This window comes from Spirochaetales bacterium (genome assembly GCA_016930085.1).
In the GTDB taxonomy this organism is placed as follows: Bacteria; Spirochaetota; Spirochaetia; order SZUA-6; family JAFGRV01; genus JAFGHO01.
On the sequence record JAFGHO010000099.1, the window covers coordinates 1 to 57,671 of the forward strand.

A 57,671-nucleotide genomic window follows, 5' to 3' on the forward strand; every position below is an offset into this window, starting at 1 on the left:
CCGTACTGGTAATAATTATTCATCGCATGTTCCTTTTTACGATAATACCGGCTCCATTATATATTGTTTACTTGAAAAAGTAAAGACCATAATAATGATGAGTATTTACGGATTTTTTCAATGAATATTGACGGGGAATATCACTTCATGGGGCCGTTATCGCGTGATGCGGGTAACGTCGATACCGGCTGCGGCGAATATGTCGGAACGATATCGTTGTCGGGGTAATTACGTATGTATCGTATGTTTTTATTTATTTCATTTTACCGGGATAATTTCGCCGCCCTGCAGTAACAGCGTAATCCGCGATCATAATCCCCTTCGAAAAAGGCCAGTTCTCCGAGTGCGGTCATCGTCTTGCGATCATCCGGTTTCAGGTCGCGAATCGTCGAAAAGAAAAGCCCGGCATCCGTATAAAAACCACGGTTTTTTAAAAAAAGGCCGATATCGTAAAGAGCGGCCGGTGCCGGTAATGATTCAAAAACCGGATTCGCTTTTAAAAAGGCAAGCATTTTAAGCATAATTTCCCTGAAAGGGGATAGATCCTTCTCTTTTTCGAGAAAACGTATGCATTCGGACACTCCGCACGCCAATAAAGCGGCGACGATGACACCGTAGAAGAATCCTTTTTCTTTGGGATATGTATGATATGCATCAAGAAAGCGATTCATGGCCTCCCGGTAATGGCCCGCGCCCAGATGTTTCATATATGTCGAAAACATTGCATTGATCGTTCCGCCGTCAGGTACAGCCATACGTATAGTTATATCGTTTTCCGGTTGCCGGTGTCAATCGTTCCGTCTCCGGTTATTTGGGTGTTGACAGGTCACGGCAATTATGGTAGGCTTGGGCTGATTGCCGATGGTGCGGTCGTTCGTTTGATTATTGAGGGATAAACAGGACTCGTTATCGGTAAGATATTTCGTGCATACAGATAAGCAAACAGTAAAAAAAGTGATAGTAATTATACGATGAGAAAAGGCAGTTTTTTAGGTGCAGGTTGGGCGTTTCCGTTCGAGATCGATCAATGGGGAAATGTCGAGATGTCCTGTTTTGAGAAAAGTATCGCCGAGTCGGTACGGCTTATCCTCTCGACAAACAAGGGCGAAAGAATCATGAGGCCCGATTTCGGATGTTCGATCAATGACCTTGTATTTGCCCCGAATAATGCAAAAACCCAGAATCTTATCTGCCATTATATCGAGGAAGCGCTTGTGAAATGGGAACCGCGGATTATTCTGGAAAAAGTCGAGGCGTTTACGGATGAGCATGACGAATCGAGAATAAATATCAATATCGAATACAGGATCAGATCGGTGAATACGTATTTTAATATGGTTTATCCGTTTTATCTGGAAAGAGGCGAAAGTGATACCCAGTCCCAATTTGGATGACAGAACCTATCAGGAAATCGTCGATGAGGCGATCCGTCTTATACCGCATTACTGTCCCGAATGGACGAATCATAATCCGACAGACCCCGGCATCACCTTGATCGAATTGTTTGCGTGGATGATGGAAATGACGATATACAGGCTGAACAGGGTTCCGGAAAAAACATATCTCACCCTGCTCGACCTCATCGGACTTTCCTTTATGAAACCGCAACCCGCTAAAGCCCTCATCTCTTTTTCACTCGTTGACGGTTACGATGGTTTCGTGAAGATCAAAAAGGGAACGCAGCTTTCGACCACGAAAACCGAATCCGCCGGATCGATCGTATTCGAGACCCAAAACGACGTCTGCGTAAAAAATACCCGCCTCGCATCGTGCATCGGAACATATGACGGGCGGGTAACGGACAATCTGGCGATACCCGAAGAAAAACGCAAGAAACACGGATTTTTCCTTTTTTCCGGTACTAATGAAATCAACCGTTATATCTACATATCCGATCCGGTCCTTGGTTTCCTTGCCGACAATAATGTCTGCAATCTGGTATTTCATAGCCCTTACAGTATTACCGGTTTTGACGACGAGATTATCAACTTCCTGAGCTGGGAGTACTGGAACGGTAAAAAGTGGGTGCTGATCGATTATACACGAGCTTTAGTGATTCAGAACGCGGAACCGGAACTGGAACAAAAGTTCAAGAAAAGGGACAATGAATTGTTTTTTTCCGGTCCGATCGAAATCGATGAAACGGAAATAGACGGGAAGACCGGTTACTTCCTGAGGGCGTCTTTAGTCGATCAGCCCGAGAAACAAAAATGCTTCGATATTATCAGTATCAGCATTAACCTGCTTTTCGGCGGTGAAGGATTGAATCCGGACGCATGTATCTGCAACACGGAAAACATGATTTTCCACCCGATCGATATTACAAAAACATTTACCCCTTTTGTCGACATACCGGGTTACAACGACGCTTTCTACATTGCCTCAAACGAAGTCTTTTCAAAGGAAGACTCGGAAATCATCATTCATATCGCATTGAGTGATGAGGCCGGTGTCGACAAGGCGGAACCTCACAAGGACCTCCTTCTCAAATATGAATACTGGAACGGGAAAAACTGGCTGGCTTTGGGAGGAACGACGACAAGCGGCGTGGTCAAGACCGACGGCAAGGAAGACTGGTACAGGTTCAGGGATGAAACGAACGCCCTGACAAAAAGCGGGTTTGTGCGATTTCATCGTCCTTCAGACATGAAAACGACGGGGGTCAATGGGGAAGAGAATTACTGGATCCGCGTGCGAATCAGCGCGGGTGATTTTGGTACGGCCGGTAAATATGTTCAGACGAAAGAGGGAAAATGGGAGTGGATATACGAGCGGCCGGTTAAACCGCCGATGATCAAGTACATCCGCCTCTCATACCGGGCGGACAAAAAGCCGCCCGAATGTTTGAAGGTGTATAATGAGTACAGCTATCAGGATTTTACGGAAAAAAACGCAGCGCATTATTCGGAAAGCCGGGACGACGAAAAATTCGCGGATTTTTATAAAATTATCAATATAACGAAGGAAAAATGCCCGATTACCTATCTTGGGTTCGACAGGGAGTTTCCTCCCGGAGATACCGGTATTTATTTCAAATTGAATGAAGAAAAAAAGGTGAGACCATCGCGGGAAATGGTCGTCGATCTTTCACGGACCGGCGTGAAGGATATGAAAAGCAAGCGGGTGCTCACACTGCGATGGGAATATTGGGATGGAAAATCATGGACGAACCTGAGTGTGAACGACTATACGGACAGTTTTCACGAATCGGGTTTTGTCGAATTCAGAACGCCTGAAAACCATAAAATCAAAAACGAGTTCGGACATAAGCTTTACTGGATGAGGATACTCTTCGAATCCGGCAGCTTTGAGTTTTCTCCCATTGTCCATGATCTACTCCTCAATTCCGTTTATGCGTTCAATCAACAGACTTTCAGGAATGAACTCCTCGGGTCGAGCAACGGAGCGCCCGCGCAACGGTTTGAAATTTTCCATAAACCGATTTTGCCCGGTATCGAGCTGTATGTTAAGGAAAACTGTATTCCTCCTGAAACGGAAAAAGAGCTTATTCTCGAGGAAGAAGGCGGGGATGCTATCGTTGTATTGAATCAGGGAAACGGAGACAGGGAGGAAATATGGATCAGGTACCATGAAGTCGAAAATTTTTATACCTCAAAACCGTATTCCCGGCATTATTGCATCGATTATCTTTCCTCCGTCATTATTTTCGGCGACGGAACGCGCGGGATGATTCCCCCGAGAATGAAGAACAATATCAAATTGATGAAATATAAAACGGGCGGCGGAGTTTCCGGCAATATCGGCGGCCATGCGATTACCGTACTCAGGGAAAATATACCCTATGTTTCCGGCGCCGTAAATCATTATCCTGCCGAAGGCGGGGCCGATCTGGAGAGTATCGAAAGCCTCAAGACAAGGGCGTCGAATGTCTTTCGTAATTTGAACAGGGCGGTGACGGCCGAGGATTACGAATGGCTCGCCATGGAGGCATCGTCTTCCGTCGCAAGGGCGAAATGCCTTTCGAAATGCGGCAGTCACGGTGAAGTTATTCTCGTTATCGTCCCCCGTCTCGATCCGAGGGATATCGATCTTAAGGAAAAATTAAATCCCTCATCGGAACTTATACGGAGGGTAAAGGAGTTTCTGGAGCCGAGGAAACTGGTGGGAACACGGCTGCGTGTGGAACCGCCGGCTTACCGGAATATATCGGTTGAGGTCAAGCTGATCTTTAAAAAAGATGTATCCGAAGTTCAGGGGATAAAGGCGGAAGTGGAACATTGTATCAGAAGGGCCCTCCATCCGATCACCGGAGGATTGGACGGAAGGGGCTGGCCGTTCGGAATGGCCCTGACCAGGAATGAAATCTATAATGTGCTTGAAAAAGTGGATGGTATATACTATATTGTTGAAATCGAGATAAGGGATAATGACCTGGGCGCACAGATCGACAAGGTGATTCTCGATGAGGACAGTCTTATCCATATCGATTCGATAACGATAATCGACAGGAAATATCATTTTTAGACTATGGAACAATCGGCGATAATCGAGAGGGTAACGGACGCTCTATTGCAAAAGATAACCGGGATAAAAAGTACTATCAAGGGTATCAATATCTGCATGGAGACGGAAAGAAACAAACTCAGGGAGAAATTTCCCCTTATCAATGTGCTTTTGATCGGAATCGAAGAGACGGGTATACAAAACCGGTATGACAAGATCAAAATGAAAGGGATAGATAAAAACAACCATGAAATTGAATATTTCATGGTGCCGGCAACGATGGTGAATCTCACCTATATGGTAACTCCGTATTCCGACAAACACGCAGAAACATGCAGAATGATGGGGGCGCTCGTCAAATTGTTCAAGGATGATTATCTCATCGAGGTCGACGGATTCGATTGGGTTGAAAACGAGGGGAATCCGGTTCTTATTGAAGCCTCGTCGCCTTTACCGCTGCCCGAACAAATACGGGTTTTTTCGGCGATGAACCTCGATTACCGGCCTTCACTTTTCTACCGTTTGAGACTCGGCATCGATTCGGGCAAACAGGAAGTGTTTAGACGGGTAAAGGAAAGAAAATTCGAGACGGTAAAAAAGCCGGAAAATTAATTATTTACGGTTTCAATAATATAATGTGATATTATGGTTAAAGGAGGAAAAAATGCCACAATATTTAACACCCGGTGTATATGTCGAAGAAGTCGAAAGCGGTTCCAAACCAATCGAAGCGGGGGCCACAAATATCGTCGGTTTCCTTGGTGTCGCGGAAAAAGGTCCGGTCAATGAACCGACCATGATCACCAACTGGTCTCATTATGTGAGGACATTCGGCGGATTGAACAGTAACGGATGGCTCGCGCACGGAGTATACCTTTTCTTTCAAAACGGCGGAACAAAATGTTATATCAATAACCTGAAGAAGGTAAAGGATACGAAACCGTCGACGCCGGCCGCTGCGGAAGCGAAAGATGTCAAGGAAGAAAAAAAAGTCGCGTCCGACAAGCCCGATGTGATTGAGAACCCGCCCGATCTGACGAAGCTCATCATCGGTAAGGATGAAGGGCCCGGAAAGAAAACCGGTCTTTTCGCGTTTGACGGAATTACCGATATTTCCCTGGTCTGTGCACCCGGGGTTGTCGATCCTGCGGCCCAGGATGCGCTGTTGAGTCATTGTGAAAAACACAGATTCCGTATGGCTATTCTTGACGCGCCGGAGACAATCGAAAAAGGACTCGATACGATTCCGATGCCGAGGGATTCAATGATGGGGGCCTATTATTTTCCGTGGGTGGGCATGTACGATACTGAACTTGAAAAAGAGGTATACGCACCTCCCAGCGGCGGTGTCGCGGGGATATACGGACGCGTCGACAGTAAACGCGGCGTTCACAAGGCACCGGCGAATGAAATTTACAACGGTGCGATCAGTGTCAAATATCCGCTGACCGATATCGAGCAGGAACTTCTCAATCCGAAAGGGATCAATTGTATCAGGGAGTTCGAAGGACGCGGAATCCGGGTATGGGGTGCACGAACCTTCAGCTCGAATTCCGAATGGCGATATATAAATGTGCGGCGGCTTTTTTGTATGGTGGAAAAAGCGATCCAGGACGGGACGAACTGGGTCGTGTTCGAACCGAATACACGTGACCTCTGGAAAAAGATCGTCAGAAATATAACGGCGTTTCTCCTGCGGATATGGAAGGACGGGGCGCTTTTCGGCGATTCTCCGGAAGAGGCCTTTTATATTCGATGTGATGACGAATTGAATCCCCCCGAATCGATTGATGCGGGTTATGTCATTTGTGAAGTGGGTATTGCACCGGCGAAGCCGGCTGAGTTTGTCATCTTCAGAATTACGCAAAAACCGCTTGGCGAATAATGGTTCATGAATCGGCAGCCCGGTTGTGGGCTGCCGAAAGCGGGTCGGACAGTGTAAAACCGCACAACATGGTCAGATATGGATCATAGCAGGGACGCGCTGCCTTGTATCGGGGATATCACGGTTTTCCCGTGGATTTCATGATGCGGGAAAATGTCGGTTTTTTCTTTAATACTGATCGCTTGCGGGCGAATGGCTGTTATGCAAAACGCACTTGTATGAGGAGGATATGATATGGACAAGATGAGAAGAATAATATATGCCGGCATGATCGCCGTATTGACGATCATGGGTGTCCTTGCATGTAAGACAAGCGGGGGAGCCGAACCGTTTGTTCTCGAGGAATTGTTCCCGGAGAACGACAAGCCGGCAGAGAAATCCGCCGGTGATAAACCCGTTGAAAAAGAGTCTTCGGAACCGGTTCCGACGCGAGCGCCGAAAGTCTTGTCGGGAAAAATTCTGGAAGTCCATTACAAACGGGGCAAGGCGGTGAGTATCTATATCGGTCTCGGTTCGAGTACTAAAGGTATCAGGAGAAATCTTGAAGGAACCATCTATAACGATATGGCGAAAACGGAAGAGATCGGCAGAGTCAAACTCACCGAGGTTTTCCCGAATATGTCATTGGGGGAGATTATAGCACTGACCCATGAAATTTCGAAAAAAGACGGTGTTGTGGCTTTTGAAATAGATTAAAACGCAATAGGGGGAGGGAAGCGTATGTCGCATTTTACAAGAGTGAAGACTCAAATCAGGGATTTGTGTACGTTTAAAGAGGCCCTTAAAGAACTTGATATCGAATTTACTGAAGCAGGGGAAACGCAGGATGTCACCATCACCGGATGGCAGGGGAAAAAAGAAAAGGTCCTTATGGAATTAAAGACGGGTTCGTCCTATTCAGTCGGACTTGTCGAAAATAAGGAAGGTTCATATGAGTTCGTCGCCGATTGGTGGGGGGTTGAAACATACACCGGGATCACCCGGGAAGATTATATCAATAAACTGACCCAGAAGTATGCTTATTGTACGGTTATGGACAGGATAAAGGATAAAGGCTACGATATCGTAAAAGAAGAGGTTGACGGGAAACAGAATATAAGGATATTGATCAGAAAATGGGCGTGAAAATGTACCGGGCTTAAACAATGACGTGCATCAACATCAGTTGAATTTCGGAAGGGATTGAAGAGCCTTGTGAAAAAGGACTATGGCAAGTGTATATTTATAAAGCCTGACAGACGCTAACATTCGGTAAAAAACAAGAGGTGGCTGAGTTGATTCATGGTACTGAATTGGACAAGACTCATTTGAAAAACAAGATGGAGGAAAATATCTGTGTCCCCGATATTACCGGGATGTATTTCCCCATGGCGCTGCAATTTATTGCGTCAAAAGGTTTGCAGATAGGGGATATCAAGTTCGATGACGGGAAAGACATTTTCACGGTGATCGGTCAGAGTATTTCCCCCGGTACGACGGTGCCCGTGGGAACGTCGATCAATGTGAAGATATCCAGTTCACATCCCCTCGCTTATTTACCGTCGGTTTTCCAGTCAAACACGCTGCTCAAGAAGTACCTCTGGATATTTCAGCATCTTCTCAACAGCATATATGTGAAACTCGATAATATCGAGCAATATTTCAATCCGCTTCAGGCCCCGGAGGCCTTTTATAAATGGCTCGGCTCGTGGTTTTCCGTTAATGTCAATTATGCGATATCCGAAGAAAAGATGAGGAGTCTGATAAAAAATATCGTGCGCATTTATCAATGGCGTGGAACATCGCGTGGGCTTGCCGAATATCTCGAAATCATGACGGACGTAAAACCGCACATCATTGAAAATTACAAACCCTTGAACGAATATATCCTCAAAGGCGAGAACCTGATCAACAGCAGGGTTCTGGAAAGAAGTACCTCACCGTATTATTTCACCGTTGTGTTTCCGGTTGAAGCGGATTATTTTTCACTTGATGCGATCAGAAAAATCAATCAGATAATACAGTCGGAAAAACCGGCGCACGCAGATTTTTATCTGGATTTCGTACCCAGAGAGAAGAAAGAAAAGGAAGAACCGGTAATGATTCTGGGAGAATCGTTCATTGAATAGCGATTGGTCCTCATAACAGGGACGGGACGGGTTTTGCCGACGTCACAGGACGGCGTCGTTGAGGTATCGTAACGGGCCGCAGAAGAATGCGGCCGAATAAAGGCAATAAAGGTTATTGGCAAAAAGAGGAATATAGGGTAAAAATAAAACAGTAAAGAGGTATTGGAATGGAGCAATTTCGAAAACCGAATTTTTTTACGGGTTTGCCCGCAACACCCAAATTGTTCAATGAGGTTCAGGATTACCACCTATCGAAAGAGAATTTTTACAATGTCATTTTTCGGGGAGCGGGTATCGTGCCGGGAGTCGCAGACGAATTAAAGGTCTCGCCCATCAAGAAAAAGGGGGGCAGTTTATCCGTTGAAATCGCGAAAGGCTTCGCGATCGATAAAAAGGGGAGGGGATTATTCCTGTATGACGCGGTAACAAAGACGATAGACCCCAAAAAGTACGATCTGCCTGCCACAATCTTTATTATTTTACGTTATCACGAAGTTCCTGAGGATTTTTTCCAGGATCCGAAAAATACGACATATCAGGGATACCAGCGGAAACTTGAAACGGCGACCGTCGAGATTACGGACAGGATTACGGATGACAGTTGTATCGAACTGGCTAGAATTCGACTCGAAGAAGACAGGAACGAAGAAATCAAGGCGATCGCGATGCCAAAGGACATCGCGAAACCGGAAAGCAATGAAATTGATGTGCGCTTTGTGACATGGGTGAGATCGGCACAGAGCGGATTGTCGCCGTATTTGAAGGATTATCTGGCAAGTATTCTCGATGAGACCATCAAGGTGGCAAATGCAGCCTATGATGCGGTGAATCTGCCGGGATTGAGAGAATTACAGACGTTCGCCTTCAATGCGCGAATGCTGGTCCAGGGAAGCGATATTGCTTTCCGTGACTGTATCTACCTGTTTTCTCCGATTTTTGATGTGAATAAGTTTATCCTGCAGGAAATGTATGATTACGAAAGGAAAGCGGAAGAGAAAAAGGGTGTTTTTACGACAAAAAAGGTATTTTCGGATTACAGAAATACAATCTATGAAATGGGTGATAAAATCAAGGATTTTGACGGAAGTTTCGAAAAGCTGGATGCCATATTGAAATCCCATAAAAGAACGATAGAAAGCCTGAGAACGCTGTTCAGTAAGTTCATCATCAATTGGGAGGATATCAAGGTATGGAATACCGATTTCCCGCCCGTACTGATCATTGGAAACGAACGCTACACACTGGCGGATTATATCGATTTCGGCGATCCTGAAATTGTGAAAGCGCATGAGGTGAATTTCAAGGAAGCGGAAAACCTCACCAACCAGAAGGAAGCGAGCAAGTATCCCGGAAGCACACAAGAGGTCATCGACAAAAAAATCACCTATCATGGAGGTTCGATCGGGTTTACGATTAATAATCTTATAAAAAGAAGAAAATTAATCCTTATCCGCCGGACGGATATTTTCCATGGGAATTATGATGTCGAGGTGACGATCGGTTCCTCGACCGGTCTGCAGATGCATATCGAGGGTATCGATCAGAAAAACAGGTGGAGAAATTTTTTTATACAGGTCGATGAGGAAATGATCGACGCAAATTCCCTGCCGTGTTCGTTCATTATGTCCCAGGGGAACAAGGATACATTCGGAAAAATATGGATATATCAGCTGTTATATTAAACAATCGACTTTATCAGGGGTGAAGAAACATGACAATGTTTGGAATCGGAAAAAAATGTAAAAAAGGAGACCATCTCATGGATCCTTCATGGAAAGTGTGTCCGAGATGTTTACCTCCTGTTTGCGGGTGGCTCGTTATCATGAGCGGTGAATATAAAAACGAAGTGTACACGATTCATGAAGGTTTGACGAAAATAGGAAGTGCGAAGGATTGCGATCTGATCGTCCCCATTAAGGAAAAGGAAAAACAAGGTATTCTCCTCAGATCCCAAAGGGGTTCATATACCATAAAAGATCTCGGAGAACTCGAAGAAGGTACCTATTTGAACGGGGCGAAAATCACGGATAACGCCATTACGGACAGCGATATGATAAAAATAAGTGACCTTGAATTGTTGTTTAAGTGTCTATAAAACGTCATATTACAGGGAAGGAAAAAAAGGGAATATGAAAAAGACCATAATGCGGCTCATTATCGTCGCGGCAGGCATGTTCATCGCTTCATTGCTTCACGCGGATGACGGAAACCTGGCGGTTCATATCGATCAGATAATCGACAGGAATTTTCCCGTCCTGGAAGTATTCGTTTCCGTTACGACAAAGGATCAGGAACCCATTTTGCAGCTCGTGGAAGGAAATTTTTCCGCATTTATCGACGGGAAGGAAATGAAATCGAAAATAAATATCGAGCAGTTTGTTTACGCAAAAAATATGGGCGTTTCGTTTTATCTGTTGATTGACAACGGTGGCGTTATGTACGGAGAACCGATGGATTTTCAGAAGCAGGCCGCAAAGATGCTTCTTGAAGACATCGAGGAACATCCACAGGATACCATCTCACTCTACACATACACCGATGAGGCCGTCCAGATTTTCGAGAATGAAACCTACAGCGACAAGTTGTTCGACAGCATCGATGAGATTGAAAATACCTTCAGTCCGCCCAAACTCTACGATTCGGTCGCGAATGTCGTGCGTAAAATAAATCCGGAGGTCGCAAAAAAGCGCAAAATCATTATTATCACGTCGAACGGAAGGGATGACGGAAGTCAGTACACACAGGAGCAGGTATTCGAGATGATCGACAAGCTGAATATTCCGGTCTATACAATCGGGTTCAGGGTCATGGGAAATGAAAATCTCAATCTTCTCGAAAGTCTTTCGAATCACACGGGAGGCGCATATATCTTCGCCAGACGGCAATCGCTTATCCCGAATAACATGAAAACGATCATCGAACAGGTGAGAAACGGCTATATTCTCAAGTTCAGCGTGAATGAAATCACGGGCGCTGATGATTACCACCAGTTGAAGATCGCCGTAACGCATAAAGAGGGAGACGCATCTTTCTACAAGAACTTCTTTGCAAAAAAAACGCCGTTCCCCTATACCCTCGTTATTATCGTCATTCTTCTTGTTGTGATCATTGCCGTCGCACTGGCCGTTATCGGTATATTGTTTTTCACGCAACGATACCGGATTGAAATCGGAACGATCGCCCGGTGCAAACAATGTAAAAGAAGGATCAAAAAGGAATGGGTCGAAGAGTGCCCCTTCTGTAAATACCTGGACTCCTCGAAAAAGAAAGAACCGGCATAAAGGCGTTTATAGCGTGCGGGGTGTCATGACGGCCGGGTATAAAAGCATATCGGCCTCGCCGATTAAAACCTGTTCGCAGATGGAGAGAATAGTGTATGCCAAGATGGTCTCCTGACGGAATCATTACGAAAAATCGACTTATATCCTATGCCGAAGAACTCTTTGACCTTTTTCGAAAACACGCACGCGCTTTGATATATTCTCGTAACGCCGTCTATCAACCCGGTATGATCAACGACCATGTTCTCAAACTCGAAGAAATGCTCGATAATTTCGACGATCCGTCCGCGCGTCTTGCTTTTCAGAAAGAGATAAAGAAGGAAAACAGGGAAGGGATTACCAGGCTCATTAATTATTATATCGACGGGCTCGACAGACTCGGCGTGGATTACACAACTGTTTTGAATCGTCCCGTCACAAAAACAGAAACATATATAAAGGAAATAAAAAACAAAACATTGCGGCATACGCTTGCTTACGCGTGGCGGTACGGCGACGAAGTGACAAAAAAGGCGGTCCGTAATGTCCTTGACGGAAAGGCGGATATCGCCTTCGATTGCGATCCGTATGAAGCCGAAGGCAAAACCACCCGCGAGGGAGACCGTATCACCTACCATATCTCAAGTAAATACGGAAAGGCATCCAGGAAAAACGATCTCCTCTACGCCTCTTTTATTATGGGACACGAATCATACCGTGACGGAAAGGGGAGCAAGAATATATTCACGACGCGCCGGGCCGTAAAGGCGGATGTTGCGATGGCCAGGAAAATAACCGAAGATCACGGTATGGAGGTCCTCGACGATCATCCGCAGATGAAGCGGCTTTTAGTTTTTCACGAAATGATGGGTGAGGAGGGATTCGAGAAATATATCGATGAATACTACGATTCGAGCAAGGATTATTTGAATATAGGAGAGCTCGATGATCATATGGACGCGATAAATTCGCTGAAAGAAAAAGCCGCCAAATCCCGGGACGCCGCTATGGGTTATTACAAGTCAATCGATGAAACCTTGAAAAAAGAATTGCGATTCACCGAAAAATCACACCGTGAACACAGGGCAATCGCATTCAGCGGGGACTCAGCCTGTATCAGCGGTTATTCGGAATACAGAGATATGGCAGAAAGAAACGCCCTTCAAAATAAAATGAAATTGAAAAGTTTTGATGAATTGTATCGAAAATCCGATGAATTGACGCAGAAGGTGATGCGGTTCTGCGGGATGATGAATATGAAGATGACGGAATCGAACGCTTCGCACGCGGAAAAGAAGGCGTTGGTGTCCCGGCTCGATCTCGATAATATCATCGTGCCGGCCGCCGACATTTCGATCGGTGTGACATGGAAAATGTGCGATGAGCCGGATTACGGCCATTATAATTGCAGGGAATTTATGAAGCGGGCATCGGCATATTTAAAGAATATAATTGTCGTTAGCGATAAAGATTCGACGTATTTATTTAAAGCCGGTGAAATGATAAGCATATAATCCACTACAGCTTGTTGCTTCCACGATAGAGTCGAGCCAAGAAAAAAGCTATTTTTCTTTTATGAACTGATTGAACTGATGCCCTTCAAGGTGATTGATAAATCCTCTCTCGTTTATTCCTATGAGTATAATGCCGTTTCCCTGACGCAATAATGCTTCCTTTTTGTTTTTATCTATTTTAACCATTATCGTCTGGCCTTTTATATCAACTTTATAATTATCAAATTTCTTTTTTCTAATATGGTCTTTAAGAAATTGTCCGTTACCTTTACCCATAAAATAGCGGCATATATGTAAGGCCATTTTTAAGCTGATTAACGTTGATGTGAAGCTTTTCGTAAATTGATTTGAACGTCTCTTTGCTATTTTTTTTGCATTTTCGGCATTGAGACTTCCTCCAGTCACGACATGATTTTCCAGAAAAGCTTTAGTTAATAGTCCTTTTACCGTATTTTCATTTTTTGTTTGTTGAATATAATAGTCCAATAACATTGTACCGTAGTCATCGATATTGCTTCGATATATCTTTTCCAATTCTGTTTCATTGATCATATTTTTAACCTTTCGATTATTGTTGGTCTATTCCCCCCTCATGGCCCCCCGAATATTTTCAACATGAATGCGGCATAATCCTCACTCGTCATCATATGCTTCTCTTCTTCAATCCTTGAGAGCAGCGTTTTTTTCACTTCTTCCTTCACCTTGTCGTACTGCCTTCGGGTCAGTCTTACTTTTTTTCCGTTCGGGAGGATCAGTTCGATGATCGGTTTATCGCGCCTCATCCGGAAATCGTCGAGGCTGCTTCCCGTTATATGATGCAGGCGCCGCGGCTGTGATCCGTCCGTAACCGCTTCCTCATCGGGACGGCCGGCGTGAAGATCGGGATCTTCCGAGAAGAGGGAGTTGTCGGTATCATGAAAGCGAAATGCGGAAAGTATTTCTTCCACTTTTGCCGCTTCATATTCATGGGTCGCTTCGTCCTCAAGATACACCATCCTGTCTCCCCGTTGAAATTGGCGGACATGCTGGAGTTCATGGATTAAAAGCAACAGCCCGGAATCGGTTTCCGGAGAGTATTTGCCGTCGGCAAAATAGATATCACTCCCGATTGTCACGGCATCGGCCCCGGCGGACTTCGCGAGGCGGTCGGCATAGGAGCCGGTATGAATTTTTACGGATGAAAAATCGGCATCGAGCACCCGTTCGGCCTTGTCCCTGAAAACGGCGTCAAGTCCGCTGATATGGTCCCCGTCGTTTTCCGTGCTGCGGATCAGTTCATCCACTCCGGATAGCGATGGAGAAGCGATACGCGTATGGCCGTATTCCGTATAGAGTTTTTGAAGCAGCAGGGTCAGCTTGATGATTTCTAGGGATAGTGTTATCTTTTCACCCATATGGCCTCCGGTCCTTCTCTCATCTCAAATCCTCATCGATTTCTCTCATGATTTCGGAAATAATATCATCCGACGCCTTCCTTATCACATTACCTTCATCGACCCCCTGTTTTCCGCCTTCAGGGGAGCCAGTGTACGGCGAGATCGATGGACTTCGCGTAAGCATCTGCTTGTCGTAAATGTAATGCTCTTCGATTCTTTTCATTTTTTCGTTATCGGCGCCCGATTGTGAAATATCTCCGGGATGCCTATCCGGCCGCCGTCGTTCCTTGGCATTGGTATCAGCGATATAGGGAGTTCCCGGGGGAGCCGGCGGTGGATTCGAAGCAGGGCCGGTCAAAGCCTGGTTCGTGATCTGTTGTTTCAGTTTCTTGTACGGCAACGAATAGGCGGAATCCGATTCGGTAATCCCCGTTTCAATACTGCCGGCAGGTGCATCGGGGAATACGATGGGTTCGGTGTTCGCTGAGATCGGAGATTCCCCCGGTATTGAAGCGAGGGATTTTTTTACGGAGGGATGGTCCGGTTCGTGCCCCCGCGGCTGCTTGATCTTGTTATAGGAAGAAAATATAAAATTCTTCAATGGCGGGGCAAGCCGATGTAATGATTCGGCGAATGTCGTCCTTGTAATGCCGGAACCGGTTGTGCTGTTTGACCATCCTATGGGTGCGAAACGGCCGGTTTCCCGTGTTTCGTCATGAAAAAAGGCCGGCAGCTGTAGTTTCCGAATGCCGAATGTTTCGAACTGTTCGACGGGAACGCTGCGATACCGGATCGGGATCGAAAGGAAAAAGCGGGATTGCGAGGACCCGTATGCCTTTTTATGTGCATTGAGCAGGGTATCAAGCTGACCGGTATCGAGGCCGGTCCGGGCAAACATGGGGGAGCGTACAAAACGATTGTATTGTTCCCTGTCGAATAGATTGGCGGGTAGCGCCTGTAAATCGGCCGCAGGCACTGATAGCGAAAGTGTCTTGAAAAGACGGAGGTACCGGTTTTTGACAAAGGGAGAAACGGTCGATAAAAAACGTGAAAAACGTGCCTGCATGACCGCTTCTGCGATAAAAGGTTTGAGTGCGGAGGAAATACCGGAATCGGAACCTTCGACCATTGCGGCCGTCGCACGGACGAAGGAGGAAGGGGTTGTTCCGGCAATAGCGGCACGATTCCGTCCGTATGTGTTGAGGGCGACGGGAAACGCCTTGGAAAAAAGCGACCGTTTTTCACCGGATAATTTCGTTTTCTTCAATATATTCCGTATTTGAAGGGCTTCCTTTTTTTCAATATCGTTTTGCACGAACACGGGAGACGAGACAAAGGTCGCAACATCCTTTTTCAAAAGGCCGTCGTAGTCGAACGGGGTTTCAAACGGCACCCCCGCGCGCGGGATGCCGGACCATAATCCGGCCGCCGAGGCGACGGTATAGTGCATCTCGGGTGAAATATGTACTTCCTTGTTCATGATAGTGGATTCGATGATTCGGAACGCACCGGTCAGACCGATACCGGCCTGTTTGAGCCGGTAAGGATATGCCCGTATCGTGTTTATGATCGCCTTCGATAATTGAAGCCGGTGTTCGCTGGAAACGGCGGTATTCCTGAGGAAATCCGAGATTTCATCTATATTTTCTTTGGTAAGGCCGCTTTCTTCGATAAGGGGGGAGGAAACGAAACAGGAAAAATCTTCTTCCTTAAAAAGATCGATATCCTTATCAAAGGGTTTCCAGTAAATACCGACATTGCCTCCGCCATACATATCATATTTTTCATACCGGACGCGGTGGGGATTGCCCTCGGATGCCTCGGCGATGACCGATGAAAGCGTTGCTTCCAGAAATACACGTTTGTTTTTGAGATTAGATGCTTCGGGACGGCCGGCTATGACGGCCGCAATGCCGCGAATCAGTTCTTCGGGTTTCATTCCGGTACTCGATGCGATAGCCCTGTAGTGCGCGAAGACGTTTTGAACGGCGCGCGAAAATGCGGGGCGGAGCCCGGGTGCGATGTCCTGGGCCATGACGGTACGTTTAATGTTCAAGCACGCCTCATCGCCCGTCATCGGCCTGCATTCTTTATCGATCCAGGCGTTCAACTCCTGCTCATCGAAGAGATTGTAATAATCGGTATTTTTTCTGAATACTCTTCGGAATGACGGGATCGGCGTCAGCGCATCGGTACTCATGCCGTCCGATACCAGATCATGAAAGCTGATCTCCGTCACGATCTTTTCGCCGCCGTTAAGTGCCGAGGCATTTCCTTTCACTATGACATCGTACGCGCATCGAAGCACATCGATCTGTGCGACATGAGAATGCTTGAAGAGCGTTTTGTAATTAAAAAGGATGTTCTGCACCGTATTGGAAAAATCCTTTCGTTTTGAAGGGGGGATATCGATTGTATTCAGGTATCCGGCGGATGAGTTTTCCAGCACCTCGTTTACCGGCGCCAGGCCCAGAAAAGTGAGGAGGTCTTCCTTTTCGTCGAAGATATTGAGGGCGGCGGTGTATGTACGGGCCGTCGTACTCGGCAGGAGATCGTCAAAAAGCTCTTCCCCGCCGGAGGTTTTCTTTTCCAGCGTAAAGATACCGGAGACAATGGAATCGGTTATGTTTTTTTCCGTTATTTCGTTCTGCATGGCATCGAGCCGTTTCATGAGTTCCGGATCCGTCTTCGTGTAGAAGGCGGTCTGCGGCGTGATAAACTCTTTGAGGACTGATCTGTAATACCCGACGGAATCGCCCCCGGTATCCAGAATCACGATTCCGGAGAGTGAATCGATATTGTTGCCGCGTAATGTTTCTTTAAGCCCGGTGAGGGAGTTCTCCCGGTCGATATATCTTGCGCCATAGACATCGCCGGTGACCGTATAATAGACCTGCCTTTCACCGTCTTTGAGTAAAGAGAGGCTGTCAAAGAGATACGCATTTTTCCCGGCCTTGAAAATACCGATATCGCCGTGCTCCTGCGTCTTGCCGAAAAGGGAGGCCGCATTTGTGGTATGTTTACTTTTGTCGACGAACGAAGCGGTTTGCGAGACGGGAATTTTTTCCCATATCCCTTTTTCGTTAAAGCCCGCGATCCAGTTTTTCTTTTCAACGGTATTATCAGGGGAATACCCCTCGGACCAGTTGAAACCGGATGTGTCCGAAAGGACATCGTGACGTATATGAAGTTTTTCGGCCATGATGTCGCCGGAGACTGTTGAGTCCTGGTAAAGATACGCGTAATAGGTATTCGGATCCCGTTGAGAGACGTTCAGGCTTTTCATGTTCCGCCGTTCTTCCCTGATTTCCGCCGGGAGAAGCCGGTCGATTGAAGAGCCCTCTTCTTCCATCTTTCTTTTTGTAATGTGAGTAAAGCGGCCGCTCGTCCCCGCGAATGTCCAGTAAATTTGCCTGAGGCCGTAGTATGCGATCATCTCCTTTTGGAAGCCTTCGAGTTTTTGTACATCAAGTAATCCTTCGGAAGTAAAAAATTCCCTGTCGACGGATATATACGCCGTATCGGGGTCCGCGTAACCGTTTTCTTTCATGATACGGGTGAGAAGTTCCTCCGCGTTGTCTCTCGAGGCTTCGATCTCAGTTTCGGATGAGCTTTGAGATTTCAGCACCGCGTAATCCCTCACCGCTTTTTCAATCGCTTCCGATTTATCCCTGAAAAAGTCTCCTTTACTCCATTCCAAAAAATGATGTAACATGGCCGTCACCTTTCCTGAGTTTCGTATTTTTTTCTCATAGTGTCATTGATACGCCTGTTCATATCCGCAATAAGCGAAACCCATTTTCTTCGTTCATTGTGGCACATCGACATTATCTCGTTTCTGGACCAACTGAAATGATACGCGATATAGGCCACCTCCCTGTAGATTTCTTCAGACAGGCGGCCTATTGTTCCCCCAGCGAGGAAAACTCTCCTATATACCTGTTCTTGCAGGCACTGCATTGCAGGGGGATCATTTTGATCACCCGGTGATTGATCTCGTTGAGAAAATCGACCAGAAAGGCGAAATCCTCGGGACAAAGCCGCTCGATCGTTTTCGAGGTGACCAGCTTTTCGGCGTCGAACTTCGTGATCACCCGTGAAAGAAGAACGATATAAAAATACGATTCATTTTCCTTGACGCGGCTGTCGTGGTAGACCTGAATGAGATCCTTGACTTTGATGAGTCTCATGACGCCCTGAATCTTTCTGTATTTTCCTTCCTTGTCCACATGGCCGCGTGGGAGAACAAATTTGAACTCTGTCCGTATTTTCATGGTATTCCCTTTCCGTCGATTGCCCGTTATTCAGTCTCCCCGTTTTGTTCCGTCCGGGGCAGTTCGATATTTCGTTCTTCGAACCAGTTCAGTACGAAGAGGTTCATCCGCTCGAGCGTCGCTTTATTCATCGCTTCAAAGGCAAATTCCTCCATAATGTCCCTTTTCACCGCATTACGATACTGCTCGAGGCTGACGGGTAATCGAAACTCCAGTTCACCTGTGCGTTTATCGACCGTTACAAACATTCAGTCATCCATATCGAGTTTTCTAAACGCTTCATAATCATTTCCTTTCCCGCCGGTCGCGTTTCTTTTTTCCTCACTCCCGGGAGGTTTTCTCTCCGGCGGCTTCGAGCTTTGTTCCGTTGTCTCATTTTCGGTAAGCTGATAGCGTTTATGCTCGAGTGTGATAAACACGTTGCCCCCTTCAACCGAAAACATGTTCAATTCCCGGATATGGTCGTAATTTCGTTTCATTTCGGTCATCAGCTCCCAAAAATCGGCGATCGGTCTTTGCCGGGGGGGGGTGGCGGTATCGTTGTCGACGATATTTCCTTCGTATTGAAGTTGTTTGTCAATGACGTATACTTTCAGAAGATAGGCGAGGGTCGCTCTGAGTGTTTCGGTATCCATGCCGGACATGGCCGACAAGATATCATTCACCGTATCCGTGTCTTTCATACCGCTCCTTTGTCACGTGTTCTTTCGATACACCGATTATAATGTATTAATGAAACTTGATAAACCGGGAAACATCGCGTTTTCCGGTCTATACCCGTCATTACCTGTTCCCGTGCCGGTCCGGCACCCGATGAACCGGCCGCGATCGGCGATCGCCCCTTCCGTCAGGGCACCCCTCAAATCACAGGCGATAAAAAGCGAACCGGAAAAATCCGATTCATACATGTTCATATTCGAAAAATCGCAATCCAGAAAAACGGAGTCGATAAATCTGGATTTATTCAGGCCCGCCAGATCTTTCTTCTTAACGGCTTTGAAAGTAACGTTCACCGCGATGCTGTTTTCAAACTTCGCCTTGAACATTTCGCAGTCGGTAAAAACCGCGTTGACGAGATGGGACTCTCGAAAATCTATACCGTGGACGATACAATCGGATACGGTGAGATCGAACAGCCTGGAACGCGAAAAATCGCTTTTCATGAGATATGTATGCAGGAACGTGGATGAATGCTGGAGGGAATGAGAAAGATTGATTTCCCTGAAATCGGATCCGTCCACGTACAGACGTTCCGAGGTCATACGTGGGATTTGTCCGTGATTCAACGATGAATGGAGAATCCGCACGTCCCTGAAACACGCGCCCGACAGGTCGACATTGTCGAGACTATTGTTGACGATCTCGTCTCCGGCGAAAAGCCCCGTTTCCTTGTATCGATAGAGTAGCGTTTCTCTGGAGTGTCTTTCGTAGATGGCCATGCCGGGTTATTTCTCCTTTATCGAGCCGCCTTTATCCTGGACAGTCTCTCCTTCTTCCGGATTTTCTCCCTTGTAGTAGTAATGCATTTCATCGAACAACTTCGCCATACGAATTTCATCCGCATTACCGCACGCCGGACAACGCGTGACAATCTTCCTTTCCGTGGGACTGTTCAATTCCCGGTACAGCATCTGCAGGTAGATGAAATCGACTTCATACAGATTTTCAAGAATATCCGTCGTGACGGTGACATAGTCTCCCAGCCGGGTGATTACCTGACTCAGTACGAGGAGGTCGCGGTAGCGTTTATTGAATAGATTTCGTTCATCCCGCTGGATCACGATTTCGTCATGAGCCGTCGCCGGCCGCATCTTTCCCTTCCTCTGCAATGTGCCCTCGTTGTCGATGAATCCGAGCGGAAGGGAGAATTCGATTTCATAGGTTTCCATGGTTCATCCTCATCTGTTTTCTTCTATCTTGTTTTTGACCTTCTTTTCCGGGTTGAAGTACTCGGAAGTTTTTTCCTTTGACAACACTTCGCCGAGGTCGTTTTCGATATCTTTTGTCAATTCGACGCACCGCGGTCCGTCGATGCCGCTGACGGTAAGGCTTACTTCCCCGGTACTGGTGATCGTAATGTCTATGTCATGTCGTTCTGCCATTATAATTCCTCCGTTTTTTTGCTTGAATTCGAGGCGGCGGGACAACCCCGATTATAGTGCCGCCGTCACATTTCGAGTTTTCTTATTTGCTCCTCCTCATCGACCGGACCAAGCAGGCTCGCTTTTCGCGCCCGTGTTTTTGCCCACTCGCGTATACGCTTTATCTCTTCTTCCATTGTCTGGGAGAGGGGGATCATTTCCCCGATACTCTGCTTCAGATAGGCGTCCGTGATATCTTCCTCATTGTCGAAGGCGTCGTATAAAGCGGAAATAATAATCTGTTCGATTTCGGAACCCGAGTAATTCCTCGTCATTCCCGAAAGCGCCTCGAGATCGAACTTCGATACATCCCTTTTCCTCTTTTCAAGATGAATGCCGAATATTTCATTCCTTTCATCCGTGTTCGGTAAATCGATATAAAATATCTCGTCGAATCTTCCCTTTCGCAACAATTCGGGGGGAAGCTGCGAGATGTTGTTCGATGTGGCGACCACGAATACCGGACTCTTTTTCTCCTGAAGCCATGTGAGAAAGGTACCGAACACACGCGCGGTTGTTCCCGCGTCGGTGACACCCGAAGACTGCATCCCGGAAAACCCCTTTTCAATTTCGTCGAGCCAGAGAATAGAGGGTGCGATCGATTCGGCGGTCATGATCGCACGCCGGACGTTTTCTTCGCTGCTTCCCACGAAACTCGAAAACACCTTTCCCACATCGAGCTTCAGCAGGGGGAGTTTCCATAATGAACTGATGGCCTTCGCGGTCAGCGATTTTCCGCATCCGGGAATACCGATGAGGAGGATCCCCCTGGGCTGGGGCAGTCCGAATTCCCGCGCTTCTTTTGAAAAAGCGAGACTTCGTTTTCTAAGCCAGGTTTTCAGGTTGTCGAGTCCGCCGATACTTTCAATACCGTCGGAGGAGCGGTAGTATTCGAGAACTCCCGATTTTCTGATGATCTGCTCTTTCTCCGAGAGTATGATATCGATGTCGAAATTCTTGGTCTGGATGAGGGATTTCGCGAACACGTTTTCCGCCTCCACGGCCGTCAATCCCAGTGCCGCTTCGAGGACCTTGTTTCTTAGCCCTTCGTTTTCATGGATATTCAGTTGTGACGGGTTATCCACGGAACGCATGAACTTCTCCACGATGTGATCGAGTTCTTCCTTGCCGGGAAGTTCGTAGTCGATGACGGCGACCTCTTTTTCGAGTTCCTGTGGTATTTTGAATACGGGTGAAAGAAGAATGATATTTTTCCAGCTTTTTTTCAATATTCTGTTTGAGTCACGCAGTTTTCTGATAACGACGGGATCTTCAAGGTAGGGGTGGAAGTCCCGAAGAATAAAAATACCCGCGATATCGGTATCCATGATGTAATCCAGAATCTTGATGGGATCCCGGAGATCCGGCTTGTCGTTGCCGCCGGCACTTTCGAGCCCCTTTGTTATGGACCAGAAAAAACATTGTATGGTTTTGTTTTTCGTCGCGGAGCGGTTTTTCGCGATTTCCGTTAACGCCTTTTCGACCCGGACCTCTTCGTATGACACGATATTGATAATGGAATAACTCGCCCTTATGAGATATTCTATTTTTTTATCTATGGTGACCTTATCGTCGGCAACAGGCATAGCGTGCTCCTTTTATTTAATTTTGCCATACTTCCCGGAAATTTTGCCGGAAGCTATGGTATCTGCTTAAAATCCCGTGGTCGTTACCAGTCCTTCGCGACTGATATGAATCTCTTCAAAACGATCGGGCATATATACCGATGCTTCATATGCTTTATACCGGTCAGTAAGAAAATGAATCCGCTGATTTCCCGAACCAGCCCAGCGCGCGGTCGGCGGACTAAGGCGGTCATATCTGCCGTCCACGAGAATATCGGTTGCGGCAAGCAGACGCCGGAAGTACGGATCCTCCGATTCGAGAATTTCGGCTTTGGTATAACCCGTGTATACCATGATACCAAGTCCGTTTTTTCGTGCCCGGTCCGCGAGTCGATACACACCCTCCGCCTGATAAAAGGGTTCTCCGCCAGAGACGGTAATGCCCTCCACTTCGGAGTAAGGTATCAGTTCCATAATCTCGGATACGGTCATGATTCTGTTTTGCCGGTGCGAACGGGCGGCCTGGTTGAAGCACCCTTCGCAATCGAACACGCATCCCTGAACCCAGACGACCGTTCTCCTGCCCGGTCCGTTCGCGACGGAGACAGCGGCGATATCATGGATATTGAGTTTCCGTTTCATTCCGTTCGCACCAGATACCCGTCGTCATGCCTCGACAATGCGCAAATCCCTTGCAAGAAGGCCGAACAACAGGATGCTGTATGCCTCCCCCCCGACGATCGCATATTCCTTCATTTCGCCTTCGGCCTCAAAGCCGAAACCTTTTAACACGGTCATTGTTTGCGTGTCGTCGGGATACAGTTTTATCCATAGTTTCCGCATACCCCATTCCTTTACGGCGGTATACGAAAGCAGCTTTACCGGTTCATATGACAATTTCCGTTTACGCGAGGACTTGTCCATGATGAGAATCAACTCCGCTCTCCGCTGGTGCCAGTCGATCGAATGAAGTCCCGCGATCCCGATCGGTTTTTTTTCTTCGAGCGAATCGATGATATATAATCTGTTTTCTTCCTGAAAACCCTCTTCGCAGCAGGACCGCTTCAGGTTCCGGTACGTGAAACCGAGATTGAGTGCCGGATCATGAATCATGGATGCGGCGATAAATTCCTTGTCGGCCAGCAGTCCGGCGATATCGGAAAACGACTGATTGTCGAGTGGGTTGAGATTGATTACTTCTCCCCGTATTGTATAAAACGACATGCCCGTAAAGCGTTCCTCTCTGCCCGTTATGTTGTATTTCGCGATATATGAAAGTAAGTGAGATATCCCGTCTCCGGGGTAAATACGTGTTTGGCGCGGTTGACATAATATTTACCGGAAAACCTGGTTCCCACTTCCTTGAGAATGACCATGGAGCCGGCCTTTATATTGTAATTTCCTTCCGATTTTCCCAGCCCTTTAACGTAATTCATGGCATTGCCCGACAGTATATCGAGTGCCATATTCCGGGCTTCATTCTGATCCGGTATATCGTCGGCGACGACAACCATTTTTACATCACCGAAATTGTCTTTTACCAGTTTTCCTCCAAGGATATCCCCGTCAAATGGTTTGTTGAGGTCATCGACGGTGGCCGTTCCGACTACCGATTCCCCCTTGTCGTTGTCCCATCCCCTGACTTCCACTTCCGTAACGATGGAGTTGGTGTCCGTCTGAACGCTGAATTCGAGGAGTGTTTTGCCCCATTCCAGGATAATGTCTTTTCCCGATGAGTCTTCCATCCGTTTGAAAATGAGTTTCTTGTCGCAGACGTTCACTCTGCAGTTGTAATTTCTGGCCATTGCCATGATATAGTCATAATCGGTCTGATTATACTGCATGGTAAAAAGATGGTTATGTGGAAGATCGTCGATTTCCGCGCCCAGACCGCACTCGTCCGCTATCTGGCGGATGATATCGGCATCGGTGACATTGTTGAACGCCCTTGTTTTTTTGCCCCTGAAAAGGCTGTGTAGTCCGTTTTTCCCCCGGACGACAAGGATATCATCGGCGTTCTTCCTGTATTGCGGATTGACTCCGACGATGATGCCGGAGATGATCTCCTCGACATCGTCTTTATAGCCGAGATGAATTTTCAATTCCGAACCGTCGGAAAAGTCCTCCGAATCGACCAACTGCCGTGAGGCGTCCGATAAGGTGACGGTGAATGTTGAAGGCATGTCGATTCTTTCATCGATAACGATATGTTTGACGCTGGCTTCTTTTACGCCGGAAAGCCGCGTCCCGTTGATGTAAATGATAAAACAGGGGGTAAGGTTTTTGGTTTCGTTGTCTCCCACCGATTCACTCCGGATTCATTTGTTTAATAAAGCGGCGGAAGCCGCAATATGGTCCCCGGTTTGATATGGAGCGGGTCCTCTATATTGTTTGCATCCGCTATTTCCCTCCATTTTCGGGGATCGGCGTATTCCCGGGCCGCGATGGAAGAGATAGTTTCGCCTTCCCGTAGTACGATTCGTTTTGTGTGATCCGCCGAATGACGGGGGTTTTTCTTGATTTGCGATGCCGCCGTGGAATACTCCTTGAACAACACCTTGAGAATCGCCCTGACCGGCGTCCCGTCGTTCATGAACATGGTAAACCGCTGTATGAGATCTTCGAGTACGCATTTGAATTTGAGTTTACCCCATGAAAACAACAATAACGGCGGTCTGTGTTCGTCGGCGTTCACGTACATCAACTCTTCGATTTGATCGGTGTATTGCCGGACATCGGTTTTTTCGTCCGAGGTATCGAGAAAAAGTTCCATGCTGAGTCGTTTTCTTTCTCCCATCGTAAACTGTACCGCGGGTGAATCCAGACCGTGTATTTCCTCTTCCCGCCATGGTGTTTTCTTTTCGATGATGTATTCTTTCGGATTGAAAAGTACTTCTATTTCCTTATCCGTATCAAGATTCTTTATTACCGCCTTTTCCAGGGCCATTGTTTCTCTCCCTTCTTTCAAACGTTTTTCATCATATAAAGGCCGTCAGTGCGATTATGTGTTGTCGACCTCGATTCCTTCATGGGCGATCTCGATTCGTTCGATTGCCGCTCCCTGTATATTCACACCGAGTTTCGGCCCGACCCATCTGCACGGGAATGCCCGGTAAAAATTCCATCGTTTTATCTCTTTTTTCCCGTCTGTTTTATAAAGAATGATGGAACCGTTTTTCCGTTCCACCGCTTTATCGCTTAAAACCGTGTTCGTATACCATTCGAATAATTCATTGTTGTCGGTAACACCGTGTTCCAGAACGATGTTCGGGTATCGTGTACGGCCGAAAAACTTATGGGTGTTCGTATTGAGTCCGCCCTCTTCGACCTCATGCACGTATGTTTCGGCTTCCAGGCCTTCACACCGATAGAATTTGGCCGATTGTATTCCCTCGATTTCGATGGCGAAATATGCCGCTTGATTGACATCGTTTCGCTCTTCTCCCATATTGATACCTCCTCTTAATGGTATACTGCCGTCATGTCATTTTGGACGGCATTTTTATTCCTACCCCGAATAAACTATTCCTGTTGAAGCGTCACGATACTGTCTTCGGTGTTGGCCGTTAACTTCAAAACAAGAAACTCGGCGGGCCGCGCGATCGAGAGCCCGACTTCGATATTGATTCTTCCCGCATCGACTTCTTCAGGAGGATTGAGTTCGTCGTCGCATCGAATATAAAACCCTTCTTCGGGAATCTTGCCTTTCATGTACCCCTGCCGCCATAGGTCGAGAAGGAATGCGTAGACATGGCGTACGAGCCTTTTTCTCAATAAGCTGTTATTCGGTTCAAAAACGGCCCAGCCCGTTCCCTTTCTTACCGCGTCTCGTATGGTACTGAACGTCCGCCGTACATTGATATACCGCCAGTCTTTCTCGCTCGAGAGGGTTCGCGCCCCCCATATCTTGACGCCGCTGCCGGCTATATACTTGAAGCAGTTTATCCCTTTCGGATAGAGGACGTCGTAAACTTCTTTTTCGATAATCTGTTCGAGCCCGACCGCCCCGCGTATATATTTGTTGGCGGGAGTGCTGAAAACGCCTTCGGTCCTGTCCCCGTATGCGTATACTCCGGCCGTGTGTCCTGAAGGAGGAACGACGAGCGTGGATAGTTTGGTTACGTCTTCGGGGTTGATGATTTCGATGCGCGGGCAGTACATGGCCGCGCATTTGCTGTCAAACCTGGCTCTCCAGTCGATGAGGCCGGCGGCATTGTCGAAAATCGGTGTATCCAAAACGGCGAATCTGTTCCCGATCGCTTCACAATGGTCGATGATCGCTTTCTGAACGATAAAGATATTTTCGATCGCCTTCTCCCGATCCTTCTCGATCAATTCCTGAAATAAAAGCACATCGGGCGATGCGATCAGCGAGATGTCGGCGCATGATTTGAAAACGCCGATGCCCGCGTTGTCATTTAATCCATTGAAATATCCGATAAAATCCGCGGGAGTCAGGTTCAACATCCCGTTTTTCCCGTGTTTCAGATTGACATAAAAAAGTTCACCGGGAAGACCCGTTTCTTTTTCTTCGATCGTGATAAGATGAGAGGCGGCATTGATTCGATCGACAAAGTAATGATTGTCGGTTTTTTTCGGTGATACATACAGGTATTCTTCCCCTTTTTTCCCGTCCATGACGACGATGTTGAGGAGGAGTTTTTCGCAAAACGCTTTTTCCTTTTCAGGATCGATTTTTTTCTTTAATCCCGATGTGAGATAAATACGATTTTTTTCAATCGATTTTACTTTTACGTATTCGAAGTGTTTCTGCCCCCTGAGGCAAAGATAATCGTCTCGTTCGATGTCCTGTGTCGAAGCGACGATGATGCAATTCTTTTCTTTATTGACAGATTCACATCGTGTCGTTGCGTACGCGGTGTGCCATAATTTAATCGACAGGCCGTTCCCCCAAATTCCTTCCGAGTTCGCGCGGATGATGTAGCCGGTTTTTCCGTCCTGATTTTCAAGTTCGTAAAAGGCCTTTGTCGCGAATGTATCGTCCGTTTCCGAGTCTTTTTTCTTTGGGGTATGTGCGATTCTTACGACGATGCATTCTTCTCCGCCGGAATTGAAAAAGCCGTATACCGCATAGGCGAGATATCCGTAATTGATGAACCCGCCGAAGATGTTGAGAAATTGTGAAAAATCCTTAATCCTTGTACCCTTGTTAAGCGGGCCTTTTTCCGCGATCCCGATAAACCCGGTCACACATTTATTGGAAATCTTTATCGGGACAATACGTTTTGGTGCATCTTCAATATAAATCCCAGGACTATTGTAGTTAGCCATATTAATCATTAAAGCTTACGTTTATAACGCTACTTTTCCTCTCTTCCCGGTTTTACGAAAAAGACGTGCCGTTCGTTTTTATAAGCCGATATATACGGTTCAGACGCCGTCATACATAGATAAAGACTGATCGTGTACAAAGAGTAAGGAATTATGTCAACTGAAGACGCTGATAACGACGAACGGGATTAATCCCATTTGGCGTCTTCGTACACTAAAGAAATACTCTCTGTTATCGGGCTGCCGTCCATACTGTCAAGATCGGAGAGGTCCCAACCGCACGGAACACATTCGAAAAGATTTCTTCTGGCGACTTCATCCGTTCCGTTTCGATCGTAGAAGACGATCGATACCGCTTTTCGTTCGGGGGTACCTTTTTCGATTGTCTCCCACCATGTTCGTAATGTTTTATCGCGGGGATCGGCGTTCCGTGTAAGTGTGAGAATTTCGTATTTCACCTTTCCGGGAATTTTTCTGGAATTTCTGTCGATGCCGCCCATATCGTCACTGACCTCAGCTGTCGCACCGAGTCCCGTCACGGAAATGAAGTTGCCGTAATCGATTCCGTCAATTTCGACCTTGAAATTCTGTCTGTTTGTGGTGACATATTCGCCCATATTTCCTCCTCATAGAAAATAAAGAAATTATTTAATTAAAAACGTTTTGATTATACCGTTCAGCCGGCTTTCTGTCAAGAATAATATGTCAAGCCGAACGGAAAACGTGCCGACGGGTATCAGATACTGTGGGTGAGAAAACCGCCGTCAACGGGAATACATGTACCGGTCATGAATCCAGATGCCCTGTTGCTCGCGAGGAGGAGGGTGACTCCCGATAATTCTTCGACGGTTCCAAACCGCCCGAACGGTGTTCTCCCGATAATTGACTTGCCGCGTTCGGTATATTCGCCCTTTTTTTCATCTTCAATCAAAACGTGTCTGTTTTGCTTTCCCAAAAAGAATCCCGGAGCGATCGCGTTTACCCTGATCCCGTACGGCGCGAAATCGGCGGCAAGTGCCCTGGTCATGGCGATGACCCCCGCTTTTGCCGCATCGTACGCCCAGACGCCGGGGAGGGGTCTGTATGATGCCATTGAGGCGATATTGATGATGGAACCTTTAATATGATGCGCCATCCATAATGCGGCACACACCTTTATGGGGACGATACAGCCGGCAAGAAGATTATTATGGAGTACATTTTTGAAATTGTCCATGTTTGTCTGCAGGAAAGGATTAAGGCCGCCGACGCCGCCGACGCCGTTAACCAGGATCGTGGGCCGGCCGAACTCCTTTTCCGTCCGTTCCAGAGCTTTTTTCACCGCATCTTCATCCCCCGTGTCCACGGTCAGCCCATGGACGGATTCGCTTTCTTGTATTCTGTCTCTGAGTCCGGAAACGACATCGTCCATCCGGGTATGAACCCCCCGTCCCCAGAGTGAAACCCGGGCGCCCGCCAAAAGAAGCGTTTCCGCCATCCGAAACGGGATGGCACCGCCGGCGCCGGTAATAACCGCGATATCGGTCTTTAAGGAAAAAAGTTCATCACAGAACGACATACCCATCTTCCTTTCATATTCCGGCCGCTTGAAAGAGGGCCGCAACATCGGTGGTTTCCCATCGGTATAACCCTATCGGGATTCACCGGCCCTGTCAATGATGAAATTCGGATGGCACGGGGCTTCTGCAGGTTTCCCGGCATCTCTCGTTGACCTTTTTACGTATATTTGATAACAATCGTAATCATCAAAGGTGTGTGAAAGGAATGCGGTTATGGCGGATCATCTTGCGGAAATGATGCCGGAAAAAGACTTTTTTGTCGGTATCGACTCGGACGGATGTGTGTTCGATACCATGGAAATAAAACATAAGGAATGTTTTTGTCCCGCCTTTATCCGCCATTTCGAGCTGCAGGCGATATCGAAATACGCCCGTGCGGTATGGGAGTTCGTCAATCTTTATTCAAGGACAAGGGGCGAAAACAGGTTTATCGCCCTGCTTCACTCACTCGATCTTCTTTCCGGACTTAAGGAGGTGAAGGGAAGGGGAGTGAATGTTCCCGTCATGAATGGATTGAGGGCCTGGGTAAAAGAGGAGCAGCGTCTCGGCAATCCCTCACTCAGGATCGCTGTGACACGAACCGGCGACCGGGATCTCGAAAAAGCCCTTGAATGGTCGAAGGAGGTGAATGAAACAATCAGGAAAATGGTCAGGAACGTTCCCCCTTTCCCGCTTGTCCGCGAAAGCCTCACAACCTTGAGCCTGCGCGCCGATTGTATCGTTGTCTCATCGACACCGGTTGAGGCTTTACGGCGTGAATGGGAAGAGCACCGGATCGCGTCGTTCGTCCGTCTCATTGGGGGACAGGAAATGGGAAATAAAGGACAGCAACTGCGTCTTGCGACAAAAAGGCGGTACCCCTCAAACCATCTTCTCATGATCGGGGATGCGCCGGGAGATATGAAAGCAGCGAGAGAAAACAATGCCCTTTTTTATCCTGTTATTCCCGGAAGGGAAGAAGCATCGTGGCAGCGTTTTCATAAAGAAGCGGCGAGCCGGTTTTTCGGTGAAAGCTACGCGGGTGATTACGAACAGGGACTCATACGGGAATTTGAGACCTCCCTGCCCGATGAGCCCAACTGGTGATGGAGGACGGATGCTGTACGCCAACAGGGGATCGATAAACGAATCCCTTACCGATGCCGAGGTGATTGAGGAACTCGATAAAGCGCTTGAAAAAATAGGCGGCAGGGAGAAGGTCCTTGTCATTCCTCCCGATATAACAAGGCTTCATTCCCGTGCCGGATTTATCACGGAATTTATATGGAAGCGCCTGAAGCACCGCCTGAAGGCCATTCTTCCCGCAACAGGTACCCACGCCCCCATGACGGAAGACCAACTGAAGCAGATGTTCGGTGATATTCCCTCAAGCCTTTTCAAGGTTCACGACTGGATCAAGGATACGATTACCCTCGGTGTGATCTCATCGGAGGAGGTCTCATCGATAACCGGCGGAATGACGGCGATGAGCTGGCCGTGTGAAATCAACCGGCTTATTATAAACGGGGGATACGATTGTATTTTTTCGATCGGTCAGGTGGTCCCCCATGAGGTGGCAGGCATGGCCAATTACACGAAAAACATCCTTATCGGGACGGGGGGCAAGAAGGGTATCGACAGAAGTCATTACATCGCCGCACTGTATGGTATCGAAAAAATCATGGGCACACCGGAAAATCCGGTGAGGAAGATTCTCGATGAGGCGGGTTCCCGCTTTTTGTCCGATATACCGATTATCTATATACTCACGGTGATAAGCGGAGACGGTCAAGGAAACAACAAAGTGAGGGGGATCTATATCGGGGACGACCGGGAGTGTTTTACCGCTGCGGCTGCGCTTTCACATCAGGTAAATATCATTCACGTTCAACGACCGCTATCGAAAATAGTCGTATACCTCGATCCCAGGGAATACCGGAGTACATGGCTAGGTAACAAGGCCGTCTACCGGACACGGACCGCATGTGCAGCCGGCGCCGGGATAATAATACTGGCGCCCGGTATCGAGTCTTTCGGCGAAAACAGTATCACCGACGCGTTGATACGCCGCTACGGTTATCGGGGAAGTGAAACCATACAACGCCTGGTCGGGGAAGAGGAACCTCTTGCCTCCAATCTCGGTGTCGCGGCACACCTCATTCATGGGTCGACAGAAGGCAGGTTCACCGTCACGCTTTGTGCGGGGAAACTTTCAAAAAGAGAGGTGGAACGTGTGGGGTATTCATATGCCGCCTACGAATCCATGATTCGTGGTTATGATCCTGAAAGACTGTGCCCCGCATTCAACAGGCTGAATAACGGGGAGACAATTTACTATATCGATAATCCCGGATTGGGATTATGGAAATACCGCGCGTGATGTGCGGAGTGAAAAGGAGAACCATAGAATGATAAAGAAAGCGGATATCGGCCTTATCGGGCTTGCCGTCATGGGCCAGAATCTTGTCCTCAATATGAACGACCACGGATATTCGGTTGCCGTGTTCAACCGTACCGTGTCGAAGACCGATGATTTTTTGAACAATGCCGCGAAAGGGCGAACCACGGTGTATGGGACCCGCAGTCTGGAGGAGTTTATCGGCCTGCTTTCGGTCCCGAGAAAGATCGTCCTCATGGTAAAAGCCGGCGAGGTAGTCGATACGTTTATCGAATCCCTTATCCCCCATCTGGAAAAGGGAGATCTGATCATAGACGGCGGAAACTCCAACTTCAGGGATACGATCAGGCGTACCGCGGACCTCAACGATAAGGGATTGCTTTACATCGGAACAGGTATCTCCGGCGGGGAAGAGGGCGCCCGTCACGGCCCGTCGATCATGCCCGGCGGGAATCCGGATGCCTGGCCGCTTGCCAAAGACATTTTACAGGCGATCAGCGCAAAAACGGATAAAGGCGAACCTTGTTGTGATTGGGTCGGAAGCGACGGGGCGGGCCATTATGTCAAAATGGTGCACAACGGGATCGAATACGCCGATATGCAGATAATTTGCGAGTGTTACCACCTGCTTTTAACAGTCGCCGGACTGACGCACGAAGAAATGCAGGTGGTGTTTGCAGAATGGAACAGGGGCGATTTGAGCAGCTACCTTATTGAAATCACCGCGGCGATCATGGAGCGGAAGGATGATGACGGAAAACCGCTTTTGGAAAAAATACTCGACGCGGCAGGCCAAAAGGGAACAGGCAAATGGTCCGTCGCCTCCGCCCTGGACTTCGGCGCCCCGGCGACCATGATGGGAGAAGCGGTATTCGCGCGCTGTCTGTCCGCAATGAAGGAAGAACGCGTAGCGGCGTCCGGTATTCTCAAGGGGCCTCGCCATATACCGGAGATCGACCGGAAGGGATTCGTTGACGATCTCAGGCGCGCCCTTCTTGCCTCGAAGATCGTCTCGTATGCACAGGGGTTTATGCTGATGCGGGAGGCATCGAAAGAATTCCATTGGGATCTCGATTACGGCGGTATTGCCCTTCTGTGGCGGGAAGGATGTATTATCCGGAGTGTTTTTCTGCAAAGGATAAAGGACGCGTTCGAAAAACAACCTGATATGGAGAATATTCTCTGTGCCGATTATTTTAGGCTGATCATCGATGATTCGCAGGCCTCCTGGCGCAGGGTAATTGCGGCAGCGGTCGAGGCCGGTATACCAGTCCCCGCCCTTTCCTCTGCCCTCGCTTTTTATGACGGATACAGAAGCGATCGTCTTCCCGCGAATCTGATCCAGGCATTACGTGATTATTTCGGGGCGCATACCTATCGAAGGATCGACAGAAAACCGGAGGATTTTTTTCATACCGATTGGACGGGGAAAGGCGGAGACGTCGCTGCCGGAACCTATACCGTTTAATGCGGTTCTCTCACAAACGGCCTCGATGATTATTTAAAACAAAACTATAAGGGGCTATATATCGTATACCCTTCACTCCTTAGGGTGTCACCCCACCACGGCACGGCACACTCGTTTGCTTGAGGTTGATGCAAAAAACTGCGTTCCGGACACCCGTGGAGGGCGGTGGCGGTAAAAATCCGGTTCACAGGGGGCAATTATTGGGTTGCATCGAACCTGTAAGGCCTTGTTTTGTTGAGAGTCGAATAGATAATTGAGTGCGCAGGAAGAAGCATTGAGTGTGCCTTTGTGCCTTATGACGTTTATTTTATAATGAACGTTTTTAATGGTGGGTAGGGGCGGATAATCGCCCCTGGTGAGATTGGGGGTATGCACATTATATAACGCGTCGATTATATTACGATTATTATAAATAACACTATCATCCATTTTAAAACCTTATTTCTGTCGAACGGAGGATCATGTTACTCGTTTCGCACCTGTCATACATAAACGCATTTCCTTTTTTTATAACGTTTTAAAGTGATAATGATTTTTTATCCAGTTTTGTTATAACGGAAGATACCCCCGTCCATCCCTTATACCGTATTCTTTTAATATGATATACTATCTCATCCCTCATGACACGATTCATGTTAGGATAAGTATATATAATAGTCTGTCAACAATCATATTATCACAAATATAATTTCTGTCAAGAAAAATGCAAACAAAAATATAGAAAAAATGAAAAATATAATGATAAAATATTGAGTTTTTGTGGTTTTATTTAAACGTTATCTTCTTTTGTTTTAATTTAGGTTTAAATCAATAAAAACCATGTGACAAAAAATAAAAAATCGAATAAAATGGAAAATGGAGAAAAAACATATGACCGGAACCGGTTTTGAAGAATATAAAAAGAATATCGAAAAGAATTTGTATCTCATCTCCCGTGTCCTGAAAAAAGCGGTAAACGGCGAAGGTATCGGAAAAATCGACATATCAAAAATCGATAACGGCGGTTTCACGGATGTTTATAACGGCGTAAACTCGATGATCGACAAAATCATGAACATCGAGAAAAGGTGTGCGGAACACAAAAAAATCGATGAGGTGAGAATTGAAATTTTACATGAGACCGCCGGAAAAGTCGCTCATGATAATGAACTCATAACGATAATTCTCGGTAAAACGACGAAGCTGCCGGGAATTACCTCATCGGGGTATTTTACCCTCGATGAAAAGGGCAACGCCGTCTGTACCATCCACTCGGAAGAAACCGGGGCTCCCTCGATGGGAGGGCTTGTCGTTTCCAGTGATCTTCTCATGCGTGAGTTTCACCGCAAGGAGTATATTATCCGCAGTCGTCACACGGACGTTGGCCGCCCCGGAAAATCGGTAGCAGGATTATTAAAAGAGAGGGGTGTTGAATCGTTTATATTTTTCCCGTTCCCGTGTGGAGGAACTGTATCGGGTTTTTTCGCTTTCTGTTTCGATAATCCGGAACAGCATCCGGCGGAACCGCTTATCCTTGTACTCAGGGAGATTGTGATACTGGCGGGTATTAAAACATGCCAGATTCATGCAGAAAATGATTTGAGGGAAGCGAATCTCGAACTCGAACAGAAGGTCAGGGAAGGCGACCATGAACTGAAACGCATTAACGAGGTACTCAAAAAGGATATAAGCCACCGGGAAATGATTGAAAGGGCCCTTCGAGAGAATGAAGAACTCTACAGAACGCTTATTATCACCTGTCCCGATCCCATTATCATTACGGATTTGAATTTCAACATCACGATGGTAAACAAGGCGACCCTCGAGATAAACGGCATCGAAGATGAAGATATGTTGATCGGTATTAACGCGATCGAGTTTATTGCACCGCAAGACCGCGAGATCGCTGTCGGGAATGCAAAAAGAACATTGGAAGAAGGGGAAGTGGTTTTTGTCGAGTATACCCTTCTCAAACACGACGGTACCCCGTATCCCGCGGAACTTTGCGCGTCGGCCATTATCGATCCGGACGGAAATCCGCGGGCGTTTCTTGCCGTTATACGGGATTTGACAAGGAGAAAAGAAGCTGAAGAAGCCCTTGAAAAAGAAAAAGAACTTTTTGAAGTCACCCTTCGCTCGATAAATGAAGGGGTCATTACCACCGATATCGAGGGGAAGGTGATTTTAATCAACCGGGTTGCCGAAAAACTCACGGGTTGGAATCAGAAGGACGCGTTAGGGAAGGATTTCAATACCATATTTACGATAATCAAGGACAGGACACTCGAATACAATGGTGAGTTTATCAATGACATCTTGCGATTCGGCAAAAACATCGATTTCCTCGAAGACAAGATACTCCTTTCCCGTGACGGTTCCAAAATAACGATCTCGGGGAACGGCGCGCCGGTTGTCGACAAGGAGGGAAAAATTAAGGGAAGTGTCTTCGTGTTCAGGGATATCCGCGAAAAAAAGATGCTGGAAAAAGAGATATTCAGATCACGGAACATCGAATCACTCGGACTCCTGGCCGGTGGTATTGCCCATGATTTCAACAATATATTAACGGGTGTGATTACCAATATTTCCATCGCGAATACGTTATTGAATGAAGAAGGTGAAATCAAGGATCTGCTTAAAAGCGCGGAAAAAGCCGTCTTTCGTGCCAGCCGTTTGACCAATCAGCTTCTCACGTTTTCCAAGGGAGGCGCACCGGTAAAGGAAAACTCTTCGATCGTCGATCTCATTCAGGAATCGGCGTATTTCTGTTTGAGTGGTTCGAATATCGGATGTACCTTCGACCTCCCCGATGATCTCTGGACGGTTGAAATCGACAAGGGTCAGATGTACCAGGTATTGAACAATATTATTTACAATGCCAAGGAAGCCATGCGGGAGGGGGGTGACATAACGATCACGGCTGAAAACAAGTCGATCAAGAACATGCCTGCCGCTCATAATGCCTATGAAATATTTCTCCGGCCCGGAAAGTATATCAAAGTGAGGATCGAAGACTCCGGGTGCGGTATCGAGAAAAAAAACCTTGACAGAATTTTCGATCCCTATTTTACCACGAAAGAGTACGGAAGCGGTCTCGGGCTTACCAGCGCATACTCGATCGTGAAAAAACACGGGGGATTCATCAGCGTCGATTCCGAACCGGGAAAAGGATCCGTTTTCGAATTTTATCTTCCGGCCCAGGAAACGGAAGCCCGGGAAAACGATGTGTATGAGGAAACATTTCCCCTCTCGGGAGGACGGGTACTGGTAATGGATGATGACGAGGATGTGCGGAAAGTCATGGTAAAGCTGTTATTCAAAATGGGATACTCCGCAGATGCCGTCCGTGAGGGAAAGGAAGCGATCGACATGTACAGGCGGGCAAAGGAGGAAGACGATCCGTATCGTATGGTGATAATGGATCTTACCATACGCGGCGGAATGCAGGGGAAAGAGGCGGTAAAACACATTCTCGAATACGATCCTGAGGCGAAAGTGCTGGTTTCGAGCGGCTACTCGAACGATCCGGTACTTTCGCATTATACCGATTACGGATTTTGCGGTGTCGTTCCAAAACCCTTCAATCTATCCGCTTTGAAGATAATTTTCTCAAAGGTCTTCGAAGAACGTTAAGATAATATCGGGCCGCATGTCTTTGATGATTTTCTCTATGGCATACACTCACCCTGAAGTTTTTTCCTTGTCCTGCTGAAATGCCGTCTTGAGCCGTTCATGGAGAAAATTGATCGATTCACGAGTGGAGAGGTTGAAAAACGTCAGGACTGCCGGTTCCATCTGTTCAAACGTAAGCTGGGCCCGTTCGATATCGCAGAGTGAATTGGCAAGATAAACAGTCGAGACCAGTTCCATGACACTATCGTCGCATTGATCCGGTTCATGATGATAGCGTATCGCGGCTATGAGCTGGTCCGGGAAATGCCAGTGTTCCGCGATACGGGCCCCGATTTCCGCATGATGAAGGCCGATGGTGAACTTTTCAAAGATTTCCGCGGACATTCCGCGTTCGGTCGAAAAATTCTTGATGCTTTCGAGCAGATCCGGATGAAGAAACTCGACCACGACCTTTCCCAGATCATGAAGCAGGGCACTGACATATACATCATCCAGAATTTTCCTGAAATTGAAATTCTTTGCGAGGTGGTAACCGTAAAAAGCGGCCTTATACGAATGCTCCCAGAGTTCTTTCATGATGCCGTATTTTTCGGACAACAGATTCTGCGACCCGTACGAATACAGCAGGTTCCGCATTCCCCTGAACCCGATCATTTTCAACGCTTCCTCGACATCCGTCACCTTGTTCCGGAGCATATACTGCGCGGAATTGACGACTTTAAGCAGATCACCGGTAAGCGCGGGATCCGTTTTTACGACGCGCGCGATCTCGGAAAAAGAGGAATCCGGATTGGAAAGGAGACGCTGGAGTGAGGTGATATGTTCGGGGAATTGCGGTAACACCTTGATTTCATCGACCATTTTTTTGACAAGGGGATCGAGGTTGTCGAGAATAATATCCGACCTGGGAATGACGATTTTCGCGATCGTATCCTCCCCGTCCTTCTGAATGGAAAAGGAATCTTCCGACAGACCGATTTTACGAAGCATAAGAATGAGGATGACGATACCGAGTCCCGCACCCTCCGTCGAATCGATAACGGATTTGAATGCATCTTCCATGGTCTTGAACGACCTGGAATGAATGATCCGCTCCTCGATTCGTTTGAGTTCGTATCCCATAATCGGAACATTGTTTTTCACCGAGAGGGTGAAAAAACTCGTATTCGCGTGGAAAATGACTTTTGTATAAAGGTTTAAGTCCTTGAGTTTCTGAAAATAGGAATCGAGATTACCAAAGACCTGATCCTTGAAATTTTCCATACCCTTCCGGTAATCTTTGTAATTATTGATATTTAACCCTGTCTCATTGAAATACAGCCTTTTCAGATTGGCTTTTCTTCCGTTTTCGGTAAGCTCTCTCATGCAATAGGAAAGCTGGTTTTTTATTTTTTCCTCGCCGAGTTCCTTTAAAAAAAGTTCCAGGATAACCTCGAGTTTTTCACACGTATCATGAGTGAGGGTGTGTGTCGTAAAGGCGAGGGGTATTGATTTTTCAATCGCCTGTTTTATCTGCGCAAGGTCAAAAGCCATTAATGCAATCTTTCTCAACCGGCTGATATCGGATACTTCGCGATCTCATAAAGCTCTCCACTATCAATAGTAATACGTCCACTGCAAAAATACAAGAAATACTTGCTTATTGTTATGATATGTATCTTGTCATTGTATGCGTTGCCGAATATGAGGGGAATGGGCGGACGGAAACGTCAGGATGGGAGTCTTTTTTTATTTTCAATAGTACCGGCAAGACCGATGTAATATTCATATTCATCGTGTTTCCCCCTTTTTCGACACCCCCGGGCATAAATCCTGCATTTTCTTGAGAGTTCTTTTTCCGCGAGGCGGCGTTGTTCGTCCGAAATCCGCGCTGTATCCAGGAAAATCCGGAGAGCGCGGATCCTGAAATATTCAATGTGACCGTATTTTTCCGAAAGCTGATCCGGATGTCCTCCCCGTTTGATCACAAGCGGTTCGTCGATATATCCGACTTCATGATGAGTGGTTATTCTCAACCAGAGTTCGTAATCCTCTGCGATTTCGATATCCTCATGAAACATCCCCTCACGGATAAGGGCCTCGCGGTTTATCATCACCGTCGAAGGCCCGATAATACATTTTTTCAGCGCGTCTCCGAAAATGCGGCCGCTCCGTTTGTGTGTCTGGCCTTTCTGGGAAATGATGTTCCCGTTTCTGAGCCAGATTTCACGGGTATGACAGATCACGCTGTGGGGGTGTGATGAAAAAAATGAAAGCTGTTTTCCGCATTTTTCCGGTTTCCACAGATCATCCGAGTCGAGAAACGCGACATAGGCGCCCTTTGCAGCGCGAATCCCGATGTTCCTGAGAAGACCGGGCCGCCCCGAATGGCGCCGGGAAATCAATGTATGACCGGTTGCCCTCGCGTATTCGATTGTTCCGTCATTGGAGCCGTCGTCGACAATGATAAGTTCCCAGTCACGCGAGGTCTGGTTCTCGACGGATTTTACGGCTTCCTCGAGAAAAGCGAGGCGGTTGAACGTCGGGATTATGACGGAAACAAGGGGCGATGTTTTACGCTCAGCCGCCATGGCAAAATTTTTTCATGATGCCAAGAAGGGGTTCGTTCTTCCGGCAGGATTCGATATCGAATGATGAAAGCACCCGGTCGATTTCCGTTTCGGAGAGGTTTTTGAACATCCCGGCGTAAACAAACTGCATACGCCCGCTCATGTACCCTGAAAGCGCCGCCTGTGCCAGAAATCCCCTGAACTCCCGGCGTTGTGTTTCCGGAATATCGAGCACATCCGCCCCGATATCCGCGACTTCATCGAGTGCCCTGCGCGCTTTTCCCGGCGGAATCCAGCGCATCCAGAAATCCGTTGTCAGTTCACGTTTAGCCCGCAGGATGCTTTCGATCCTCCTCATATATGAGGATTCCGGGTCGAGGGTTAAAAGGCCCATGGTTCCCACGTCCTTGTATGTCCATGCGGTCCAGTGAGCGCCGTATTCTTCGAATACGCCGATCTGATCCTCCATCGCGCGAAGCCGGTCGGGGATTTCTTCCTCCTTCCCATTGTACACGGAACCGAACTCTCCGACCCAGAGGGGGACGTTGTGCTGCATGCAGAATTGTGTTCCCTCTTCCTTGTGAAACATTTCCACCTCTTTTTCCCTGTCCCATTTTTTCCCGCAGATTTCGCCCGGATACGGCCCCGGCCCGAAACCGGCGTCATTGTAATTGTGACTCGAATAAACGAGGTTTTCGGCAAAAGGAGGATCGAAACCCTTGAAAAGCCGTGAAAAGCGGTCGCCTTCCAAAAAAATGATATGGTGCGGATCGATCCGCCGTATCGCGGTCACGGCTTTTTTGTAAAGGCCGTTGATGAGGGGAAAATCGGATGTGTAGGGAATCCCGAACCGCCCTCCGGGCGCGCCCGTCTGGGGTTCGTTCATGATATTATAGCCCGCGACGACTCCTTTGCCTTTGTACCGCCGCGCGAATTCCTCCCACAGCGCGGCGAACCGGTCCTGAAAGTGCGCGTGCGTCCAGAAAAAGGAATGGCGGCTTGAATTGTCGCAGTGCCAGTCGGAGTTTTGCCACCCCTGGACCGCGTGAAGATCGATGATCGCATATACCCCGTGTTTTTCGCACCATCCGAGTGCGGTATCGAGAAGGCCGAATCCGGCGTCGTTATAAACAAAAGGCTCGATGTCCGTTTCAAAATGACGGTAATTGACGGGAAGCCGGACCGTATTGAAGCCGCATTCCTTGATGAACATGATATCCTCTTCCCTGAAAAAGTGATGGAGAAGGCGTTCAAAAAAGAAAGCCGCTTTCGAGGGCCCGATGATGTCCCCCATTATCCTGCGCAGGTCGCACTCGGCGCCCGGATACCCGTTGATGAAGTTTTCCATATTCATCCACCCGCCGATACAATAACCGCGAAGCCGTACCTCTTTTCCCCTGTTATCGACAATCACGTCTTTATTGACCGATAGTATATCCATATTCGAAATCTCCCGTGTCTATGCTTGATAACGCTAATATAGTGAAAATCGGACAAAAAAAAAAGCAAAACAAAAAAAAAGTGGCGATAAAAAAAGGCCGCCCGGATAGCTTCAGGAGCGGCCCGTATGGTAATCGCTATTGATATCCCTTAAAACTCTTCGAAATCGGTATCGAGTGAGTCCTTTTTTCCCTTTTGTTTGAGATCGATATTCACCCCCTCGTCTTTTTCCCTGTCAATGACGGTGATGCCCGTCTCTTCCTTGCCGCCCGTCTTCGTTTTCTGTTTGCCTTTTCCCAGATGGGCGATATGAATATGGGCGTCTTTTTGCTTGATTCCGGTGCCCTGCTTCACGCTTTTCGTGATCAACCGGCTGCCGCCGTTTCCGTTTCCGTCCACCTTGAAAAACTCGACCGTCGCCTGAAGCTGTTCCGCCTGACTCGCGAGTTCTTCCGACGTCGAGGCCATTTCTTCGGACGCGGATGCGTTCTGCTGGATGACCGAATCAAGCTGCATGATCGCCTTGTTGATCTGTTCCGTCCCCGAGTTCTGTTCTTTCGACGACGCGCTGATTTCCTGAACGAGTTCCGCCGTTTTCTGTATATCGGGAACGATCCGTTTCAGCATTTCACCGGCTTTTTCGGCGACCGCGACGCTGGTACTCGAAAGTTCCGAGATCTCTCCCGCCGCGACCTGGCTTCGTTCGGCGAGTTTCCTCACTTCCGCCGCCACGACCGCGAATCCCTTGCCGTGCTCGCCCGCCCGTGCCGCCTCTATCGCAGCATTGAGGGCGAGCATATTGGTCGAGCGTGCGATCTCCTCGATGATCCTGATCTTTTCCGCGATCTCTTTCATGGCGAGTACCGTATCGTCGACAGCCTTGCCGCCTTCCTGCGCGTCCTGCGCCGCCTTGAGGCTGATTTTTTCCGTCTGGATAGCGTTGTCCGCGTTCTGCCTGATATTGGCGCCCATCTGTTCCATGGAAGAAGATACCTCTTCAGCCGCGGCGGCCTGTTCGCTCGCGCCCTGGCTGATTTCTTCAGTGCTCGACGACAGTTCCTGGCTTCCCGATGCCACATTGTCGGCCGCACCCTTTATCGTCGCGACCACGTTCCTGAGATTGTCGGCCATGTTCTTCATGGCCGCGTATACGCTTCCGACATCGACTTTCTTTTCCTCGAGGTGCATGGTGAGATCCCCGCCTGCGATCGTGGCCGCGATTGTCGCGACTTCGCCGGGCTCGGCGCCGAGGGGTTTCGTGATGGTATTGGTGATGATGACGCCCAGAATGATTGCGAGGACGAAACTGATTATGGAAAGCACGATAATGAGGACATTCGATGTGGTCTGAGCGTTGTCCGCCTGCCCCATGGCGGCATTCATGTGTTTGTCCGCTTCGACTTCGACCTTGTCCATGGTGAGGTCGCCTTTTTCACCGTATTCGTCGATCACCTTTATGTGCGTCTGTGTTTCGAGAATATCCCCGATCGCGCCGTCGCGTTCGTCGAACATTTTTAAAGCGTAAGCGCTGAAATCGTTATGTTCCCTTACGATATCGTCGGGAAGCCCGGAAGCGATCGACCTGAACTCTCCATCGAGTGTCCTAAAACTGTTATTCAGGGTTGCCGCGTAAGAGCGATCGAGAATTCCCGCGTATTCTTCGGCGATGGCCTTCTGTTCGAACATGATCGCCTTGCCTTCCATCGACGCGTCGACCCGCGCGTCGATTTTTATGTTGAGCCGCCGTTCGTAATCTTCGAAGCCCGTGCGGAGACTCTCCGAGTGTTCGTCGAAATCCTTCATGATCGCATTCAGGCTTGCCATACGCGCGAGCACCTCTTTTCGATGTCCGATCAATTCAAGGGCATTGTCGGCAAAGGTGGCGTGGTAGGAGTCCGCTTCGTCTGCGAGATCCACGATCGCCCCCTCTCCGTTCTCTTTGATATAGGTCACATAGTTGTCGAAGTCATCGACCGTCTGTTTGAACTCCCCTTCAATTTTTTTCACCTCGTCGAGCGAGTCGGAGAGCATGACTTCGCCCATCAGGTCCCTTCCGCTGATGAGGGCGATCATCGCTTCCATGGCATTGTCGGCGAGGGGGACTTCTTTGTCCTTGATGGTATCGGTCGCGTCCCCGATATTCGAGATACTGATGAAACAGATGACGCCGAGGGTCGCGACCAGAAGGGCGACGACAAAAAACCCGGTCAGGAGTTTCGTCCTCACCTTCATCTCACGTTTTTGATTCATTTGAGACCTCCTTCAATCAAAAATGACGATTTCCATAAAAATGCCGCCCGCTTTTCAGGTGGTATTTTTACTCCCGCGCGCGAGCGCGGGACATCCCGATACGTTCACTTTATCTACTTTAAAGAATTTTAAAAAACGGGAAAAATATTTCCATAAGGGGAAGCCTGTTTTTATTGTCGAAATCCCTTAGACGCGTTTCGCAAAACCTGAGAAAGCGGTAAAAATGTACCTGTCGATGCCGGGCACCGGTCCGCGCGGTTCAGGGACGCGATCGTTCAGGCATATTCGTTCGAGCGGTCTTTGAAAAAAGGAGGAAAGTGAGGAAACATCGTCCCGCCGCATGAAACTTGTTCGAGGGAAAAAAATAACATCAGGGAAAAGACCGGTTATTCTGAGATCGAGGTGAATCCTTCCTTGATCGCGTATTTGACGAGATCCGCGACCGTTTCGATTTCCAGTTTTTGCATGAGTTGCCTCCGGTAGGTTTCGACTGTTTTTACGCTGATATCCATTTCATCCGCGATCGCTTTGGTCTTTTTCCCGTCCGCGATCAGCTTCAGGACCGCGCATTCCTTTTCGGTAAGCAGTTCACCGATGGTCTTTTGGTGCGACATGGTGTTCACATAGCCTTTGATTACGGTTTTCGCGATTTCGTCGCTCAAATAGGTGCCGCCTGAATGCACGGAGGTAATCGCCGAGACGAGTTCATCGAAAGAACAGCCCTTCACCACATAACCCGCCACCCCCGCCTCGAGCATGGCGGTGAGGTAGTGTTTGTGGGAATACATCGAAAGCGCGATTATTTTCGTTTCGGGCGATTTTTCGAGAATTTTTTTGCTCGCCTCGATGCCGTCGAATTCCGGAATGAGGACATCCATGATGACGATATCCGGTTTCAGTTCGAGGGTGAGGGAAACCGCATCCCGTCCGTTCGTCGTCGTCCCGATCACTTCCATTCCGTCGTGCCTGTCGATGAGTGATTTGAGTCCGTCGCACATGATTTTATGATCGTCGACGATCAGGATTCTTATGGCCATACAATCACTCCTTGTCCTCGCCGCCGTTATCCTTCGTGACGCACGGCAGCGTGAGGGTGACCTCCGTTCCTTTACCCGGTTCGGATCGAACGGTCATTTCACCGCCGATATATGAAACCCGTTCGCTGATGCTGAACAGCCCGAATCCGTGTGTGTGTGAGAGCCGTTCGTTGACTTTTGATGAATCGAATCCTTTTCCCCGGTCGCTTACCGTTATCGTGAGGGTATTATCGACGCATTCAAGGGTAAGCCGGGCGGTATCGGTTGCAGCGTGCTTGACGATATTGGTCAAAAGTTCATTGACGATCTTGAACACCATGATGGTGACGATATCCTCGCACACGCGTTCCGGAGAAAGCGAATAAAACTCGCAATGCAGGCCGAAACGGGACTCGAACTCTTCGGCGAGCCATTTGAGCGCGGGAAACAAACCGAACTTGTGGAGGGTGGGCGGGCTGAGTCTGAATGTCATCGAACGGATGTGCGCAAGCGATTCTTCGGTGAGTCTGTGTATCTCTTCGATCTGCTCGAGGATCCTCCGGTCCCGGGTGAGGGTGTGCAGTATACTCAGTTTCATGGTGGAAAGCGCGAGGGGCTGGCCGATCTGGTCGTGGAGGTCCTGGGCGATGAGTCTGCGCTCCCGTTCTTCGGCGAGCGTCAACTCGAAACTCAGGGCCTTGAGTTTTCTTTCATAGGATTTAATGAGCGTTTCGGTAAGCCGTTGTGCGGTCACGTCCTCGAGAAAGATCAATGCCCCCTGTATAGCACCGCTTTTACCCCAGAGGGGAAAACCGTTCAAACGGAAATGGTGCAGACTGCAATTGGTATCGTTTTCGATTTTTATATCGGATTGAATATGTATTTTCCCTTTGAGAATCTCCGCTATGGTACAGCATTGACTCGGGCAGAGTCCGTTCTTGAAGGTTTTGAAACATTTACTGCCGGTAATCTTTTCCCGTTTGACGCAAAAAAGATTCTCGATAACCCTGTTGATCTGGATTATGGTAAACTCCTTGTCGATGACAATGATCCCGTGTTCTTCGATATCGTAAAGCCGCTCGAGTTCGTTACAGGAGAGAATGAAACGAGTCTCTTTCATTTTTTTCGCCTTCACCGTCGCCGCTACAGGGTGTTTCATCATCCTAATATTAAGGATAATTGATCGTAAAACCGATTTCAAGCGGAAATAATGCGCATCCGGCCGTCCGGCTTCGCCATTACCCCGTGCAGGTGATGCAGGGGGAGGTGATCCCTTCCCTGATCGCGTATTTGACCAGTTCGGCGATACCGGCAAGCGAGAGTTTCGTCATGATCCGCCTCCGGTGCGCTTCGACCGTTTTGACGCTGATGTTGAGGTACCATGCAATCTCTTTCGGATTTTTCCCGTCAGCCAGATATTTGAGAACCTCGTATTCCCGCTCGGAAAGCGAGTGGAGGCGGCAGCCGTCTTTTTTTGCCGTTTTTCTGACATAATCGTTGATTACAATGCCGGTGATACTGCGGCTGAGATAGGTGCCGTCATGATAGACGGTTTTGATCGCTGAAGCGAGTTCCTCGAACGCGCAATCCTTGATCAGGTAGCCGGAGGCGCCGGCCGAAAGCATTTCCGTGATAAAACGGCTGTTCGAATGCATCGAAAGCGCGATGATCCTGATACCATCGTTTTCTTCGAGAATCTTCCTTGTCGCTTCGATCCCGTTCAATCCCGGCATCGTCACATCCATGATCACTATATCCGGTTTGAGCGACCGGGCGAGTTCGATTGTCTCGATACCGTCGACCGCTTCGCCCGCGATTTCGATGTCCGGAAGCTGTTCGACGAGCGACTTCAGGCCGTCCCTCATTATTTTATGATCGTCTGAGAGAAGCAGTGAAATAGCCATTATTTTTTTCCTCCCGTCAAACATGATTTTTTTGCAAAGGGTATCATGAGGTTTACTTTTGTCCCCGCCCCTTCGGCTGATTCGATATCGAGCCTGCCGCCGATATAGTTGAGCCGTTCGCGGATGTTGAACAGCCCGAATCCTTTGCACCCTGAAATGATCGTCTCGAGCCGGCCGGAATCGAATCCCTTTCCCCGATCGCAGACGGAAATGGTAACACCGTCATCGCCGCCGTGAATATCAACGGCGGCGATGTCCGTACCCGCGTGTTTGACGACATTCAAGAGCAGTTCATTGATGATTTTAAAAAGCAGGATGCTCATGTCCTCGTTCATATCGATACGGTCGATATCGGTGTAAAAATCACAGGAAAGACCGTACCTGTCGCGGTAATGATCGATCAGCCATTCAAACGCGGCGATCAGTCCGAATTCGTACAGGACGGGGGGGCTGAGTGTAAACGTTAGCGACCGTGTCGTACGTATCGTATCCTCCACCAGTGAACGGACCTCCTCGATAACGGATGAATCCGGGTGGTTTTTATGCGAGGCCTTCAGGGCGCCAAGCTTGATTTTGGCGAGCGCGAGTTTCTGGCCGATATGATCGTGCAGATTGGTGGCGATCCTCCTCCGCTCCTTTTCCTCGGCCAGGGTCAGTTCGGAAGAGATTGCCTTGAGTTTCGAACGGTAACGGGCGAGTGTTTTTTTTGTTTTCATTTTCTCCGTTATGTCACGGATATTGAAGACAAAACCCTTTACAGTACCTTCCGTATCCCAGAAGGGGGTTGCCGATGAACAACAGGTTTTCTTTTTTTTCCCTGTCGTATCTCCGATTTCGAATATCGTTTCGACACATGTGTCTCCGCCGGTTATCCTTTTGATGGGGCACCTCGCGGTATCGCAGTCGGGATTGCACAGGATTTGCGAACATCTTTTTCCGACTATGTCGGATTCCGTGCGTTCCAAAAGGCGCTTCAGCATGGCGTTTGTCTTGATTATTTTACCTTCGGGCCCGATTATTGCGATGCCGTTCACCGAATTCTGAAAAATCTGATCCATTTCCGTGCGGATGAGGGCGAGACCCTTTTCCGTTTTGATCAGTTTCTCGCTCAACATGGTGACTATGAAATAGACGAATACGAACATAAACGCCCTCAACAGGTCATTGTATATTTCAACCCCGGAGCGGACAAACAGGTGGTTGAGAACGAGAAAAAGGGAGAGAAAAAGTGCGACGATATATCCCTTTTTCCACCAGATCGCGGCAAGGATGATGGGAATATAGAAGAAATGTGTGACCACCGCCCCTTTTTTTAGAAAAATATGAAAGAAAATGGTAAGAGAAAGCGTCACGGCAAGCAATACCGTCATTACAAGTATTTTATAATGCTTTTTCTGCCGACCGAGCATAGGAAACCCCTTTTGAAAAGATACGGGAAACAATAAAAGCTCCCGTATCTTTTTAGCATAAAGACACATCTATGAAAACCTAAAATTCTTCGAAATCTTCATCGCGTTTGTCTCCTGCGGCGTTTCCGCCCATATCGATATCGACACCGTCTTTAATGTTTTTATTTTTTTTCTGTTTCGTCCTGCGGTCCTCGACAACGGTGATTCCCGTCTGTGTCTCGGCCGCGCTGTGTTCCTTTCCGCTCCCCAGATGTCCGATATTGATTTTATGTGTCGTCACCATGTTCTTTTTTCCCCCTGTATGATCCGGGAGGACATGGGCGGATTTTCTGCCGTTCCCGTTTCCGTCGGTTCTGAAGAATTCCATCGTCGCAAGCAGTTGTTCGGCCTGACCCGCGAGTTCTTCGGAAGTGGACGCCATTTCTTCGGAAGCCGAGGCGTTCTGCTGGATCACCGTATCGAGCTGCATGATTGCCTTGTTGATCTGTTCGACGCCGGAATTCTGTTCCTTGCTTGCCGCGCTGATCTCCTGAACGAGTTCCGCCGTTTTTTGAATATCGGGCACGATCCGTTTCAGCATATCGCCCGCCTTTTCGGCTATGGCGACGCTCGTCGAGGACAATTCCGAAATTTCCCCCGCCGCGATCTGACTCCGTTCGGCGAGTTTTCTCACTTCGGCCGCGACAACGGCGAACCCCTTGCCGTGTTCTCCCGCCCGAGCGGCTTCGATCGCCGCGTTCAAAGCAAGCATATTCGTCGACCTCGCGATTTCTTCAATTATTCTTATCTTTTCGGCTATTTCTTTCATTGCCAACACCGTGTCGGCAACGGATTTGCCTCCTTCTTCTGCATCCTGTGAGGCCTTGAGCGCGATTTTTTCCGTTTGGAGGGCATTATCCGCGTTCTGCCTGATATTGGCCCCCATCTGTTCCATGGAAGAAGAGACCTCCTCGGCGGCCGCGGCCTGTTCGTTCGCACCCTGCGACAATTCCTCGGAACTCGATGACAGCTGCTGGCTTCCCGAAGAGACATTATCCGCCGCCCCTTTTACCGTCATCACGATTTCATTCAGTTTGCCGACCATATTTCTGAGTGCCTCGACGAGTATCCCTATTTCATCGTTCTGGTATATGTCGATGTGCGCGGTCAGGTTACCGTCGGCGACATTTTTCGCGAAATCGACCCCTTTACGGAGCGCCTTTGTGATCGATCGTGTGATAATGACGGCGATAATAAGGCTCAATAGTATCGCGAGTCCTGTTCCGCTCCAGATAACGACATTCGACTGGGCCATTTGAGCGAGCATTTTCGCTTTCTGGTCTTCGCGGGCGTTCGTGCAGATTTCGTCCGCCGCCCTCGCCGCTTTTACCATCGCCTCGTCCGCCGCTTTCTGTTCATCTCGAAGGTCTACATAGCGGTCGAATGCCTGGCGATACGCCCTCACCGATTCGAGGACACGATCGGATAATTCTTTGTTCGATGTCTGCTGAAAACGTGATTTCAATTCCTGCGCGAGTTCCTCTATCTGGAGTGCACTCGTCTTTACCTTGTCGGCGTAGGCCGGATCATCGCGGATGATGAAATTCTTCTCCTCGCGCCTGCATTCCAGGGCCCAGATGATGAGTCTGCCCGCATCGTCTGATTTCAGGAGTTTGTCCTGTATCGCCGCCCTGTCCGCACCGGATGCGAGCAGCTTTTTGTATTCGGCCTGCTGGTCGGTCATCATCTTTTCCGCCGCGGTAATGACATTTCTCGCCTGATTGGTCATTATGGTATCCTGTTCATCGAGTCTGGTCTGTAATGACACATAATTATCGAACGCCTGTTCATAAACGGCCGTTTGGGACAGGACGTCGTCCATCTGTTTTTTATTGACCTCCTGATCGAATTTATTTTTTGTCGTTTCCGCCTGGCTAGTTATGTCCGAAACGATTTTTTTGACTTCATCAATGTAACTTTTGTCGCCGCGGATAATGAAATTTTTTTCCTGCTGTCTGGCCTGAAGCATATATTTCACCAGCCTGTTGACATCATCGCTTTTGTCGACCCTGTCCGCGACACCATTCATACCTATCCAGGCAACAATACCGACAATACCGGTAATAATGAGGACAACGGTAAAGCCGCCGCCTATTTTCAATGCCATTCTTAAATCTTTTAACATTACTTCCTCCTTGCTGATGTATTACATCTTGCCTGTCCGGGAAATAACCGGCTATGCGCATTTTTTGTTGATCAGCCGGGTGTTTCCCATCGGATACCTAGAGAATAGTAAGTAAAAATACGTATACAATTGACCAATCCCTTAATTTTATCGGAAAAATGGTAAAGATGATATAAGGTCTCTCTTGAGCGGAATAAAGGATTTTCTTTATTGGAATGATGATGTGAATCGGTATAATTGACGGAAAATAAATTAATCGCAAATAAATAAAGATGGCTCAGTTGTCAACCGAAGTTATTCCTTCCCCGATCGCGTACTTGACGAGTTCGGGAATTGAAGAAATACGTGTTTTTTCCATAATATTGCGTTTATGGGTTTCTACCGTTTTGGGGCTGAGATAAAGTATCGCCGCTATTTCCTTGGTCGATTTCCCTTCTGCAATAAGCTGAAGGACCTCGCGTTCGCGTATACTGAGTACAATCCCGGCGGTACCGGCCGTCTTTGATTTCTGCCGAACGTAATCCCTGACAACGACGTCGGTGATCGACGGGCTGAGGTACATTCTTCCTTCATATACCATGTGAACCGCGGCGATCAGTTCCTCGAATGCGCAATCCTTCAATAGATAGCCGGAAGCGCCCGCTTCGAGTATTCCGGAAATAAAGCGAGCGTGCGCGTGCATGGAGAGAGCGATTATTTTTACTTCGGGAAATCGTTCATTGATAATGCCGGTCGTGTCGATTCCGTTCAGTCCGGGCATGGTGATGTCCATGATTATAATATCCGGATTGAGTATTTCCGTTTTTCGTATCACCTCGTGCCCGTCGGACGCCTTTCCGACCACCTCTATTTCCGGTTCTTTTGCCAAAAGGGAAAGAAGACCCTCCCTCATGAGTCGGTGGTCGTCGGCGACAATGATTTTTATCCTCATCGTTATCAATAAAGTATATAACGCTATTCTTTTTTGTGCAAATTAAATACGGAATGCTGGTATTAACGCATGCGATTGAAAAACGTAAAAAAAAACCCGCCGCTCGCCCCCTTTTGGGGCAGACGGCAGGTGTTTTTGCGGGGAGAACTACAGATCGTATCCCCATACATAGTGGAGTTCGAGAAACACATTGCTTTGATCACCGAACATGCCGACGGCATCCGACGTATCGAGCCGGATGTCTCCGGAGCCGGGTTCCGAATACCATGAGAAGAAAAGATCGGCCCCGAGGGTGATCTCGAAAGAAAGCTGGGGTTTGAATATCAGCCGGGGGGAAGCGATAAGGCTGCCGTAGCGGGTTTTTTCTTCCGTGTCGTAGAAGACGGGAAGGAGGTACGCACCCCTGATCACGGGAGTAATCCTTTCGTCGAGGAAAGGAAACTCGAAATTGACCGAGAGGGTGTTGAGCAATCCCTCCGTCTCCCCCCCGATCGATTGTGTGAGGGCCCGGTAGTAATAGGTGACGGCGTAATCGGGATCCATCATCTGTAACGGATCCGGCGCGCCGCCCGGATAGTCGCTGAAAAAACCGTCGTCGTAATCGAAAATAAACCGGCCGTTGTACTGTATGTTCGCGTAAAAAAGGGCGCCGGGTCCGTAATTGAAATCGATTCCGGCCGTCCATTCCAGCCGGGGATTCCTCGTTCCGGCGTCGCTTGCATCGGGGTCGCCGGTGAGGGTGAAGCAGGTTTCGAGCCATATGCCCGCGCCCCCGATCGTCGTTTTCGCGTCGGCGCCTATGCGGTGTAACGGCTCACGTCCCAGGGTGAGGTGTTTGTCCATCGGGTTCGTGTAGGCGACGGACGGGGTGTAGTACGGGTCGTGATCGAAGAGGTAACTCAACGAAAAGTCGGCCAGCGGTGTATAGGCGGCAAGCCTGAGACCGAGCGAACCGGACCAAATATCGAGGGGCAGTTGTTCGACGGTGACTTCGTCCGCCGCGAAAAGGGCTTCCGGGACGGCGGCTTCGGCGTCGACGGGGAAAATGTCCGGGTCGTTGTGGGGAACATATACCCCTTCGATAGAAAATGCCCCCGTAACGTACCATTTAATGTAAAGGGAAAGGACGGGAATTGAAGTGGGTTCCGTCAGGTCCGTGTAATCTTTGGGATTGACGTTGTCCGTCGGATTTATTTTATCGGCGACTCCCCATCTGATAATCTGGTACCCGAGACTCAACGACAATCCTTCGGGGCCATAAAGAATATAATTTTCCAATGCCCGGATTTCAGTCGCATTATGCCAGACGCCTTCCCCGTTCAGGGAAAAAAGGATGCGCCAGTTCGAATAGAGCGACACATCCCCCTGGTGCGCCGAAAACGAGAAGAGATTTTCGAGACCCGTGGAGGTGAGCGGACCGTCGAAGACGAGGGGATCCCCGCTTACCGGCATATGAAGGGAGGCGGTATGTTCGCTTTTCAATTCGCCGGCAAAACCGCCGCCGTCGGCCGGGGCAGTTTCGTTTTCCGTCCCGATATCCTCTTCAAGATCATCGAACAGGTCCCCGAAATCATTGTCTTCAAGACACCATATCTGGGGAAGGGCCGGAATAAAAAAAGATACCGCGCAAAAAAGGACAATTGTCGTAAATAGTTTGTTTTTCACGATAGCTCCCTCCTAACGTTCGAGATTTTGTATGGTAAAAACCGAATCGGGGATCGAATGATCGACCTTGATCTCTTCCGTTTTGATCAGTGTTTTATGCCCGTTGACATTGACGACCAGGGTTTTGACCGGAATAATGAAAGCGCCCGATTTTTTTATCTCCACGATATGGATGGTTTTCACCAGGTCGCCGTTTTTGTCGTACAATTCGGACTTGCAGATCGCGAAATCGCCTTTGCTTATCCAGATCCTGCTTTTTGAATAGGGCGCGGACGAATCCTTGGGCACGGATTCGATCACCCAGCATTCCGTAGCGGCGGCCTCTCCGTCTTTCGCGAGGTTGACGGTATCCGTGGAAACAAAGGTATAGCTGCTGTCCTCGACATCCCTGTCTTCCATATCGTAGTAGGTGAGGTCGGAACCCATAAAGGTCTGGTTTTTCGAGGACGATGCGATCTTTCTCACCTTTCCCAGTTCAGGGATATAGATACGCTGGTCGTCCTCTCCGGATTTGTTGCCGATTGTCAGAAACTTCGTCCCCTTCACATCCGCCGGTAAAAGAAATTCGATAAAGGTTTTTGCCCCTGCGGGGGCTTTTTTTGTGAAGATTTTGAGTTTTCTCGTATTCGTCGTTCCGTCGGCGTCTCGAAGCGCCATATAAGCGACGCTTTCCATTTCATCCGGATTTTGCGAGGAGTACGCTTTTTTCATGATCTGATACGGATCCGGTTCGGCCGCCTGAAGCAAGGCGGTCGCGATCATAAATAATATAATGAGAGTATTTCGATATAAACCCGGCATAATAGCCTCCTTCTTGAATGATGATATATTTTTATCCGGAACAGGTATCTTTCAGGCCGAATGCAGCAGTTTCTTCTCCCGCGCTTCACGGGCGTCCGGCCCGGCCGGAATACCTTTCCCGGTGTTTTTCTCCTTTCCGTTTTTTGTGATGAATTTCGGTTTCACAGAGACGATGAGGACCGGGAGCACGGTGATGGAAAAGACCGATGAAGTGACCATCGTCAGACAGATCAGGAGGCCCAGTTCGTTGAGCGGTGAAAATGAAGAGGCGAACAGGACCGCGAACCCGGCGGCAACGCTCACCGCGTTGAAAACGATCGCCTTGCCGCTGGAAAGAAGTGTCTTTTTGACTGCGGCGATCCAGTCGCCGGTTTTTTTCATTTCGTCGGTGATGATCGAAATAAAATGGATCGCGTAGTCGATCCCGATTCCTATCGCCACGGAAGCGACTAAAGCGGTCACCGTGTCCAGGACGATTGAAAAATAACCCATGATACCGAAATTCATGAGGATGGCGGCGACGATCGGTATGAGCGAGAGTAAACCGGCGACCGGAGAGCGGAAGGTGACGGTGACGATTAAAAAGACAATGCACAGCGAGACGGCAATGCTCATGATCTGGGTGTTGATGATGAGGTCATTGACCGCCATAAGCATATCGGCGTCTCCGGCCAGTTCGACGGAATAGCCCAGGGGTTCGATGTTCGCCGCCGAATATTCCCGTATCGCGTCCTTTACGTTCTGAATGAAGGCGGGGTGGGGGTTGTTCATCTGAATGTGCATGAGGGCGCTTTCAGGATCGTCCATGTCGTCGATGAGATTGTCGAGGTTTCCCGAATACAGCAAAAGATATTTTGAAATAAGATTTCTGAGCCCGATGTTTGACGCGAGATTGTATTTTTCAGGATCGGACGGTATCTCGTTATAGGATGAGTCGCTGTTGTTGAGGACATAATTCATCCGTTTTATGAAATCGACGACACTCGAGACCTTTTTGACTTCGGGGAATTTCGTCCTGAGATAAACGGAGAGTTCATCCATCGCGGCGAGTATTTCGGGATTTTTCACGCTCCTGCGGTCCGAGGTCTTCGATTGGACACCGCCTGTTGTCATTACCGGCGTCTCTTCTCCCGGATGATTGCCGGCTTCGAAATCGGAGTCCGTAAAAAAATCCGATTCATCGAACGCGCCGGTTTCGTCCGTCCCGTCCTGACCGGATGCGGGTATTTCGTTACCGGTGATCATGACATTGAGGATGGATGTCCCGGAGAACGTCGAATTAATATAGGCGTCCGCCTTCCTGATTTCCGTTTCCTCCTTGAAAAACCGGATCAGGGGTTTCCCGACATTGATGAGGGGAATCCCCGTTGCCGAGATTATGATGACGATACCGGAGATAATGAGTATCGGTTTTTTCCTGCGGATAATGGCCGCCCCCAGCGCGGTCAATCCGTTGGCCAGCATACCGTTCCGCGGTTTACCCCCTCCGGACCTTTTGCCTGCAAGCCGTTTTCCCGAAAGGAGAAGCGATGGAATGAAAAGCAGCGAAATGACAAGCGCGGAGGCGACGCCCGCTGCGGTAAAAATGCCGAAATAGCGGATCATCGTTATTCCGCTTAACGCGAGGGCGCCGAATCCGGCTATCGTGGTAAGGCCGGCGAGCAGGACCGGTTTACCGATTTTTCGTATTGTCGCAAGGACAATATGACGGTGGGTGTCTTCACTGCCGTCTTCACGGACGGCGTCGCCCGCACCGGCGCTGAGGACTTTCTCGTCGTAATAATGGCTGATCATGTGGATGCCGTAGGCGCTTCCCACGGCGACGAGAAGGATCGGGATGGCGGTCATCATGATGGCGATCGGTATGTCGAAAAGCGCCATGATGCCGAAGGTCCAGACCACACTCAGCACGACGGTAAGCATGATAAGCAGGACGCCGGACAATCGCTTCAGGGCGAGCGCCAGTATGATAAAAAGCACGGCAAGCACAAGGGGAAACATGACGAGCAGATCCTTAGCGATACCGGTACGGATGAGGATCATCACCGTCTGGGGCCCGGCGATGCGAAGAGTGGCGGTTTCGTTTCCGTATGCCTCGGCGACGGAAGTGATCGCGTTGTATGAATCGAGCAGGTCGTCCTCGGTCACGGGTATCCATGCTGCCGGGCGGTTTATGATCTCCGACGCTTTTGTATCGGCGGCAGGCGCCGGTTTTTTGTCTTCAAACGAGATGACCAGCTGCGTGGCTGAAAAATCATCCGAATACAGAATTCCTTTATAGATATCCCATTCCAAAAGGCGGTTTTTTATCGCCTCGATATCTGCGTCCGATTCGGGAATCTTCGTTACGACCGGCGTATTGACCATGCCTTCATCCCCGTTCATGATGATCTGGGCGTTGGAAAGGGACAGGACATCCTTGACGAACCTGATACGGCCGATTTCCTCCGTCAGTTCGGAAAGGTAGGAGAGGTTGTCTCCGGCAAAGATTGTTCCGTTTTTGAACTCGACACTCAACGATACCATCTCGTTGTTTCCGAACACCTCATCCATTTTTTCCGTGGTCACCCTCGACGGATGATCTTTGGGGAGAAAGTTCCTTACGGAATTATCGATTTTCATATTCGGAAGCTGGATCGCGAATACGATCGTCACCGCGATAATCGCGAAGATTATTATTTTTGGAAAGGAAAATAACCGTGCCATAGACGACTCCTTCTGTGATAATATAGTTAGCTAACGTTAGCTAACATGTAAATAACTGTTTCTCCTCAAAACCCGGGTTGCCCCCGTCTCTTTGTTAGTGAACGATACCTAACAACCCGGTATAAATAAAAACAACCTTCACTCGCCTGAGTTTCAGGTAATAACGGATTTCAATGTCGTCCATAATCCACGCCATTCAGAACAAAGACTGAATTCGTAATTCGAGAGAATCCATCGGGTAATGAGTCCGTGAAGGGCGCCGGTGATGATTTCCGATGCACGTTCCGGTACAATATCTTTTCTCATATTGTTTTCTTTTTGTGCTTTTCGTATCATCGTGCTGTAGACGGAAATACCGAGCTCGTAAAGCGATTTCATTTCCTGCACGAGCTTTTCATTGTACTGAAATATTCCGTGAGAAAAAAAGACCGTCGTGATCGACCGGTTTTTCTCGAAGAAGTCGACCGCACCGTTCGTAATGTATTCGAGCTGTTCGAACGACGAGTCCGCGGGAATATTCATTTTTGAAAGCGATGCTTCCACGTTTTGCCCCATGTAAAAGACGAGAGAAAGCAGTATATCCTCCTTGTTTTCGAAATGGCGGTAAATTGCCGGTTCCGAAATACCGATCTTGTGGGCCAGGTTCCTGATCGAAAACTCCTGTATGCCGTTTTCCGCGATGATGGAAAGGGTGTTGTCGAGGATTTCCAGTTGACGTTCCGAAAGTTCCCTGTTTTTCATACGCAATTCCGTTAGTTATCGATCACTAACTAATATATATAATTAATCGGAAAAAATCAAGGCCTGTTATAAAATTTTTTTTCATCCGTCCCCGTCCTATTAAAAAAACCGGCGGAAAAATTTCCGCCGGTTTCATCAAGACCGATATATTGGCACTATCGGTGTTGTATTGTCATACCGATATTAAAACTCTTCGAAATCGGCATCCATCTTGTCCTTTTTCGGTTTTTTGCCCATATCGATCTCGACGCCGTCTTCGTGTTTCCGACGTTCTTCTTCCGCGATGGTGATTCCCGTTGTCTGTCGCCTGCTTGTTTTCCCCGTCGTCACGGGGGGATGCTGTTTTTGGGGATAGTGGTTGATGTGTATGTTATGGGTCTGTTTGAGATGAGGAGCATGGTAATCGCCGTCGTGGGTGATGTATTTTGATCCGTTACCGCCGTTGGTTTTAAAGAATTCCATTGACGATTGAAGTTCTTCGGCCTGGCCTGCGAGTTCTTCCGATGTGGACGCCATTTCTTCGGACGCCGAGGCGTTCTGCTGGATCACCGTATCGAGCTGCATGATCGCCTTGTTGATCTGCTCGACACCCGAGTTCTGCTCCTTGCTTGCCGCGCTTATTTCCTGAACGAGTTCGGCGGTTTTCTGGATATCCGGGACGATCCTTTTGAGCATTTCTCCCGCCTTTTCCGCGATAGAGACGCTCGATGATGATAATTCGGATATTTCTCCGGCCGCAACCTGGCTTCTTTCAGCGAGTTTTCGTACCTCGGAGGCGACGACGGCAAATCCTTTTCCGTGTTCGCCTGCCCGTGCCGCTTCGATGGCCGCGTTCAGGGCGAGCATGTTCGTCGAACGGGCTATTTCTTCGATTATCCTTATCTTTTCCGCGATATCTTTCATCGCGTTCACCGTTTCTCCGACGGCTTTGCCCCCCTCATCAGCGTCCTGAGACGCCTTGAGGGCGATCTTTTCCGTCTGCAGCGCGTTGTCCGCGTTCTGGCGGATATTCGCCCCCATTTCTTCCATGGAAGAAGAGACTTCCTCCGCCGCCGCGGCCTGTTCGTTCGCTCCCTGGGACATCTGCTCGGAACTGGATGAAAGCTCCTGGCTTCCCGAAGAAACATTGTTCGCGGCCGTCTTGACGACTCCCACGATGCCGCTGAGTTTCTCGACCATGGTTTTCATCGCCGCGTACAC

General features: G+C 48.4%; 49 protein-coding genes (1 of these 49 running past the window's edge). 15 read left to right on the plus strand and 34 right to left on the minus strand.

Annotation, left to right across the window (positions count from 1 at the left end; genetic code table 11):
• Positions 1 to 263 precede the first annotated feature (263 nt).
• On the minus strand, positions 264 to 755 hold the full coding sequence (locus JW881_16705) for a hypothetical protein (GenBank protein ID MBN1699162.1): 492 nt from the start codon (positions 753 to 755) through the stop codon (positions 264 to 266).
• A gap of 216 nt (positions 756 to 971) precedes the next feature.
• Between JW881_16705 and JW881_16710 the strand changes: the two genes are divergently transcribed.
• The 11 genes from JW881_16710 (at position 972) to JW881_16760 (ending at position 13,231) form a co-directional block, all read left to right on the plus strand.
• Positions 972 to 1,394 (plus strand): GPW/gp25 family protein, encoded by a 423-nt coding sequence (locus tag JW881_16710; protein MBN1699163.1) that lies wholly within the window; start codon positions 972 to 974, stop codon positions 1,392 to 1,394.
• A complete protein-coding gene (locus JW881_16715) occupies positions 1,369 to 4,485 on the plus strand; it encodes a putative baseplate assembly protein (GenBank protein ID MBN1699164.1) in 3,117 nt (1,038 codons plus the stop codon). The genes JW881_16710 and JW881_16715 overlap by 26 nt, the downstream gene beginning before the upstream one ends.
• A 45-nt stretch (positions 4,486 to 4,530) precedes the next feature.
• The gene (locus JW881_16720) at positions 4,531 to 5,076 is read left to right on the plus strand and encodes a DUF4255 domain-containing protein (protein ID MBN1699165.1); all 546 of its coding nucleotides are present in this window, start codon (positions 4,531 to 4,533) and stop codon (positions 5,074 to 5,076) included.
• A 52-nt stretch (positions 5,077 to 5,128) separates the two neighbouring features.
• Positions 5,129 to 6,349 (plus strand): phage tail sheath family protein, encoded by a 1,221-nt coding sequence (locus JW881_16725; protein MBN1699166.1) that lies wholly within the window; start codon positions 5,129 to 5,131, stop codon positions 6,347 to 6,349.
• A 234-nt stretch (positions 6,350 to 6,583) separates the two neighbouring features.
• Complete coding sequence (locus tag JW881_16730; GenBank protein MBN1699167.1) at positions 6,584 to 7,045, plus strand: hypothetical protein; 462 nt, start codon at positions 6,584 to 6,586, stop codon at positions 7,043 to 7,045.
• A 24-nt stretch (positions 7,046 to 7,069) separates the two neighbouring features.
• On the plus strand, positions 7,070 to 7,474 hold the full coding sequence (locus JW881_16735) for a DUF1257 domain-containing protein (protein ID MBN1699168.1): 405 nt from the start codon (positions 7,070 to 7,072) through the stop codon (positions 7,472 to 7,474).
• Between the two features lie 149 nt (positions 7,475 to 7,623).
• Entirely contained in the window at positions 7,624 to 8,457 is an 834-nt protein-coding gene (locus tag JW881_16740) for a PASTA domain-containing protein (protein ID MBN1699169.1), read from the plus strand.
• 167 nt (positions 8,458 to 8,624) lie between these two features.
• Complete coding sequence (locus tag JW881_16745) at positions 8,625 to 10,139, plus strand: hypothetical protein (protein ID MBN1699170.1); 1,515 nt, start codon at positions 8,625 to 8,627, stop codon at positions 10,137 to 10,139.
• A gap of 77 nt (positions 10,140 to 10,216) precedes the next feature.
• Complete coding sequence (locus JW881_16750) at positions 10,217 to 10,552, plus strand: FHA domain-containing protein (GenBank protein ID MBN1699171.1); 336 nt, start codon at positions 10,217 to 10,219, stop codon at positions 10,550 to 10,552.
• A 34-nt stretch (positions 10,553 to 10,586) separates the two neighbouring features.
• Complete coding sequence (locus tag JW881_16755) at positions 10,587 to 11,738, plus strand: VWA domain-containing protein (protein MBN1699172.1); 1,152 nt, start codon at positions 10,587 to 10,589, stop codon at positions 11,736 to 11,738.
• A 95-nt stretch (positions 11,739 to 11,833) separates the two neighbouring features.
• Positions 11,834 to 13,231 (plus strand): hypothetical protein, encoded by a 1,398-nt coding sequence (locus JW881_16760; GenBank protein MBN1699173.1) that lies wholly within the window; start codon positions 11,834 to 11,836, stop codon positions 13,229 to 13,231.
• 48 nt (positions 13,232 to 13,279) lie between these two features.
• On the opposite strand, the gene JW881_16765 is transcribed toward JW881_16760, so the two are convergent.
• From JW881_16765 to JW881_16850, 18 genes are all read right to left on the minus strand, one after another.
• On the minus strand, positions 13,280 to 13,783 hold the full coding sequence (locus JW881_16765; protein ID MBN1699174.1) for a hypothetical protein: 504 nt from the start codon (positions 13,781 to 13,783) through the stop codon (positions 13,280 to 13,282).
• Positions 13,784 to 13,821: 38 nt separating this feature from the next.
• Positions 13,822 to 14,625 carry a DUF4157 domain-containing protein gene (locus JW881_16770; protein ID MBN1699175.1) on the minus strand — a complete coding sequence of 268 codons (804 nt, stop codon included), beginning with the start codon at positions 14,623 to 14,625 and terminating at the stop codon, positions 13,822 to 13,824.
• A gap of 19 nt (positions 14,626 to 14,644) precedes the next feature.
• Positions 14,645 to 18,322: a hypothetical protein gene (locus JW881_16775; GenBank protein MBN1699176.1), complete on the minus strand. Its 3,678-nt coding sequence runs from the start codon at positions 18,320 to 18,322 to the stop codon at positions 14,645 to 14,647.
• A gap of 187 nt (positions 18,323 to 18,509) precedes the next feature.
• Entirely contained in the window at positions 18,510 to 18,881 is a 372-nt protein-coding gene (locus tag JW881_16780; protein ID MBN1699177.1) for a hypothetical protein, read from the minus strand.
• A gap of 26 nt (positions 18,882 to 18,907) precedes the next feature.
• On the minus strand, positions 18,908 to 19,129 hold the full coding sequence (locus tag JW881_16785; protein MBN1699178.1) for a hypothetical protein: 222 nt from the start codon (positions 19,127 to 19,129) through the stop codon (positions 18,908 to 18,910).
• Positions 19,130 to 19,564, minus strand: a complete 435-nt coding sequence (locus tag JW881_16790) for a hypothetical protein (GenBank protein ID MBN1699179.1) — start codon at positions 19,562 to 19,564, stop codon at positions 19,130 to 19,132.
• 36 nt (positions 19,565 to 19,600) lie between these two features.
• On the minus strand, positions 19,601 to 20,320 hold the full coding sequence (locus JW881_16795; GenBank protein MBN1699180.1) for a pentapeptide repeat-containing protein: 720 nt from the start codon (positions 20,318 to 20,320) through the stop codon (positions 19,601 to 19,603).
• A 6-nt stretch (positions 20,321 to 20,326) separates the two neighbouring features.
• Positions 20,327 to 20,770: a hypothetical protein gene (locus JW881_16800; protein MBN1699181.1), complete on the minus strand. Its 444-nt coding sequence runs from the start codon at positions 20,768 to 20,770 to the stop codon at positions 20,327 to 20,329.
• A gap of 9 nt (positions 20,771 to 20,779) precedes the next feature.
• Positions 20,780 to 20,983 carry a DUF2997 domain-containing protein gene (locus JW881_16805; GenBank protein MBN1699182.1) on the minus strand — a complete coding sequence of 68 codons (204 nt, stop codon included), beginning with the start codon at positions 20,981 to 20,983 and terminating at the stop codon, positions 20,780 to 20,782.
• Positions 20,984 to 21,048: 65 nt separating this feature from the next.
• Positions 21,049 to 22,608 (minus strand): AAA family ATPase, encoded by a 1,560-nt coding sequence (locus JW881_16810; protein MBN1699183.1) that lies wholly within the window; start codon positions 22,606 to 22,608, stop codon positions 21,049 to 21,051.
• Between the two features lie 66 nt (positions 22,609 to 22,674).
• Positions 22,675 to 23,229 (minus strand): radical SAM protein, encoded by a 555-nt coding sequence (locus JW881_16815; GenBank protein MBN1699184.1) that lies wholly within the window; start codon positions 23,227 to 23,229, stop codon positions 22,675 to 22,677.
• A gap of 24 nt (positions 23,230 to 23,253) precedes the next feature.
• Complete coding sequence (locus JW881_16820) at positions 23,254 to 23,811, minus strand: GNAT family N-acetyltransferase (GenBank protein MBN1699185.1); 558 nt, start codon at positions 23,809 to 23,811, stop codon at positions 23,254 to 23,256.
• A gap of 26 nt (positions 23,812 to 23,837) precedes the next feature.
• Positions 23,838 to 24,890 (minus strand): phage late control D family protein, encoded by a 1,053-nt coding sequence (locus JW881_16825; GenBank protein MBN1699186.1) that lies wholly within the window; start codon positions 24,888 to 24,890, stop codon positions 23,838 to 23,840.
• Positions 24,891 to 24,913: 23 nt separating this feature from the next.
• Positions 24,914 to 25,534, minus strand: coding sequence for a LysM peptidoglycan-binding domain-containing protein (locus JW881_16830; GenBank protein ID MBN1699187.1), 621 nt, complete (start codon positions 25,532 to 25,534; stop codon positions 24,914 to 24,916).
• A gap of 54 nt (positions 25,535 to 25,588) precedes the next feature.
• Positions 25,589 to 26,035 carry a phage tail protein gene (locus JW881_16835; GenBank protein ID MBN1699188.1) on the minus strand — a complete coding sequence of 149 codons (447 nt, stop codon included), beginning with the start codon at positions 26,033 to 26,035 and terminating at the stop codon, positions 25,589 to 25,591.
• A 74-nt stretch (positions 26,036 to 26,109) separates the two neighbouring features.
• Positions 26,110 to 27,879: a phage tail sheath family protein gene (locus tag JW881_16840; GenBank protein ID MBN1699189.1), complete on the minus strand. Its 1,770-nt coding sequence runs from the start codon at positions 27,877 to 27,879 to the stop codon at positions 26,110 to 26,112.
• Between the two features lie 188 nt (positions 27,880 to 28,067).
• Positions 28,068 to 28,496, minus strand: a complete 429-nt coding sequence (locus JW881_16845; protein MBN1699190.1) for a phage tail protein — start codon at positions 28,494 to 28,496, stop codon at positions 28,068 to 28,070.
• Between the two features lie 119 nt (positions 28,497 to 28,615).
• On the minus strand, positions 28,616 to 29,437 hold the full coding sequence (locus JW881_16850; protein ID MBN1699191.1) for an SDR family oxidoreductase: 822 nt from the start codon (positions 29,435 to 29,437) through the stop codon (positions 28,616 to 28,618).
• A gap of 214 nt (positions 29,438 to 29,651) precedes the next feature.
• On the opposite strand from JW881_16850, the gene JW881_16855 reads away from it, so the two are divergent.
• The 4 genes from JW881_16855 (at position 29,652) to JW881_16870 (ending at position 36,895) form a co-directional block, all read left to right on the plus strand.
• Entirely contained in the window at positions 29,652 to 30,524 is an 873-nt protein-coding gene (locus JW881_16855) for an HAD hydrolase-like protein (GenBank protein ID MBN1699192.1), read from the plus strand.
• Between the two features lie 10 nt (positions 30,525 to 30,534).
• On the plus strand, positions 30,535 to 31,797 hold the full coding sequence (locus tag JW881_16860) for a DUF2088 domain-containing protein (GenBank protein MBN1699193.1): 1,263 nt from the start codon (positions 30,535 to 30,537) through the stop codon (positions 31,795 to 31,797).
• 28 nt (positions 31,798 to 31,825) lie between these two features.
• Entirely contained in the window at positions 31,826 to 33,283 is a 1,458-nt protein-coding gene (gnd, locus tag JW881_16865; protein ID MBN1699194.1) for a decarboxylating NADP(+)-dependent phosphogluconate dehydrogenase, read from the plus strand.
• Between the two features lie 855 nt (positions 33,284 to 34,138).
• Positions 34,139 to 36,895: a PAS domain S-box protein gene (locus JW881_16870; GenBank protein ID MBN1699195.1), complete on the plus strand. Its 2,757-nt coding sequence runs from the start codon at positions 34,139 to 34,141 to the stop codon at positions 36,893 to 36,895.
• 48 nt (positions 36,896 to 36,943) lie between these two features.
• Here the strand turns inward: JW881_16870 and JW881_16875 are convergent, their stop codons facing one another.
• The 15 genes from JW881_16875 to JW881_16945 all read right to left on the minus strand — a co-directional run.
• Positions 36,944 to 38,428, minus strand: a complete 1,485-nt coding sequence (locus JW881_16875) for an HDOD domain-containing protein (GenBank protein MBN1699196.1) — start codon at positions 38,426 to 38,428, stop codon at positions 36,944 to 36,946.
• 176 nt (positions 38,429 to 38,604) lie between these two features.
• Complete coding sequence (locus tag JW881_16880; protein MBN1699197.1) at positions 38,605 to 39,465, minus strand: glycosyltransferase; 861 nt, start codon at positions 39,463 to 39,465, stop codon at positions 38,605 to 38,607.
• Entirely contained in the window at positions 39,455 to 40,885 is a 1,431-nt protein-coding gene (locus JW881_16885) for a glycoside hydrolase family 5 protein (protein ID MBN1699198.1), read from the minus strand. The genes JW881_16880 and JW881_16885 overlap by 11 nt, the downstream gene beginning before the upstream one ends.
• Before the next feature lie 149 nt (positions 40,886 to 41,034).
• Positions 41,035 to 42,927, minus strand: coding sequence for a hypothetical protein (locus tag JW881_16890; protein MBN1699199.1), 1,893 nt, complete (start codon positions 42,925 to 42,927; stop codon positions 41,035 to 41,037).
• A 593-nt stretch (positions 42,928 to 43,520) separates the two neighbouring features.
• On the minus strand, positions 43,521 to 44,171 hold the full coding sequence (locus tag JW881_16895; protein ID MBN1699200.1) for a response regulator transcription factor: 651 nt from the start codon (positions 44,169 to 44,171) through the stop codon (positions 43,521 to 43,523).
• A 4-nt stretch (positions 44,172 to 44,175) separates the two neighbouring features.
• Positions 44,176 to 45,270: a PAS domain-containing protein gene (locus JW881_16900; GenBank protein ID MBN1699201.1), complete on the minus strand. Its 1,095-nt coding sequence runs from the start codon at positions 45,268 to 45,270 to the stop codon at positions 44,176 to 44,178.
• A 118-nt stretch (positions 45,271 to 45,388) separates the two neighbouring features.
• Positions 45,389 to 46,054: a response regulator transcription factor gene (locus tag JW881_16905; GenBank protein MBN1699202.1), complete on the minus strand. Its 666-nt coding sequence runs from the start codon at positions 46,052 to 46,054 to the stop codon at positions 45,389 to 45,391.
• Entirely contained in the window at positions 46,054 to 47,463 is a 1,410-nt protein-coding gene (locus tag JW881_16910; protein MBN1699203.1) for a PAS domain-containing protein, read from the minus strand. The genes JW881_16905 and JW881_16910 overlap by 1 nt, the downstream gene beginning before the upstream one ends.
• A 79-nt stretch (positions 47,464 to 47,542) precedes the next feature.
• A complete protein-coding gene (locus tag JW881_16915; protein MBN1699204.1) occupies positions 47,543 to 49,627 on the minus strand; it encodes a HAMP domain-containing protein in 2,085 nt (694 codons plus the stop codon).
• A 277-nt stretch (positions 49,628 to 49,904) separates the two neighbouring features.
• Complete coding sequence (locus JW881_16920) at positions 49,905 to 50,558, minus strand: response regulator transcription factor (GenBank protein ID MBN1699205.1); 654 nt, start codon at positions 50,556 to 50,558, stop codon at positions 49,905 to 49,907.
• Between the two features lie 147 nt (positions 50,559 to 50,705).
• Complete coding sequence (locus tag JW881_16925) at positions 50,706 to 52,223, minus strand: hypothetical protein (GenBank protein ID MBN1699206.1); 1,518 nt, start codon at positions 52,221 to 52,223, stop codon at positions 50,706 to 50,708.
• 12 nt (positions 52,224 to 52,235) lie between these two features.
• Positions 52,236 to 53,024: an outer membrane lipoprotein-sorting protein gene (locus JW881_16930; GenBank protein ID MBN1699207.1), complete on the minus strand. Its 789-nt coding sequence runs from the start codon at positions 53,022 to 53,024 to the stop codon at positions 52,236 to 52,238.
• A 51-nt stretch (positions 53,025 to 53,075) separates the two neighbouring features.
• Entirely contained in the window at positions 53,076 to 55,730 is a 2,655-nt protein-coding gene (locus tag JW881_16935) for an RND family transporter (protein ID MBN1699208.1), read from the minus strand.
• Positions 55,731 to 55,883: 153 nt separating this feature from the next.
• On the minus strand, positions 55,884 to 56,471 hold the full coding sequence (locus JW881_16940) for a TetR/AcrR family transcriptional regulator (protein MBN1699209.1): 588 nt from the start codon (positions 56,469 to 56,471) through the stop codon (positions 55,884 to 55,886).
• A gap of 183 nt (positions 56,472 to 56,654) precedes the next feature.
• Positions 56,655 to 57,671, minus strand: part of the annotated coding region (locus JW881_16945) for a methyl-accepting chemotaxis protein (protein MBN1699210.1) (this coding region is incomplete at its 5' end). 675 nt of the annotated region lie beyond the right edge of the window; 1,017 of its 1,692 annotated nt are in view.

Coding starts and splice junctions, on each gene's coding strand:
- JW881_16705 (MBN1699162.1), bottom strand. CDS start 755: ATGGCTGTACCTGACGGCGGAACGATCAATGCAATGTTTTCGACATAT.
- JW881_16710 (MBN1699163.1), top strand. CDS start 972: ATGAGAAAAGGCAGTTTTTTAGGTGCAGGTTGGGCGTTTCCGTTCGAG.
- JW881_16725 (MBN1699166.1), top strand. CDS start 5,129: ATGCCACAATATTTAACACCCGGTGTATATGTCGAAGAAGTCGAAAGC.
- JW881_16730 (MBN1699167.1), top strand. CDS start 6,584: ATGGACAAGATGAGAAGAATAATATATGCCGGCATGATCGCCGTATTG.
- JW881_16735 (MBN1699168.1), top strand. CDS start 7,070: ATGTCGCATTTTACAAGAGTGAAGACTCAAATCAGGGATTTGTGTACG.
- JW881_16745 (MBN1699170.1), top strand. CDS start 8,625: ATGGAGCAATTTCGAAAACCGAATTTTTTTACGGGTTTGCCCGCAACA.
- JW881_16750 (MBN1699171.1), top strand. CDS start 10,217: ATGGATCCTTCATGGAAAGTGTGTCCGAGATGTTTACCTCCTGTTTGC.
- JW881_16755 (MBN1699172.1), top strand. CDS start 10,587: ATGAAAAAGACCATAATGCGGCTCATTATCGTCGCGGCAGGCATGTTC.
- JW881_16760 (MBN1699173.1), top strand. CDS start 11,834: ATGCCAAGATGGTCTCCTGACGGAATCATTACGAAAAATCGACTTATA.
- JW881_16765 (MBN1699174.1), bottom strand. CDS start 13,783: ATGATCAATGAAACAGAATTGGAAAAGATATATCGAAGCAATATCGAT.
- JW881_16770 (MBN1699175.1), bottom strand. CDS start 14,625: ATGGGTGAAAAGATAACACTATCCCTAGAAATCATCAAGCTGACCCTG.
- JW881_16775 (MBN1699176.1), bottom strand. CDS start 18,322: ATGTTACATCATTTTTTGGAATGGAGTAAAGGAGACTTTTTCAGGGAT.
- JW881_16780 (MBN1699177.1), bottom strand. CDS start 18,881: ATGAAAATACGGACAGAGTTCAAATTTGTTCTCCCACGCGGCCATGTG.
- JW881_16785 (MBN1699178.1), bottom strand. CDS start 19,129: ATGTTTGTAACGGTCGATAAACGCACAGGTGAACTGGAGTTTCGATTA.
- JW881_16790 (MBN1699179.1), bottom strand. CDS start 19,564: ATGAAAGACACGGATACGGTGAATGATATCTTGTCGGCCATGTCCGGC.
- JW881_16795 (MBN1699180.1), bottom strand. CDS start 20,320: ATGGCCATCTACGAAAGACACTCCAGAGAAACGCTACTCTATCGATAC.
- JW881_16800 (MBN1699181.1), bottom strand. CDS start 20,770: ATGGAAACCTATGAAATCGAATTCTCCCTTCCGCTCGGATTCATCGAC.
- JW881_16805 (MBN1699182.1), bottom strand. CDS start 20,983: ATGGCAGAACGACATGACATAGACATTACGATCACCAGTACCGGGGAA.
- JW881_16810 (MBN1699183.1), bottom strand. CDS start 22,608: ATGCCTGTTGCCGACGATAAGGTCACCATAGATAAAAAAATAGAATAT.
- JW881_16815 (MBN1699184.1), bottom strand. CDS start 23,229: ATGAAACGGAAACTCAATATCCATGATATCGCCGCTGTCTCCGTCGCG.
- JW881_16820 (MBN1699185.1), bottom strand. CDS start 23,811: ATGTCGTTTTATACAATACGGGGAGAAGTAATCAATCTCAACCCACTC.
- JW881_16830 (MBN1699187.1), bottom strand. CDS start 25,534: ATGGCCCTGGAAAAGGCGGTAATAAAGAATCTTGATACGGATAAGGAA.
- JW881_16835 (MBN1699188.1), bottom strand. CDS start 26,035: ATGGGAGAAGAGCGAAACGATGTCAATCAAGCGGCATATTTCGCCATC.
- JW881_16840 (MBN1699189.1), bottom strand. CDS start 27,879: ATGGCTAACTACAATAGTCCTGGGATTTATATTGAAGATGCACCAAAA.
- JW881_16845 (MBN1699190.1), bottom strand. CDS start 28,496: ATGGGCGAATATGTCACCACAAACAGACAGAATTTCAAGGTCGAAATT.
- JW881_16850 (MBN1699191.1), bottom strand. CDS start 29,437: ATGTCGTTCTGTGATGAACTTTTTTCCTTAAAGACCGATATCGCGGTT.
- JW881_16855 (MBN1699192.1), top strand. CDS start 29,652: ATGGCGGATCATCTTGCGGAAATGATGCCGGAAAAAGACTTTTTTGTC.
- JW881_16860 (MBN1699193.1), top strand. CDS start 30,535: ATGCTGTACGCCAACAGGGGATCGATAAACGAATCCCTTACCGATGCC.
- gnd (MBN1699194.1), top strand. CDS start 31,826: ATGATAAAGAAAGCGGATATCGGCCTTATCGGGCTTGCCGTCATGGGC.
- JW881_16870 (MBN1699195.1), top strand. CDS start 34,139: ATGGAGAAAAAACATATGACCGGAACCGGTTTTGAAGAATATAAAAAG.
- JW881_16875 (MBN1699196.1), bottom strand. CDS start 38,428: ATGGCTTTTGACCTTGCGCAGATAAAACAGGCGATTGAAAAATCAATA.
- JW881_16880 (MBN1699197.1), bottom strand. CDS start 39,465: ATGGCGGCTGAGCGTAAAACATCGCCCCTTGTTTCCGTCATAATCCCG.
- JW881_16885 (MBN1699198.1), bottom strand. CDS start 40,885: ATGGATATACTATCGGTCAATAAAGACGTGATTGTCGATAACAGGGGA.
- JW881_16890 (MBN1699199.1), bottom strand. CDS start 42,927: ATGGGCGAAGTCATGCTCTCCGACTCGCTCGACGAGGTGAAAAAAATT.
- JW881_16895 (MBN1699200.1), bottom strand. CDS start 44,171: ATGGCCATAAGAATCCTGATCGTCGACGATCATAAAATCATGTGCGAC.
- JW881_16900 (MBN1699201.1), bottom strand. CDS start 45,270: ATGAAAGAGACTCGTTTCATTCTCTCCTGTAACGAACTCGAGCGGCTT.
- JW881_16905 (MBN1699202.1), bottom strand. CDS start 46,054: ATGGCTATTTCACTGCTTCTCTCAGACGATCATAAAATAATGAGGGAC.
- JW881_16910 (MBN1699203.1), bottom strand. CDS start 47,463: ATGCTCGGTCGGCAGAAAAAGCATTATAAAATACTTGTAATGACGGTA.
- JW881_16915 (MBN1699204.1), bottom strand. CDS start 49,627: ATGTTAAAAGATTTAAGAATGGCATTGAAAATAGGCGGCGGCTTTACC.
- JW881_16920 (MBN1699205.1), bottom strand. CDS start 50,558: ATGAGGATAAAAATCATTGTCGCCGACGACCACCGACTCATGAGGGAG.
- JW881_16930 (MBN1699207.1), bottom strand. CDS start 53,024: ATGCCGGGTTTATATCGAAATACTCTCATTATATTATTTATGATCGCG.
- JW881_16935 (MBN1699208.1), bottom strand. CDS start 55,730: ATGGCACGGTTATTTTCCTTTCCAAAAATAATAATCTTCGCGATTATC.
- JW881_16940 (MBN1699209.1), bottom strand. CDS start 56,471: ATGAAAAACAGGGAACTTTCGGAACGTCAACTGGAAATCCTCGACAAC.